The sequence below is a fragment of the Cryobacterium sp. M25 genome (assembly GCF_002929635.1).
Taxonomy (GTDB): Bacteria; Actinomycetota; Actinomycetes; order Actinomycetales; family Microbacteriaceae; genus Cryobacterium; species Cryobacterium sandaracinum.
Genome location: NZ_PJJU01000038.1, coordinates 1 through 57406, shown reverse-complemented (window position 1 = coordinate 57406; position 57406 = coordinate 1). Strand labels below are relative to the sequence as shown.

Annotated in this window: 51 protein-coding genes; 13 read left to right on the top strand and 38 right to left on the bottom strand. The window is 68.6% G+C overall.

Annotated elements, in window-relative coordinates; translation table 11 throughout:
* Positions 1–107: 107 nt before the first annotated feature.
* The 3 genes from CXY81_RS03810 to CXY81_RS03800 all read right to left on the bottom strand — a co-directional run bounded on the left by CXY81_RS03810 (position 108) and on the right by CXY81_RS03800 (position 6617).
* On the bottom strand, positions 108–3197 hold the full coding sequence (locus CXY81_RS03810) for a S8 family peptidase (RefSeq protein ID WP_233193968.1): 3090 nt from the start codon (positions 3195–3197) through the stop codon (positions 108–110).
* 148 nt (positions 3198–3345) lie between these two features.
* Positions 3346–5265, bottom strand: coding sequence for a heavy metal translocating P-type ATPase (locus CXY81_RS03805; protein ID WP_104194030.1), 1920 nt, complete (start codon positions 5263–5265; stop codon positions 3346–3348).
* Positions 5266–5402: 137 nt separating this feature from the next.
* Complete coding sequence (locus CXY81_RS03800) at positions 5403–6617, bottom strand: NADP-dependent isocitrate dehydrogenase (RefSeq protein ID WP_104100190.1); 1215 nt, start codon at positions 6615–6617, stop codon at positions 5403–5405.
* Positions 6618–6790: 173 nt separating this feature from the next.
* Between CXY81_RS03800 and CXY81_RS03795 the strand changes: the two genes are divergently transcribed.
* The 3 genes from CXY81_RS03795 to CXY81_RS03785 all read left to right on the top strand — a co-directional run bounded on the left by CXY81_RS03795 (position 6791) and on the right by CXY81_RS03785 (position 8085).
* Positions 6791–7243 (top strand): GNAT family N-acetyltransferase, encoded by a 453-nt coding sequence (locus tag CXY81_RS03795; RefSeq protein ID WP_104171811.1) that lies wholly within the window; start codon positions 6791–6793, stop codon positions 7241–7243.
* A 10-nt stretch (positions 7244–7253) separates the two neighbouring features.
* Positions 7254–7574 carry an MGMT family protein gene (locus CXY81_RS03790; protein WP_104171810.1) on the top strand — a complete coding sequence of 107 codons (321 nt, stop codon included), beginning with the start codon at positions 7254–7256 and terminating at the stop codon, positions 7572–7574.
* A gap of 64 nt (positions 7575–7638) precedes the next feature.
* Complete coding sequence (locus CXY81_RS03785) at positions 7639–8085, top strand: cupin domain-containing protein (protein WP_198411461.1); 447 nt, start codon at positions 7639–7641, stop codon at positions 8083–8085.
* Positions 8086–8113: 28 nt separating this feature from the next.
* On the opposite strand, the gene CXY81_RS03780 is transcribed toward CXY81_RS03785, so the two are convergent.
* The 9 genes from CXY81_RS03780 to sucC form a co-directional block, all read right to left on the bottom strand.
* Positions 8114–9919 (bottom strand): ABC transporter ATP-binding protein, encoded by a 1806-nt coding sequence (locus CXY81_RS03780; protein WP_104194022.1) that lies wholly within the window; start codon positions 9917–9919, stop codon positions 8114–8116.
* Positions 9916–11637, bottom strand: coding sequence for an ABC transporter ATP-binding protein (locus CXY81_RS03775; protein WP_134542861.1), 1722 nt, complete (start codon positions 11635–11637; stop codon positions 9916–9918). Before CXY81_RS03775 ends, CXY81_RS03780 begins: the two co-directional genes overlap by 4 nt.
* Before the next feature lie 732 nt (positions 11638–12369).
* Positions 12370–13455: a Glu/Leu/Phe/Val dehydrogenase family protein gene (locus CXY81_RS03770; protein WP_104194020.1), complete on the bottom strand. Its 1086-nt coding sequence runs from the start codon at positions 13453–13455 to the stop codon at positions 12370–12372.
* Positions 13456–13574: 119 nt separating this feature from the next.
* Positions 13575–14771 (bottom strand): mechanosensitive ion channel family protein, encoded by a 1197-nt coding sequence (locus CXY81_RS03765; RefSeq protein ID WP_104194019.1) that lies wholly within the window; start codon positions 14769–14771, stop codon positions 13575–13577.
* 94 nt (positions 14772–14865) lie between these two features.
* On the bottom strand, positions 14866–16542 hold the full coding sequence (purH, locus tag CXY81_RS03760; protein WP_104194018.1) for a bifunctional phosphoribosylaminoimidazolecarboxamide formyltransferase/IMP cyclohydrolase: 1677 nt from the start codon (positions 16540–16542) through the stop codon (positions 14866–14868).
* Positions 16539–17132 (bottom strand): phosphoribosylglycinamide formyltransferase, encoded by a 594-nt coding sequence (gene purN, locus CXY81_RS03755; protein WP_104194017.1) that lies wholly within the window; start codon positions 17130–17132, stop codon positions 16539–16541. Before purN ends, purH begins: the two co-directional genes overlap by 4 nt.
* 9 nt (positions 17133–17141) lie before the next feature.
* Positions 17142–18719 (bottom strand): DUF6350 family protein, encoded by a 1578-nt coding sequence (locus CXY81_RS03750; protein WP_199182947.1) that lies wholly within the window; start codon positions 18717–18719, stop codon positions 17142–17144.
* 301 nt (positions 18720–19020) lie between these two features.
* Positions 19021–19908 (bottom strand): succinate--CoA ligase subunit alpha, encoded by an 888-nt coding sequence (gene sucD / locus CXY81_RS03745; protein ID WP_104171803.1) that lies wholly within the window; start codon positions 19906–19908, stop codon positions 19021–19023.
* 13 nt (positions 19909–19921) lie between these two features.
* Positions 19922–21091 (bottom strand): ADP-forming succinate--CoA ligase subunit beta, encoded by a 1170-nt coding sequence (sucC, locus tag CXY81_RS03740; protein ID WP_104194029.1) that lies wholly within the window; start codon positions 21089–21091, stop codon positions 19922–19924.
* A gap of 234 nt (positions 21092–21325) precedes the next feature.
* On the opposite strand from sucC, the gene CXY81_RS03735 reads away from it, so the two are divergent.
* Entirely contained in the window at positions 21326–22036 is a 711-nt protein-coding gene (locus CXY81_RS03735; protein WP_104171802.1) for a VIT family protein, read from the top strand.
* Between the two features lie 78 nt (positions 22037–22114).
* Complete coding sequence (locus CXY81_RS03730) at positions 22115–22507, top strand: DUF3054 domain-containing protein (RefSeq protein ID WP_104194016.1); 393 nt, start codon at positions 22115–22117, stop codon at positions 22505–22507.
* A gap of 317 nt (positions 22508–22824) precedes the next feature.
* Here the strand turns inward: CXY81_RS03730 and CXY81_RS03725 are convergent, their stop codons facing one another.
* The 7 genes from CXY81_RS03725 to CXY81_RS03695 all read right to left on the bottom strand — a co-directional run bounded on the left by CXY81_RS03725 (position 22825) and on the right by CXY81_RS03695 (position 30647).
* Positions 22825–23058 carry a hypothetical protein gene (locus CXY81_RS03725; protein ID WP_104194015.1) on the bottom strand — a complete coding sequence of 78 codons (234 nt, stop codon included), beginning with the start codon at positions 23056–23058 and terminating at the stop codon, positions 22825–22827.
* Positions 23059–23216: 158 nt separating this feature from the next.
* Positions 23217–24029, bottom strand: a complete 813-nt coding sequence (locus CXY81_RS03720; RefSeq protein ID WP_233193967.1) for an FAD:protein FMN transferase — start codon at positions 24027–24029, stop codon at positions 23217–23219.
* Positions 24013–24522: an FMN-binding protein gene (locus tag CXY81_RS16590; protein ID WP_166786582.1), complete on the bottom strand. Its 510-nt coding sequence runs from the start codon at positions 24520–24522 to the stop codon at positions 24013–24015. The genes CXY81_RS03720 and CXY81_RS16590 overlap by 17 nt, the downstream gene beginning before the upstream one ends.
* Positions 24519–25934 (bottom strand): ferric reductase-like transmembrane domain-containing protein, encoded by a 1416-nt coding sequence (locus CXY81_RS03710; RefSeq protein WP_233193966.1) that lies wholly within the window; start codon positions 25932–25934, stop codon positions 24519–24521. Before CXY81_RS03710 ends, CXY81_RS16590 begins: the two co-directional genes overlap by 4 nt.
* A gap of 66 nt (positions 25935–26000) precedes the next feature.
* Positions 26001–27053: an FUSC family protein gene (locus CXY81_RS03705; RefSeq protein WP_233193965.1), complete on the bottom strand. Its 1053-nt coding sequence runs from the start codon at positions 27051–27053 to the stop codon at positions 26001–26003.
* A gap of 61 nt (positions 27054–27114) precedes the next feature.
* The gene (locus CXY81_RS03700) at positions 27115–29571 is read right to left on the bottom strand and encodes an ATP-dependent helicase (RefSeq protein ID WP_104194013.1); all 2457 of its coding nucleotides are present in this window, start codon (positions 29569–29571) and stop codon (positions 27115–27117) included.
* A 59-nt stretch (positions 29572–29630) separates the two neighbouring features.
* Positions 29631–30647 (bottom strand): glycerophosphodiester phosphodiesterase family protein, encoded by a 1017-nt coding sequence (locus tag CXY81_RS03695; RefSeq protein WP_104171798.1) that lies wholly within the window; start codon positions 30645–30647, stop codon positions 29631–29633.
* A 38-nt stretch (positions 30648–30685) separates the two neighbouring features.
* On the opposite strand from CXY81_RS03695, the gene CXY81_RS03690 reads away from it, so the two are divergent.
* Together CXY81_RS03690 and CXY81_RS03685 are read left to right on the top strand one after the other, a co-directional pair.
* Positions 30686–31222 (top strand): hypothetical protein, encoded by a 537-nt coding sequence (locus CXY81_RS03690; protein ID WP_104194012.1) that lies wholly within the window; start codon positions 30686–30688, stop codon positions 31220–31222.
* A gap of 77 nt (positions 31223–31299) precedes the next feature.
* Complete coding sequence (locus CXY81_RS03685; protein ID WP_104194011.1) at positions 31300–32106, top strand: Bax inhibitor-1/YccA family protein; 807 nt, start codon at positions 31300–31302, stop codon at positions 32104–32106.
* A 249-nt stretch (positions 32107–32355) separates the two neighbouring features.
* On the opposite strand, the gene guaA is transcribed toward CXY81_RS03685, so the two are convergent.
* The 7 genes from guaA to CXY81_RS03650 all read right to left on the bottom strand — a co-directional run bounded on the left by guaA (position 32356) and on the right by CXY81_RS03650 (position 40766).
* Positions 32356–33948, bottom strand: a complete 1593-nt coding sequence (gene guaA / locus CXY81_RS03680) for a glutamine-hydrolyzing GMP synthase (RefSeq protein ID WP_233193964.1) — start codon at positions 33946–33948, stop codon at positions 32356–32358.
* Positions 33945–34409 carry a DUF3817 domain-containing protein gene (locus CXY81_RS03675; protein ID WP_104194010.1) on the bottom strand — a complete coding sequence of 155 codons (465 nt, stop codon included), beginning with the start codon at positions 34407–34409 and terminating at the stop codon, positions 33945–33947. The genes guaA and CXY81_RS03675 overlap by 4 nt, the downstream gene beginning before the upstream one ends.
* A 9-nt stretch (positions 34410–34418) precedes the next feature.
* On the bottom strand, positions 34419–35204 hold the full coding sequence (locus CXY81_RS03670; protein ID WP_104194009.1) for an SURF1 family protein: 786 nt from the start codon (positions 35202–35204) through the stop codon (positions 34419–34421).
* Positions 35201–36709 carry a cation:proton antiporter gene (locus CXY81_RS03665; protein WP_104194008.1) on the bottom strand — a complete coding sequence of 503 codons (1509 nt, stop codon included), beginning with the start codon at positions 36707–36709 and terminating at the stop codon, positions 35201–35203. Before CXY81_RS03665 ends, CXY81_RS03670 begins: the two co-directional genes overlap by 4 nt.
* 3 nt (positions 36710–36712) lie before the next feature.
* The gene (locus CXY81_RS03660) at positions 36713–37240 is read right to left on the bottom strand and encodes a cation:proton antiporter regulatory subunit (RefSeq protein ID WP_104100916.1); all 528 of its coding nucleotides are present in this window, start codon (positions 37238–37240) and stop codon (positions 36713–36715) included.
* Positions 37241–37829: 589 nt separating this feature from the next.
* A complete protein-coding gene (locus CXY81_RS03655; RefSeq protein WP_104171793.1) occupies positions 37830–39560 on the bottom strand; it encodes a glycerol-3-phosphate dehydrogenase/oxidase in 1731 nt (576 codons plus the stop codon).
* An 87-nt stretch (positions 39561–39647) separates the two neighbouring features.
* Positions 39648–40766, bottom strand: coding sequence for a GuaB3 family IMP dehydrogenase-related protein (locus tag CXY81_RS03650; protein ID WP_104194007.1), 1119 nt, complete (start codon positions 40764–40766; stop codon positions 39648–39650).
* 63 nt (positions 40767–40829) lie between these two features.
* On the opposite strand from CXY81_RS03650, the gene CXY81_RS03645 reads away from it, so the two are divergent.
* A complete protein-coding gene (locus CXY81_RS03645; RefSeq protein WP_104194006.1) occupies positions 40830–41972 on the top strand; it encodes a MalY/PatB family protein in 1143 nt (380 codons plus the stop codon).
* Positions 41973–41988: 16 nt separating this feature from the next.
* Here the strand turns inward: CXY81_RS03645 and guaB are convergent, their stop codons facing one another.
* On the bottom strand, positions 41989–43491 hold the full coding sequence (gene guaB / locus CXY81_RS03640; RefSeq protein ID WP_104194005.1) for an IMP dehydrogenase: 1503 nt from the start codon (positions 43489–43491) through the stop codon (positions 41989–41991).
* Positions 43492–43768: 277 nt separating this feature from the next.
* Here guaB and CXY81_RS03635 point away from each other — a divergent pair, with 277 nt between their 5' ends.
* Genes CXY81_RS03635 through CXY81_RS03620 form a run of 4 tightly spaced genes read left to right on the top strand, consistent with a single transcriptional unit; the run spans position 43769 to position 47712 of the window.
* Positions 43769–45046 carry a branched-chain amino acid ABC transporter permease gene (locus tag CXY81_RS03635; RefSeq protein WP_104194004.1) on the top strand — a complete coding sequence of 426 codons (1278 nt, stop codon included), beginning with the start codon at positions 43769–43771 and terminating at the stop codon, positions 45044–45046.
* Positions 45047–45060: 14 nt separating this feature from the next.
* Positions 45061–46041, top strand: coding sequence for a branched-chain amino acid ABC transporter permease (locus CXY81_RS03630; RefSeq protein WP_104194024.1), 981 nt, complete (start codon positions 45061–45063; stop codon positions 46039–46041).
* Complete coding sequence (locus CXY81_RS03625) at positions 46031–46945, top strand: ABC transporter ATP-binding protein (RefSeq protein WP_104194003.1); 915 nt, start codon at positions 46031–46033, stop codon at positions 46943–46945. The genes CXY81_RS03630 and CXY81_RS03625 overlap by 11 nt, the downstream gene beginning before the upstream one ends.
* Entirely contained in the window at positions 46942–47712 is a 771-nt protein-coding gene (locus tag CXY81_RS03620; RefSeq protein WP_104171787.1) for an ABC transporter ATP-binding protein, read from the top strand. Before CXY81_RS03625 ends, CXY81_RS03620 begins: the two co-directional genes overlap by 4 nt.
* A gap of 217 nt (positions 47713–47929) precedes the next feature.
* Here the strand turns inward: CXY81_RS03620 and CXY81_RS03615 are convergent, their stop codons facing one another.
* From CXY81_RS03615 to groES, 4 genes are all read right to left on the bottom strand, one after another.
* A complete protein-coding gene (locus CXY81_RS03615; protein ID WP_104194002.1) occupies positions 47930–49225 on the bottom strand; it encodes an ABC transporter substrate-binding protein in 1296 nt (431 codons plus the stop codon).
* A gap of 125 nt (positions 49226–49350) precedes the next feature.
* Positions 49351–50082 (bottom strand): ABC transporter substrate-binding protein, encoded by a 732-nt coding sequence (locus CXY81_RS03610; protein WP_104171785.1) that lies wholly within the window; start codon positions 50080–50082, stop codon positions 49351–49353.
* 46 nt (positions 50083–50128) lie between these two features.
* Positions 50129–51058, bottom strand: coding sequence for an EamA family transporter RarD (gene rarD / locus CXY81_RS03605; RefSeq protein ID WP_104194023.1), 930 nt, complete (start codon positions 51056–51058; stop codon positions 50129–50131).
* A 101-nt stretch (positions 51059–51159) separates the two neighbouring features.
* Positions 51160–51456 (bottom strand): co-chaperone GroES, encoded by a 297-nt coding sequence (gene groES, locus CXY81_RS03600; protein WP_066597535.1) that lies wholly within the window; start codon positions 51454–51456, stop codon positions 51160–51162.
* A gap of 127 nt (positions 51457–51583) precedes the next feature.
* Between groES and CXY81_RS03595 the strand changes: the two genes are divergently transcribed.
* Positions 51584–52783 (top strand): methyltransferase domain-containing protein, encoded by a 1200-nt coding sequence (locus tag CXY81_RS03595; protein WP_104194001.1) that lies wholly within the window; start codon positions 51584–51586, stop codon positions 52781–52783.
* Between the two features lie 25 nt (positions 52784–52808).
* Here CXY81_RS03595 and CXY81_RS03590 read toward each other — a convergent pair whose 3' ends face one another.
* The 7 genes from CXY81_RS03590 to tsaE all read right to left on the bottom strand — a co-directional run bounded on the left by CXY81_RS03590 (position 52809) and on the right by tsaE (position 57305).
* Positions 52809–53216: a DUF4190 domain-containing protein gene (locus CXY81_RS03590; RefSeq protein ID WP_104194000.1), complete on the bottom strand. Its 408-nt coding sequence runs from the start codon at positions 53214–53216 to the stop codon at positions 52809–52811.
* A 19-nt stretch (positions 53217–53235) separates the two neighbouring features.
* Complete coding sequence (locus CXY81_RS03585) at positions 53236–53799, bottom strand: DUF4190 domain-containing protein (RefSeq protein WP_104171782.1); 564 nt, start codon at positions 53797–53799, stop codon at positions 53236–53238.
* A gap of 97 nt (positions 53800–53896) precedes the next feature.
* A complete protein-coding gene (locus CXY81_RS16305) occupies positions 53897–54265 on the bottom strand; it encodes a DUF4190 domain-containing protein (protein ID WP_158251994.1) in 369 nt (122 codons plus the stop codon).
* A gap of 139 nt (positions 54266–54404) precedes the next feature.
* Positions 54405–55517 (bottom strand): tRNA (adenosine(37)-N6)-threonylcarbamoyltransferase complex transferase subunit TsaD, encoded by a 1113-nt coding sequence (gene tsaD / locus CXY81_RS03575; protein WP_104193999.1) that lies wholly within the window; start codon positions 55515–55517, stop codon positions 54405–54407.
* The gene (gene rimI / locus CXY81_RS03570) at positions 55514–56026 is read right to left on the bottom strand and encodes a ribosomal protein S18-alanine N-acetyltransferase (RefSeq protein WP_104193998.1); all 513 of its coding nucleotides are present in this window, start codon (positions 56024–56026) and stop codon (positions 55514–55516) included. The genes tsaD and rimI overlap by 4 nt, the downstream gene beginning before the upstream one ends.
* A complete protein-coding gene (gene tsaB, locus CXY81_RS03565; protein ID WP_104193997.1) occupies positions 56026–56658 on the bottom strand; it encodes a tRNA (adenosine(37)-N6)-threonylcarbamoyltransferase complex dimerization subunit type 1 TsaB in 633 nt (210 codons plus the stop codon). Before tsaB ends, rimI begins: the two co-directional genes overlap by 1 nt.
* A 155-nt stretch (positions 56659–56813) precedes the next feature.
* Positions 56814–57305: a tRNA (adenosine(37)-N6)-threonylcarbamoyltransferase complex ATPase subunit type 1 TsaE gene (tsaE, locus tag CXY81_RS03560; RefSeq protein WP_233193969.1), complete on the bottom strand. Its 492-nt coding sequence runs from the start codon at positions 57303–57305 to the stop codon at positions 56814–56816.
* Positions 57306–57406 lie beyond the last annotated feature (101 nt).

Sequence of the window (57406 nt, the reverse complement as noted above, 5' to 3'; positions counted from 1 at the left end):
GGTAACCCAATCGATACCGGAGGTCCTCACTTTTTTAGCTCACGCCACGCTCACAACCTGTGTGGGAACAACAGCTAGTCCGACCTCGCTGACGAACCTGGCGGCCGCTAGTTCTCCACCGCCACGACCGTCGAGAAGCCAGTGTCGCCGTAGCGCACCAGCCCGAGGTAATCCGTGCCCGCGGCCAGACCACTCCACGAGGCCGTGTAGGTCGCTTCAACGCCCTGCACTCCCGGGAGAGGGTTCGGGGCAACGGTGAACGCTCCGGCGCCGGCACCCGGCGCGACCGTGAAGGTGGTCAGGTCGTACCGGTCGGTGCCACTGAAGACCGACGCGACAACCTGGTAGTACCCGGCCGTCGGGTTCAGCAGGTCGACGTGTTCGTCCGTCGCCGCCGTGGCCGACTGCCAGCCTTCGATCGGCGTGCCGCCCTTGCCGCTCAACCGGTTGACCACCAGGTCAAGGTCGGCGGCGTCGGTCAGTGAATCAAGGTCGAAGCGCTGCAACACCGTTCCCGCCGGAACCTGCACGGTGAAGACGATCTCCGTTCCGGGGAGCCCCGTTCCGGTGTAGGCCTTGCCCGGGCCGCCCTTCTTCTCCCTGAGCAGCACGCCGGCCGCGAGGCCGTCGGTCGCCAGGGGGATGTCGGCGGTCGTGCCGGGCGTCACGCGGATGCCGACGGAGCCGGCCAGACCGGTTCCGTCGGCGGTGATCGGCGACTCGAGGGTGACGGGCTTGACCGCCACCGGGCTGTGCACGACGGTCGCGCCGCTGGTCCAGCTGAGCGAGCCGGTCGCGAACGTGTCGACGGGCGCATCCGTTCGGGAGAACGTCGCCGTGTAGGACTGAGTCTCCCCTGCCGCGCCGAAGGTCAGCGTGGACGGCTCGATCGTCACGTCGATGCCGGCGAGGCCGGACACCGAGGCGTCGAAGGTGCCCGCCTGGGTCGACGTCACCGTGCGGGTGATCGCCTCCGGCCGGGTGAGCGAACCGATGCCGATCGAGGCCAGGTTGAGGTTCGACGGGTCGACCGCGGTGACGGCGTCCAGGCCGCCCCCGGTGTAGCCGGCGCCCTTGATGTAGGACATCCAGTCGCTCTCCCCGTTCAGGTAGACGAGTCCCGGCGTGAAGAACTTCGTCGGGTCGACGTGGCCGGCGCCCTGCAGAAACGGGTCAGTCACGGCAGCGCCGGAGCCGGCGACCGTGTCGTAGGCGGTGGTCATGAAGGCCGATTTCACCTCGGCCGGGCTCGCGCTCGGCGTCTGGCCCAGGTAGAGGGCGGCAAGGCCCGCCACGTGCGGCGACGACATCGACGTTCCGGACAGGAACTGGTACGTGCCTGCCGCGCCCGCGGCGTTGGCACCGCCGGCGAGAATCGCAACCCCGGGCGCCGAGACGTCCGGCTTGATGATGTCACTGCCGTCGGCAAGTACCGGTCCGCGCGAGGAGAACCCGGCGACCTGCGGGGTGGGCGGAGTGGTCCCGAGCGCGTTGCCCGGCGTGAGGGTCACGGTCGCCCCGGCGGTGCCTGCGTAAGCGAAGGCCGTGGCGAACGCTTCGGCGTTGAGGTGCACCGTCGGCACCGCGTGCTGGTCGAGGTCGAGCGAGCTGGCCGTCTTGTTCACCAGCACCATGCCGATACCCCCGGCGCGCTTCACCTCGACGGACTTGGCGACCCGGTCATAGACGCCGCGCTGACAGAACACGATCGTGCCGGTCACCTTGGCCGGGTCGAGCGAGTTCGGCCCGCAGAGCAAGGGGTCTGTTCCGCGCCGGGCGGCGACGAGGTCACCGCGCACCAGCGCACCGGTCACGCCGACGGCGGGGACCGTGATCGAGCCGCCGCCATAGGCAGGGCCGCTGCCGAGGGTGGCGGTGGCCTCGTAGCTCGGAATGGTGCTGGCCGCCACGGTGGTGATCCACGGCGATGCGTTATCGAGCGTGGAGGCGTCGGGACCGGCGTTACCGGCCGACGCCGCCACGAAGATGCCGGCGGATGCCGCGCCCAGGAAGGCGACGTCGGTGGCGGAGACCGTGGTCTGGGCCGCACCGCCGCCGATCGAGAAGTTGATCACGTCGACACCGTCGGCCGTGGCCTGGTCGATCGCCGAGAGGAGGTCGCTGGTGGCGCATCCGTCGTCGTCCTGGCTGACCGGGTCGGGGCCGGACCAGCAGACCTTGTACGCGGCGATCTTCGCCGCGGGCGCAACGCCCGAGATGGTGCCGAAGTCGATGCCACCGACCGACGCGGCGACGGCGTGGTTGCCGGCTGCGGTGCCGCCGGTGTGTGAGCCGTGGCCGTCGCCGTCGCGCGGCGAAAGGTACTCGCCGACGCTTTCGGCACCGATCCGGGAGGCGCCGAACCCGTCGACGTAGTACCGGGCACCGACGATTTTGGTGCTGCAGTCGTCCGCGGTGAACTGCACACCCACGACGCAGGCGCCGGTGAAGGTGCCGCCGTCGGACTTGCCGAAGCGGATGCCGCCGTCGGCCGTGCGAAACGGAGCGTCGCCGGAGTCGGTGCCGAGGGGGCCGCCGGCGAAGGACCCGTTCTCCGGGGCGATGCCGGTGTCGATGATACCGACGACGACGCCGGTGCCGGCCGCGTCAACGCCGCCGACCGCGTCCCAGACGCCGCCGGCGCCGGCGGCGTCACCAAGCCCGAGGAAGTCGGTCGAGGACTGCGCCGTGACCCGGCGGATCGCGTCCTTCTCGACGGCGAGAACCTCTCGGTTCGCGGAGAGCGCGGCGGCCTGGGCCGTGGTGAGTTCGGCGGCGAATCCGTTGAGTGCGGTCGTGTAGGAGACGCTGACGCTCACCCCGGCGGTCGCGGCGACCCTTCTCTGCTCGGTTGCGAGGTGCGCGGCGTAAGCGGTCGCGTTCTTCGAGCTCGCGTCGAGCTGCCGGCCTGGGGCCGGCTTGGTGGCGTCGAAACCGGCGACGCCGCCGGAGTAGGCGGCGACCGCGCTGGCGGCCAGCGTGACGACGTAGCGGCCGGCCTCGAAGGCGGTGGCCGGTTTTTCGATGGCCAACCGCGGAGCCTGCTGCGGTGCGGCGCCGGCTGCGACGGTGCCGCCGACGAGGGCCGCGGTAGCCACCAGCCCGACGGTCAGGGCCACCGCGGTGGCCCGGCACAGTGCGCGCGGCGGCCGGGGGTCGAGGTCCCAGGGTGAGAAATGCCGATTTCGTGAGTTCACGTGCATCATCCAATCCGTTCAACGACGAAAGGTTGACCCCCAACGGAGGGACATGAACTTGAAGCTAGCTGAATTCGACCTCAGACTGTGCAACTTGCACGCGTTGACACCTGAACTGGGGGCATCCAGCACAATAGGGTGACGCGACTCAGCGACTCAGCGCGCCGGCCGCCGCCGGCTTGCGAGCGGCGATCTGAGCCTGCACCGAGGCGTCCCGGCGACCGCCGATCGCCCGCAACGCGTTCAGGATCGTGGCCAGGTCGACGAATTCCTGCAATAGCGCCCCCGCAGTGGCGGGAATGAAGCCGAACGCGGCCAGGACCATCAGGCCGAGGCTCAGAGCGATGCCGAGCCAGATGCTCTGCAGCGCGATCCGGATGGTGTCCTGGCCGATCGCGACCGCGCGGGCGGCGCGAGTCAGATCGTCGATCAGGATGACGACGTCGGCCGATTCGCTCGCGGCCGTGGCCCCGCGGGCTCCCATGGCGATACCGACGTCGGCGACGGCCAGCACGGGCGCGTCGTTCACCCCGTCGCCGACCATGATCACCGGGCGGTGGGCCAGGCCACGCACGGCGTTGACCTTGTCGGCGGGCAGGCAGTCCGCCTGCACCTGCTCGATCCCCACCAGCGCCGCGATGTGCTCGGCGGTGGGCCGAGCGTCGCCGGTGAGCATCACGGTGTCCCGCAGGCCGAGCGCCCGCAGATCCGCCAGAGTCTGCGGTGCGTTCTCCCGCAGCGTGTCGCTGGCGACGATGCTGCCGGCGAAGCGCCCGTCGACGGCGATGTAGATGGCCAGTTCGCCGCCCTCGATCGGGGCGGCCACGGCATCCGTCGCCCGTTCCCGGATGAACGACAGCTTGCCCACGGTGACCTCGCGGGCGCCCAGCCGGGCCACGACGCCGTGCGCGGGAACCTCGTTCGCGGTCTCCGACCCGATCAGCTCCAGCCCGCGGGTCCGGGCCGCCGCGATCACGGATGCCGCGAGCACGTGCGACGAGTACTGCTCCGCGGACGCGGCGAGTGCGAGCAACTCGTCCTCGTCGAAGCCGGGCTCGGGAAGCACGCGGGCGATGGTGGGGCTGCCGTGGGTGAGCGTGCCGGTCTTGTCGAAGACCACGGTTTTGGCCCGGGAGAGCATTTCGAGCACCCCACCGCCCTTGACGATGATGCCGTTGCGGGCGGCCCGGCTCATGCCGCCCATGAAGGCGACCGGTGCGGAGATCAGGAGTGGGCAGGGGGTCGCCACCACCAGCACCTCGGCAAACCGGGCCGGGTCGCCGCTGACGATCCAGGCCAGGGCGCCGATCGAGAGCGAGACCGCAGTGAACGGCACGGCGTAGCGGTCCGCCAGGCGCACCACGGGGGCCTTGCTGGCCGATGCCTCTTCGACCAGCGCGATGATCTGCTGGTACTGGCTGTCCGCGGCGGTCGCGGTGGCTCGGATGGTGGCGGCAGCCTGGCCGTTGATCGACCCGCTGAGCACGGCGTCGCCGGCTTCGCGCTCGACCGGGAGGCTCTCCCCAGTGAGCGAGGACTCGTCGAAGACTGCGCTGACGGAGACCAGAGCGCCGTCGACCGGCACGATCTCGGCGGGGCGAACGAGAAGCAGGTTGCCCGGCCGCACGTCGGTGGCCGGCACGTCCTCGACCTCGCCGTTTCCGGTGTCGGTATCGGTATCGGTGCCGGCGCCGAGCCGGTGCGCGATCTGCGGGGCCCGCCGGAGCAGGGCGTCGAGCTCGCGCTTGGCCCGGTTCACGGCGAAGTCTTCGAGGGCCGCGCCTCCGGTGAGCATCAGCACGATGATCAGGGTGGCCACGTATTCGCCCACCAGCACCGTGGCGACGATGGCCGTGATCGCGAGCACGTCGACACCGAGGGTGCCGCGCAGCAGCCGTCGTACCATGCCGATCGTTTCGTAACCCGCGACCAGCAGGCCGAATCCACTGAACAGCCAGCGCACGGCATCCGTCTGACCGCCCAGGGCGAGCACCGCGCCGATGAGCCCGAGCAGCACGGTCGTTGCGACGAGAGGGTAACGACGAACGGCGGCGACCAGAGACGACATGGTCATATTCTTGCCTCACTCGCCGGCCTCCGCCAGCAAGGAAAGCCTCCCCTCAGGGCCGGGAAAACCCGGGAAAACGCCCAAAAAAGGGCGGCAGCCTCACCCCGCGGGTGAGACTGCCACCCTGTCGCTGCGGGTTAGGCCATGCGGGCCTGGAGGTTCTCCGCGATGGCCGCGAGGAACTCCTCGGTCGTCTGGAAGGCCTGCTCCGGGCCCACGAGAAGCGCGAGGTCCTTGGTCATCTTACCGCTCTCGACGGTCTTGATGACCACGTCTTCGAGCGTGTTGGCGAACTCGGCGAGCGCCGGGTTGCCGTCAAGCTTGGCGCGGTGCGCGAGGCCGCGGGTCCAAGCATAGATCGAGGCGATCGGGTTGGTCGAGGTGGCCTTGCCCTGCTGGTGCTGGCGGTAGTGGCGCGTCACGGTGCCGTGCGCGGCCTCGGCCTCGACGACCTTGCCGTCCGGCGTTGAGAGCACGCTGGTCATCAGGCCGAGCGAGCCGAAGCCCTGCGCGACGGTGTCCGACTGCACGTCGCCGTCGTAGTTCTTGCAGGCCCAGACGTAACCGCCCTCCCACTTCATGGCAGAGGCGACCATGTCGTCGATCAGGCGGTGCTCGTAGCTGAGGCCGGCCGCGTCGTAGCGGGCCTTGAACTCGGCGTCGAAGATCTCCTGGAAGATGTCCTTGAAGCGGCCGTCATAAGCCTTGAGGATCGTGTTCTTCGTCGACAGGTAGACCGGGTACTTGCGCTCGAGGCCGTAGTTCAACGACGCGCGGGCGAAGTCGCGGATGGAGTCGTCGAGGTTGTACATCCCCATCGCGACGCCGCTGCCGGGGGCCTGGAATACCTCGAACTCTTGCGGGGCCGAGCCGTCCTTCGGGGTGAAGGTCATGCTGAGCGTGCCCTCGCCCTCGAAGCGGAAGTTGGTGGCCTTGTACTGGTCGCCGAACGCGTGGCGGCCGATGATGATCGGCTTATTCCAGCCCGGCACGAGGCGCGGGATGTTCGAGATGATGATGGGTTCGCGGAAGATGGTGCCGCCGAGGATGTTGCGGATGGTGCCGTTGGGCGACGCCCACATCTTCTTCAGGCCGAATTCCTCGACGCGCGCCTCGTCGGGCGTGATGGTCGCGCACTTGACGCCGACGCCGTGCTTCTGGATGGCGCGGGCCGAGTCGATCGTGATCTGGTCGTCGGTCTCGTCGCGCTTCTGGATCGACAGGTCGTAATACTCGAGGTCGATGTCGAGGTACGGGTGGATCAAGGTCTCCTTGATCGCGTGCCAGATGATGCGGGTCATCTCGTCCCCGTCGAGCTCGACGACAGTGCCTTCAACCTTGATCTTCGCCAATGGAAATCTCCTCAGAATATCGGGGGGCAAGAATAGCCACACCGATTCTAGTGGAGCGACGTAACTATCTTGACATCGAGACAGTTTCCGGATCTTCCGGATGGGCCACCCCCACGCCCTGTCGTCCGAAAACCCGACTACCGGCCGGCTCCGGTGCACGTTAGCCTGTTCGCATGGGTGAACTACGACTGGAAGAACTGTCCGCGCGCAACATCGTCGCGGCGAACAGCCTGAGTCTGAAACCGGGCCAGGAGCAGTTCATCGCCCCCGTCTCCTACGCGGTCGCGGCGTCCGTCATCAACCCTGCTACCGCCTGGCAGCGCGTCGTTCTGCTGGACGGCGAGGTTGCCGGCTTCATCCACGGAAACTTTGACCCCGACTCACCGCACGAAGAATTCCGTGCCTGCATCTGGCGCATCAACGTGGACGCGGAGGCCCAGGGCAAGGGTGTCGGCAAGTTCGCCGCAGACGCACTCGCCGCCGAGGCCCGCAAGCGCGGCTTCGACCACATCACCGTGATCTGGGAACCCGGCGAAGAGGGGCCGGAGTCGTTCTTCCACCGCCTCGGCTTCAGCGACATCGGCCAAACCGACTACGGCGAGACCATCGGCGCATTGCAGCTCTGACTCGCAGCCGATGACGGATGCCGGCACCCGGGAACCTGCCTTCGTCACGCACGTTCTCGGAATCGTGGAGTCGATCCCGGCCGGTCGCGTGATGACCTACGGTGACGTCGCGGCCGTGCTCGGCTCCCGTGGAGCCCGCCTGGTCGGGCAGATCATGGCGCGCCACGGCGCCGCGCTGCCCTGGTGGCGTGTGATCCGGGCCGGCGGACGCCCGCCGATCGGGCACGAGGAGCGCGCGCTCCCCCACTACACCGCGGAGGGCACCCCGTTGAAGCCCGGGGCATACGGCTACCGCATCGACTACGCGGCGGCGCGCTGGAGGCCCGCATAGCGATCACCGCCCGGGGTTGCCCGCAATGCTTGGTTCGAGGCTGCGCCGGATGCTACCGTTTTTCATGGACAGCGAAAGCACAGCCGCACACACCGCCCTCGATCCCGTCGTCACCGACCCGGGCGCCTACCGAGTACTGCTTGAGAACGACCGCGTTCGCGTGCTCGAGTTCCTCGACGCTCCCGGCGATGAGACCAATCCCCACGAGCATCCCGACAGCGTCATGATCACGCTCAGCGCCTACGCCCGGCGCCTGTCATCGGAGGGCCGCGAAATCGACGTCGAGCTGCCCGCCGGCGAGACCCGCTGGCTGCCGGCCCAGGAGCACGCCGGCGTGAACATCGGCCGCACGCCGACGCACGCGATCTTCGTCGAACTCAAGGAATCGCCCGCGATCCCGCGGGATCCCAGCTACCACCCGCTCGGACCAGTCGCCTCCAACCGCCCCCTGACGGGCACGCCGCTCTCCGACGACTCGAGCGACGAGGAGAAGGCCTGGGGGTTCGCCTAACCGCTCGCGCCGCGAGTCGCGTCGCCGATCACACCAGCGAGTCGCGCCAGGCGGCGTGCAGCTGCGCGAACCGGCCGGTGCCGGCGATCAGCTGGTCGGGCGTGCCGTCTTCGACGATGCATCCGTGCTCCATCACGAGCACCCGGTCGGCGATCGCCACGGTCGACAGGCGATGCGCGATGATCACGGCGGTGCGTCCCCCGAGCAGTGTCTGCAGCGCCTGCTGCACAAGACGTTCGCTCGGGATGTCCAGACTCGAGGTGGCCTCGTCGAGGATGAGCACCGCCGGGTCGGCCAGGAACGCCCGAGCGAACGAGATCAGCTGCCTCTGCCCGGCGGAGACGCGCCCGCCGCGCTTGTTCACGTCGGTGTCGTACCCGTTCGGCAGCCCCGCGATGAAGTCGTGCGCGCCGACCGCTTGCGCCGCCGCCACGATCTCGGCGGGCGTCGCATCCGGTTTGCCGATCGAAATGTTGTCGGCGACCGAACCGCTGAACAGGTAGGCCTCCTGGGTGACCATGACGATCGCTCGGCGCAGGTCCTTGGGGTGCAGGTCGCGCAGGTCGACGCCGTCGAGGGTCACCTGACCCTCCGACGGGTCGTAGAAACGCGCCATCAGCTTGGCCAGGGTGGACTTGCCGGCCCCGGTCGACCCAACCAGGGCGATGGTCTGCCCGGCCGGGATCGTCAGGTCGAACTGCGGCAGGATGACCCGGTCGCTCTGGTATTCGAATTGCACGTTCTCGAACGAGACCGCACCCTTTGCCGCCCAGAGGTCGACCGGCGTCACCGGGTCCGGCACACCGGGATGCTCCTCAAGCACCCCGGAGATCTTCTCCAGCGCCGCGGCGGCCGACTGGTAGGAGTTGTAGAACATCGCCATCTCCTCCATCGGGTCGAAGAACCGGCGGGTGTAGAGCAGGGCCGCGAGCAGCGCGCCGATATAGAGCTGGCCGTCGACGACGCGGAACCCGCCGACCAGGAGCACGACCGCGACGGCCACGTTCCCGATCAACACGAGACCCGGATCGAAAATGCCGAACAGCTGGATGACCCGCTCATTCACCCTGCGGTAGTCCTCGACCAGTTCGCCGAACACCTTCTCGTTGCGTTTTTCCGCCCGGAAGGCTTTGACCGCACGGATGCCGGTCATGGTCTCCACGAACTGCACGATCAGGCTCGCCGACGCCGTTCTCGACCGGCGGAAGAGCGTTTGCGAGCGCACCTGGAACCAGCGGGTGAGCAGCGCCAACGGCACGATCGACGCGAGCAGGACGAGCCCGCTCGTCCCGTCGAGCAGGAACAGTGCGATCGCGGTGAACACCATGTACAGCAGCCCCTGCACGAGCTGGTTGATGCCCGAGTCCAGCAGTTCCCGGATGGCGTCGAGGTCGCTGGTCTGCCGGGAGATGATGCGCCCCGAGGTGTACGACTCGTGGAATTCGAGGCTCAGCCGCTGCGTGTGCAGGAAGACCCTCTTGCGCAGGTCGATCAGCACGGCCTGGCTGATCCGCGCCGACATGATCGTGTACCAGGCGATCAGGATGGCCCCGACCACGCCCGTGGCTAGGTAGACCACCCCCGTGGCGGCCAGCGGCACCCAGTCCTGCTCCATCAGCGCGGGCAGACCGCGGTCGATCCCGAACGCGATCAGGGCCGGGCCGGCCACCTGCGCGGCCGTGGACACGACCACGATCAGCATTGCCGCGAGGACCGAAAAGCGCACCGGGTTCAGCAGCGACCCGAGCAGACGCAGCGACCGGCCCCGGATCTGCTTGCTCTCCGCGGCGGTGAAGTTGCTGCGGTCTTCGCCCTCGACACCGGTGACGCTCATCGCGCCGCCTCCTCTCGTGCGGACTCTCGTCGTTCTTCGTCTTCCAGGCTCGAGATGACGAACTTGTAGTGTTCGCTCTCGCGGAGTAAATCGGAGTGCCGTCCGATCGCGGTGACACGCCCGTTCTGGAGCAGCGCCACCCTGTCGGCGAGCATCACGGTGGACGGCCGGTGCGCCACGATCAGCGCCGTGGTCGCGGAGAGCACCTCGCGCAGCGCGGCTTCGACAAGGGACTCGGTGTTCACGTCGAGCGCCGACAACGGGTCGTCGAGCACGAGCACGGCGGGTTTCGCCGCCACCGCTCGCGCGAGCGCGATCCGCTGCCGCTGGCCGCCGGAGAGGCTCATCCCTTCCTCTCCGACGAGCGTGTCCACGCCCTCCGGGAGGTCGTGGGCGAAGCCGGCCTGGGCGACCATGAGCGCCTCCTCGAGTGCGGCATCCGCTTCGGACGAGCGCTCGGCCCACTCCGGACGGCCGAGCAGCACGTTGTCGCGCACGGATGCCGAGAACAGCGTCGCATCCTCGAACGCCATCGACAGGTGGCGACGCAGTTCCTCGCGGCCGAGGGAGCGCACGTCGACCCCGTCGAGGGTCACCGCCCCCTCCGTCACGTCGTAGAGGCGGGTGGTGAGCGCCGTCAGGGTGGACTTGCCGGAGCCGGTCAGACCGACGAGAGCCATGGTCTCCCCCGGTTCGAGCACCAGGTCCACGCCGTCGAGCAGGTCCGGGAAGCGGCTCGGCGAGTCGGGGTAGCGGAAGTGCACGTTCTCGAACGCGAGGCGGCCGCGGGGCCGGTCGACGGTGACGGGATGCTCGGGGTCCGTGATCGCGTTCGGCGCGTCGAGCACGTCGAAGAACCGGTCGGTCGCGGTGCGGGCATCGAAGGTCATCGACAGCAGGAACCCGACCGACTCGATCGGCCAGCGCAGCACGGTGGCCGTGGCGAAGAAGGCCACGAGCCCGCCCACGCTGAACTCGCCCTGGCCAGCCAGCCAGACACCGGCGACGAGGCAAAGGGCGAAGGCCACATCCGGGATCATCAGCAGCCACAGCCAGATGCCGGCGATGGCGCGCGCCTTCTCGATCTCGGTGCCGCGCAGGCTCTCGGCCTGGTCGGAGAAGTTCTTCAACGCGAACTTGCCTCGCCCGAAGGCCTTGAGTACCCGGATGCCATGCACCGACTCTTCGACGGCCGTCGCGAGGTCGCCGGCCTGGTCCTGGCTGCGCCGCGCAACGACGGAGTATTTCTCCTCGAACAGGTAGCCGACGATCCACAACGGCACGGAGCAGACGAGGAAGATGAGGCCGAGGATCCAGTTCATCGACACCAGGATGGCGGCGCCGATCACAACGGTGACGACGTTCACGATGAGCAGCACGAGCCCGAACGAGATCCAGCGGCGGATCAGGTTGAGGTCGCTGACGGCGCGGGAGAGCAGTTGGCCGCTCGGCCACTTGTCGTGGAATGTGACCGGGAGGTCCTGCAGCCGGGCGTAGAGCGCGTTGCGCATCCGGGCCTCGATGTGGGTGCCGGGGCCGAGAACGAACCAGCGGCGCAGTGCGATCAGCACCGCCTCGATCACGCCGAGGGCGAGTACCACGATGACGGCCGGCCAGATCTGGGCGGCGTCCTGCTGAGTCAGGGCACCGTCGACGAGGCGCTGCAGCACCTGCGGGATGGCGAGCGCCACGAGCGCCGCCAGCAGGGCGGCGAGCATGCCGAGGGCCAGCCGCGGCAGGGCCGGCCGGGCGAAGGGGTAGAGGCGCAGCAGCACCTGGAGTGTGTTCCTCCGGGGCAGGTCAACGGGGTCGGTTCCCGCTGCGGGGTCGGGGTCGGGCGGATGGCTGTGGTCGGTGAGCGTGGTCACGAGTGAGTCCTGAACGAGTCTGGTTCCGGTGAACGGCGGCGCGCGGCGCCGGGAGGCCGACAACGAGCACGTCGGCCGGCGGGGGTGGAAGCCGTAGCTTCCGGGAAGCAGCATGGCTGCCGGCCTGCGGGGCGGAGCCGGTCGCTGGGTGTCAGCGGCCCGGAGTCAGGCCCGAGGCGGGGCGGGAGATCGCGGGAGGGGGCCGGCTAAGCGGCGCGCGGGAACGAGGTGGCTGCGCCAAAGCGCGCGCCGTCGTTCGCAGACGTTGCGATGGTGAACGATGCTGTCTTGGTCATGTCGGCCTCCTGAGCGCGTGGTGTCTGAGCTGTGCCCCCCTGATCAGGCAGCTTTTCAGACTACGGTTCCGGGGCCTCGGGCGCAAGCGCCGAATTCGGGGATCGGGATTCAGCGCACCCGTACGCTCAGGCAGGTATCGCAGCCCTCGAGCTTCTCGAAGTCGGAGATGGGTGGCTCGGATTCGGCGCGCCGGTCATGCGCCGCTCCGCGCGTGGCGTGCCGTGCGCGGAGCGGCGCAGCACGCGCGCACCGCCAGCGAAGCGACCGGGGAGCTGCCCGGGGCGGCTACCGCGGGCGGGCGGCCTCCAGCCGCGCGGCAGCGAGGCGCTCTGCGGCGGCGAGCGTTGTGATGCCTTGCTCGCGGGCATCCGTGAAGATCTGCGCGACGACATCGCCGATCGCGGCGACCCGCTCGGTCACGACGGCCCGGTCGGCGTTCGGCTCCGAGGCCAGGGCCAGGTAGATGACGCCGCCGGCGTTCACGACGAAGTCGGGTGCCCAGAGGATGCCCCGCGCGTCCAGCTGGGCGGCACCCTCCGGCTGGGCGAGCTGGTTGTTGGCGGCCCCGACCACCCCGAGCACGTTGAGTTCACCGATCACCCGGGCGGTGAGCACCCCGCCGAGCCCGCAGGGCACGAACAGGTCGGCCGGCACGTGGTGCACCTCGTCGACGGGGACCCAGGTCGCGCCGAGACCGGCGGCGAACTGCTGCTTGCCGAGGTTGACGTCGCTGACCGTGAGGCGGGCCCCGGCGGCGGCGAGCTCGCCGGCAAGGCGGCCACCGACCTGGCCGAGGCCGGAGATGACGATGTGCCGGCCGGACACCTCGCGGCTGCCGAACAGGGCGTCGAGGGTGGCGAGCACGCTGGCATAGACGCCGGCCGCGGTCGCGTCGGCCGGTTCGCCCACGCCGCCGCTGGCGGCCGGGAGACCGCAGACGTGGTCTGTGCGTTCCTTCACGATGGCCATCGACTCGGCGTTCGTGCCGACGTCCTCGGCCGTCATGTACGCGCCGTCCAGACTCTCGATGGCGTCGCCGAGGTCGAGCATGACGTCACGCCGCTCCGCCTCGCTCAACTCGGTACCGAGCGGCACGTGGATCACGGACTTGCCGCCGCCCAGGTTCAGCCCGGCGGCCGCGTTCTTCAGCGTCATGGCCGCGGACAGGCGCAGGGCGTCGGCGACGGCATCCGTCCAGTTCTCGTACTGCCACAGGCGGGCGCCGCCGAGGGCCTGGCCGAGCCGGGTGGAGTGCACGGCCACGGTGATCACGAGGCCCGAACGGATGCCGGTGGTGATCAACACGCGCTCGTGCGTGAATGGGAGGCCGATCAGGGCATCCAGCGAGGTGGTGGGGTGCGTGAGCGTCATGGGGTGGTTCTCCTCGCTGGTCGGCCTTGTGGGCTGGCTGTGCCGCCGCGATCGTGACGCGTCGACTGCATCAGAATAGCCGCGCGACTCCCCGACTGCGCGTCGTGACCGGCGGCGCGTCAGCGCTTCTCGGCCGGACCCTCCTGCACGGGGATGGTCGCGGTGAACTCGGCCGCCCGCGCCTTGGCGTTCTCGTCGCCGGAGAACAGCCCGATGGGCGCGGTGACGGGGTGGGCCGACGGCGCGGCGCGCGCGGGAACCTCCGCACGCGGGGGTTCCCGCCGCAGTTCCATCCGTCCCACCGGCAGTGCCTCGGGGTTGTGCGTGTTGAGCCAGTCGATCAGGTTCTCGCGCACGAGGCAGCGGAGGTCGAACAGGGTGGGAGCGTCGGCGGCGGAGACCAGCACGCGCACGCGCACGAAGCCGCCCACGGCATCCGTCACCTGGAGCACGACCACGCGGCCGTCCCAGAGCTCGGTCTGCGCGACGATGCGGTCGAGTTCCACGCGCATGCCGGCTGGGTCGACACGCCAGTCGAGGTCGAACTCGACCGCGCCGAGCAACTCGCTGTTGTGCCGGGTCCAGTTCTGGAACGGGTTGGTGGTGAAGTAGGTCGACGGCAGCACCATGCGGCGGTCGTCCCAGATGTGCACGACCACGTAGGTGAGGGTGATCTCCTCGATCTTGCCCCACTCGGTCTCGACGATGACCACGTCGTCGACCCGCAGGGCGTTGTTGAAGGCCAGCTGGATGCCGGCGAACACGTTCGCGAGAGTGGACTGCGCGGCCAGGCCGGCCACGACGCTGAGCAGACCGGCTGAGGCGAACAGACTCGCGCCCAGGGTCGCGGCGCCGGGGATGCTGAGCAGCACGGCCCCGATCGCGCAGATGACGATCACGGCGACGCCGATGCGCCGCAGCATCCGCAGCTGGGTACGCACCCTTCTCGCGACGCGGTTGTCGCGCACGTCGATGCGGTAGCGGGCGGCCGCCACCTCCTCGAAGAAGTAGAGCAGCGCGCAGACCAGCCAGGTGGACGCGGCGATGAAGAGGGCCCGGAAGAAGAAGTCGACCAGTCGTTCGATCCCCTCGGAGGTCTGCAGGAACAGCGTGTGAACGGTCCAGATCGCGCCCACCAGCAGCATCAACCGGAACGGCACCCTGACCAGGCCGACCAGCGTGCGCGCCCAGGCTTCCTTGCGGCCCACCACCCGGAAGACCAAGGCGATGATCGCCGTGATCGCCACCGCGGCCACGACCGCGACCGCCAGGGCGACGAGGTAGCCGGTCTGGATGAATCCCTCGAGGTCTGGCACGGCGTTCCTTCCTGCCGGGACGGGTCTGGCGAAGCCACGGTTCCTTCAATCGTGCCAGATTCCGTGGCCGCACCGGGGCTGCCCCGATGAACGCCTAGTGGAAGAAGTGGCGCTCCCCGGTGAAGTACATGCTGACGCCGGCATCCGCGGCCGCCTGGATGACCTCGGCGTCGCGCACGGAGCCGCCGGGCTGCACAACGGCGGTGACGCCCGCGTCGAGCAACACCTGCAGGCCGTCCGCGAACGGAAAGAACGCGTCCGAGGCCGCGACCGAGCCGGCCGCCCGGTCGCCGGCCCGCAGCACCGCGAGGTGGCAGGAGTCGACCCGGTTGACCTGGCCCATTCCGACGCCCACGGATGCCCCGCCGCGCGCCAGCAGGATGGCGTTCGACTTCACGGAGCGGCAGGCCTTCCACGCAAACTCGAGGTCCGCCCGGGTGGCCGCGTCGACCTCGTCGCCGGCCGCGAGGGTCCAGGTCGACGAGTCGAGGTTGTCGAACGTGTCGGACTCCTGCACGAGCAGGCCGCCAGAGATCTGGCGCAGTTCGAGCGAGGATCGGTGGTAGTCAACCGGAAGCTCGAGCAGGCGGATGTTCTTCTTGGCGCTGAGCAGCTCGAACGCGGCCGGCTCGAAACCCGGGGCGACGAGCACCTCAGTGAAGATCTGACTGACGGTCTCGGCCATGCCGAGGGTGACCGTGCGGTTGGCCGCGATGACGCCGCCGAACGCGGAGATCGGGTCACAGTCGTGCGCGCGGTGGTGCGCGGAGGCGATCGCGTCGGGCGCCTTGGGGTTGGCGACGGCGATGCCGCAGGGGTTGGCGTGCTTGATGATGGCGACGGCCGGTGCGACGAAGTCGTAGGCGGCGCGCACTGCGGCATCCGCGTCGACGTAATTGTTGTACGACATCTCCTTGCCGTGGCGCTGCACGGCCTGCGCGATGCCCTGGCCGCCCTCGCCGAGGTAGAGGGCCGCGGCCTGGTGCGAGTTCTCGCCGTAGCGGAGCACCGCACTGCGGGTGGCCTCGATGACGAGGGTCTCGGGGAACGGCATCTCCTCGGATAGGGCCTCGCCGATCACGGCGTCGAACTCCTCGAAGATCTCCTCGTTGAGGGCCGCGGCGTCGTCCTGCCACTGGTCGTAGACGTTCTCCGTGAACCAGGCGGAGACGCTCAGGTCGTAGCCGGCGGTGTGCTCGAAGGCGAGCGAGGCCAGCTTCTGGCGCAGCGTCAGCGGGGTGCCGCCGGCCTCGACGGCTGCGATGATCTCGTCGTAGTTGTCGGGGTCCACCACGATGGCGACGTTGGCGTGGTTCTTGGCCGCGGCGCGCACGAGGGCAGGGCCGCCGATGTCGATCTGCTCGATCACGTCGGCCGGGACCGCACCCGACAGGGCAGTCTCGACAAACGGGTACAGGTTCACGACGACAAGCTGGAATGCGGCGATGCCGAGGTCGGCGAGCTGCGCCTCGTGCGCCTCGAGGCGCAGGTCGGCGAGGATACCGGCGTGCACTCCCGGGTGCAGGGTCTTGACCCGGCCGTCGAGGGATTCGGGGAAGCCGGTGACGGCGGAGACATCCGTCACGTCGTGGCCGGCGGCGCGGATGAAGGCCGCCGTCGAACCGGTCGACACGATTTCGACGCCGGTCGCCGCGAGAGCTGCGGCCAGTTCGACCAGACCGGTCTTGTCGCTCACCGAGATGAGGGCGCGCTGCACGGGCACGACGTCGCGGTGGCGGTACAGGCTCGGGGCGTTAGTGGGACCGCTCATATGTGGGGATGCTCCTTGAGATCGACGTGTCCGTTGGCGATATCGAGCACGGCCTGCACCAGCAGGCGACGCTCGACGACTTTGATGCGGTCGTGCAGGGATGCCTGGGTGTCACCGTGCAGCACCGGCACCCGTTCCTGCGCGATGATCGGTCCGTCGTCGACGCCGGTGTCGACCACGATCAGGCTGGCGCCGCTTTCGGCGACCCCGGCGGCGAGCGCGTCACGCACCCCGTGCGCCCCGGGAAATTCGGGCAGGTAGGCCGGATGTGTGTTGAGCAGGTTCGGGGTCAGCGCCGCCACCACCCGGGGCGGCAGCAGGCGCATGAAGCCGCTGAGCACGATGAGGTCGGCATCCCACTGCTGGATCTGCGCGAGGAGCTCGTCGCCCCAGGCCTCCCGGGACGGATGCGACGTGTACGGCACCGTGAAAGTGGAGATGCCGTATTCCTCGCCGAGCACGAGCCCGTCGGCGTCCCTGTCGGAGCCGATGGCCACCACGCGGGCCGGGTATTCGGCGTCGCGGCAGGCCTCGAGCAGGGAGCGAAGGTTGGATCCCCCGCCGGAGATCAATACGACCAAGTTCAGCACGGGAGAAGCCTACCGGCGAGGGAGCGCGGCGCGCAGCCGGCCGAGGAGACGACCGACCCCGCTAGTCCCACTGCGCGCGGCACGTGACGCGGTTGCCGGCTTTGTGCCCGGCTTCGTGCCCGGCTTCGTGCCCGGCTTCGTTCCCGGCTTCGTTCCCGGCATTCCGCCCGTCGCACCGCGCCCGGAGCCGTTCGCGCCGACCGGGGGCGCGGGAGTCAGGAGACCGAGGCAGGCCGCGATGCCGACCTCGAGCGCGACCAACGCCCCGACCAGCAGCGGGTTCGGGCCGACCTCGACAAGACGGCCCGGGCCGAGAGCTCCGCCCGACCACCAGGCCAGCAGCCCGAGCAGCACACCGGCGACGAACCCGGTGCCGAGGCCCGTGAGGAGCCGTTCCGAGATGGAAGGAGGGACATCCGCGGTCGCCCGCTGCCTCAGGATGACGGCGGCGAGGAAACCGACCAGCAGCGGCACGAGCAGGCCGACGAACCCGAACGCCAGGCTGCCCTGCGGCAGCACGCCGAGGATCGGCAGGCCCGGTACGGCGCCGAGCGAGGTGCCGACCGGGGACACGCTGGTGCCCACGCCCACCGCGATGCCGGGTCCGGCAAACCAGGCCGCGGCCCAGATGACCAGGTTCGGGATCAGCGAAAGCTGCAGGAGTGTGAGCGCGATGCCGCCCAGGACGCCGGCCTGCACGGTCTCGTAGAGTCCGATGATGGTGGCGTAGCTGGTTAGGATCAGCACGAAAACGGTGATCCCGGAGACGCAGAGGATACCGGCGGCCGCGGCCGTTCCGCTCCGCAGCGCCGCGGCGGCGCCCGCGCGCACCGCGACCGGGAGCAGGCCGGCTGCGGCACCCGTGCTGCTGGTGTTGCTGCTGGTGTTGCTGGTGTTGCTGGTGTTGCTGGTGCCATTGAGGCCGTGGACGCTCTTGCCGGCGCTGCTGCCGGCGCCGGAACCGCTGACGCTGGCGACGTTGCCGGCGCTGTCGGCACTGCTGCCGGTTGCGCCGCGGCCCGCGCCCCGGACGACTCCCGGGAGGCGGCCGGGCAGGCCGGGGATGCTACCGATCAGGCGGCCCAGCTGACCCTGGCCGGCGCCGATCAGAACGCCGGCGGCGAAGATGAGCGGAGGCAGAACCAGACCCTGTACCGTCTGGGGGCGCACGGCATCCGTGCCGGCCGACAGCACGAGCAGAGCGGTCAGCAGCGCGTAGCCGGCGATGGCGCCCGTCACCCCGACCCAGCGGTAGGGGGTTTCCGCCGCCCGGCGGCCGGTGCGCAAGCCGAAGAGCACGGCCATCAGCGCGAAGCCCAGCAGTGCGATCGTGATCGGGAACGCGGCGTCCGAGCCGGGCAGGTTCAGGGCGGCGACGAGGGTCGGGTCGAGTTGGACGACCAGGTCGACGCCGTTGCCGACGAGCCAGACGTCGACCGCGGCACGCCAGAACACGAGCCAGTTGACGGCCATGTCGAACTGCGTGGCCCACAGAACCGTGAGCGGAACGAGCGCGATTCCGACCCCGATGGCTACGACAATGAGCGCGTCGAGCGCGGCAAGCAGGGCGGTCGTTAAGCGTTTCATCCGATCGGAGCCTACCGTTTCCGCCTCCCCGGCTCCCCTGCCCCCCGCCGCGCGCTGACGAATTCGACGGAGATTTTGCTCGATCCAGGCTGAAACGGATGTTTCGGGCCGGTTCTGACCAAAATCTCCGTCGAATTCGTTCGGGCCCAGGGCACGGCAGAGGCACGGCAGAGGCAGGGCGGCAAAGGCACGGCAGGCGGCAGGCAGAGGCACGGCAGGCTCGCCGGCCGCGGCCGACAACGCGTCAGGGCCCGCCTGGTGAGGCGGGCCCTGTCGTTCGGTGCCGGTGCAGCGATGCCGGTTACAGCGCCGCGAGAACCTCACGCAGCAGGGTGGCGGTCTCGCTCGGCGTCTTGCCGACCTTGACCCCGGCGGCCTCGAGGGCCTCCTTCTTGCCCTGGGCGGTTCCGGCCCCGTTGGAGACGATGGCGCCGGCGTGGCCCATGGTCTTGCCCTCGGGGGCGGTGAAGCCGGCTACGTAGCCGACAACGGGCTTGGTGACGTGGGCCTTGATGTACTCTGCCGCCTTCTCCTCGGCGTCGCCGCCGATCTCTCCGATCATGACGATGGCGAGCGTCTCGGGGTCAGCCTCGAACGCCTCGAGCGCGTCGATGTGCGTTGTGCCGATGATGGGATCGCCGCCGATGCCGATGGCGGTGGAGAAGCCGAGGTCGCGCAGTTCGTACATCATCTGGTAGGTCAGGGTGCCCGACTTGGAGACGAGGCCGACCGGGCCCTTGCCGGTGATGTTCGCCGGCGTGATGCCCACGAGCGCCTCACCGGGGGTGATGATGCCGGGGCAGTTCGGACCGATGATGCGGGTCTTGTTGCCCTTGGCGTTGTTGTAGGCCCAGAACTCGGCCGAGTCCTGCACGGGCACACCCTCGGTGATGATGACGAGCAGCGGGATGCCGGCGTCGATGGCTTCGATGACGGCGTCCTTGGTAAAGGCCGGCGGCACGAACGCGATGGAGACATCCGCGCCCGTCTTTTCGATCGCCTCGGCAACCGTGCCGAACACGGGCAGCTCAACGCTGCCGTGCACGACGGTGGTGCCGGCCTTGCGAGCATTCACGCCGCCGACGACCTGGGTGCCGGCCCTCAGCATGAGGGCGGTGTGCTTGGTGCCCTCACCGCCGGTGATGCCCTGCACGATGACCTTGGACTCCTTGTTGAGGAAGATTGACATGTTCGAAAATCCCTTACTTCGCGGCGTGGGCGAGTTCGGCGGCCTTGGCGGCGCCCTCGTCCATGGTGGCGGCCAGTGTGACGAGCGGGTGGTTGGCCTCGGTGAGGATGCGACGGCCTTCCTCGACGTTGTTGCCGTCGAGGCGCACAACGAGCGGCTTGTTGGCGGCGCTGCCCAGTTCGGCGAGCGCGCCCACGATGCCCTTGGCCACAGCGTCACAGGCGGTGATGCCGCCGAAGACGTTGACGAACACGGCCTTGACCTGCGGGTCACCGAGGATGACGTCGAGGCCGGCGGCCATGACCTCGGCGGATGCTCCGCCCCCGATATCGAGGAAGTTGGCAGGCTTGACGCCGCCGTGGTTTTCGCCGGCGTAGGCGACGACGTCCAGGGTGCTCATCACGAGTCCGGCGCCGTTGCCGATGATGCCCACTTCGCCGTCGAGCTTGACGTAGTTGAGGTCGTTCTCCTTGGCCTTCGCCTCGAGCGGGTCGGCAGCGGCCGCGTCCTCGAGGAGGGCGTGCCTCGGGTGGCGGAAGCCGGCGTTTTCGTCGATCGTGACCTTGCCGTCGAGGGCGATGACGTCGCCCTCTTCGGTCAGCACGAGCGGGTTGACCTCGACCAGGGTCGCGTCTTCACCCGTGAATACGTTGTAGAGCTGCACGAAGACGGGTGCGACCTTGTCGACGAGGTCGGCTGGGAACTTCGCGTCGACCGCGATCTGACGGGCCGTGTCCAGGTCGATCCCGGCAATCGGGTCGATGGCCGTGTAGGCGAGCGCTTCGGGCTTCTCGACAGCGAGAACCTCGATCTCCACGCCACCCTCGTAGCTCGCGAGCGAGAGGTAGGAGCGGTTGGTGCGGTCCAGCAGCACGGAGAAGTAGAACTCCTGCGCAATGCGGGCTCCGCCGGCCACCATGACCCGGTTGACGGTGTGGCCCTTGATGTCGAGTCCGAGGATGGCGCGCCCGGCGGCTTCAGCGTCGTCGGGGGTCTTCGCCACCTTCACGCCGCCGGCTTTGCCGCGGCCGCCGACCTTGACCTGGGCCTTGACGACAACGACGCCGCCCAACTTCGCGGCCGCGGCACGCACCTCCTCCGGAGTGTCCGCGATGATGCCCGGCAGAACCGGGACTCCATACTGTTCAAACAGGTCTCGTGCCTGATATTCGTAAAGATCCACGCTGCTCTTCCAATCCGCGTCGTAGCGTTCCTGCAAGGTCTTGAGGGGCAAGGGCACGGATGCCCGCGCCGCAGATAGCTCGACATCAAGACATACGTACCATTTGAAACTCTATCGGTCCCCGCCGACATCGCGAACACGCCGTGCGCCGCACGTCGGTCGCCGTGAAGTTGCCGCCGTGAGGCAAGCCAGTCCTTGCTGGCGCGGCACGCATCCGCCTGCTTGGATTCAGTCATGACTGAACCCGAACACGGCGTCGATCCCCACTCCGCCGACCATGCCTCGCGCCTGAACTGGCTGCGGGCCGGCGTGCTCGGAGCCAACGACGGCATCGTGTCGGTTGCGGCCCTGGTGGTCGGCGTCGCGGCGGCGACCACGGATGCCTCGGCGATCCTGATCGCGGGCGTCGCCGCCCTGCTCGCCGGCGCGATCTCGATGGCCCTGGGCGAGTACGTCTCGGTGAGCAGCCAGCGCGACACCGAGCGCGCCCTGATCGCCAAGGAGACCTGGGAACTCGAGAACATGCCCGAGCAGGAGCTCGCCGAACTGGCCGACCTTTACCAGGCAAAGGGGCTCACCCCCCGGACGTCGAAGCAGGTGGCCCTCGAGCTGACCGCGCACGACGCCCTCGCCGCGCACCTCGAGGTGGAACTCCACATCGGCGCCGACGAGCTGTCGAACCCGTGGCACGCCGCCTACGCCTCCGCCATCGCGTTTACGGTCGGCGCGAGCCTGCCGCTGCTGGCGGTGCTGCTGCCGCCGCCGGAGTGGCGCCTGCCGGCCACCTTCCTCGCCGTCGCGATCGCCCTGGTCATCACCGGCTGGCTGAGCTCCTACCTCGGCGGCAGTCCGAAAGCCCGCGCGATCTCCCGGGTGCTCGTCGGCGGCCTGCTCGCGCTCGGAGTCACCTGGGCGATCGGCTCCCTGCTCGGCACCGCGGTCTGATCGGCACCGCGGCCGGATCGGCACCGCGACCGGATCGGCACCGCGGTCTGACCCTCCGGGCCCCCGTAGGCTGGAAGCATGGCAATCCAGCAGAGCAGTCGGTCCAGTCTCCTCCTCGCGGCGGGACTCGACGCCGCCCTGGTGCTGGTCTTCGTGCTGATCGGCCGGGCCAGCCACCAAGAGGATATTCTCGGCACCCTGATCACCGGGCTGCCCTTCCTTGGCGGTCTCCTCGTGGGCTGGCTCATCATGCGCGCCTGGCGCAGCCCGCAAAAGATCGTCTGGACAGGCACCGGAATCTGGCTCTTCGCCGTCGGCGTCGGGATGCTGCTGCGCACCGTGAGCGGGCAGGGAACGGAATTCAGCTTCGTCGTCGTGGCGACCGTCGTGCTCGGGGTGTTCCTGCTCGGCTGGCGCGGGCTCGCGGTGCTCCTCCGCCACCGGCAGGCTCGCACCCGCGCCGTCGCGTAGCCGCTCCGACGCACGTACGCTCGCCGAACGGTGAGCAGAGCTCCTCTCCCCACGGGCCACAGGGTTGAGGAGCCGAATTCACGGCTCGGCGAGTCTCTCGAGTACGCGGCGCTTCAGCGACTCCGGACTGAACGAATTCGACGGAGATTTTGGCCGAAACGGCCCTGATTACCCTCGAAAAGCCGTTTTTCAGGAGAATCTCCGTCGAATTGGTTCGCCGCGAGCACGGCGCTCCTCTGGGGGTGAACGGCGTCCGCGCGGTGCGGTCGGCTCTGATCTTCCGAGAGCGACAGAACTAATCGGTTTGACGAGGCCGGCTACTCCCGGGGTCCGGGCTCGCCGGGCTCCTCGGTTTCCCGGTCGTCGTCCTCGTCGTCAAGCTCAACCGGGCGCTGGTCGGCGTCGATCTTCCACACCGCATCTCCGTCCTCGGCGAGCGGCACATCCTTGTCGAGGGTCAGTTCGATGTCATCGATCTCGCGGTCTTCGTCGAGTCCGTCGCTCGTCGCATCCGCTCGCCGCGGCCAGAGTCTCTCCGGGTCGCTCGCCATGATGACACCTCCAGCTTGATGGGAGCCGCCCCGTTTGGGCATCCCCGCGGCGGCAACGCTACGCTCCCGAGCCGCAAGCGACAAGGAAGGGCATCCAGGCAGGGCGACAGGCCCCGCGCCCGCGAGCCCGGTCAGGCCGACGCTGCCCGCGAGCCCGGTCAGGCCGACGCTGCCCGCAGGCCCGACGCTGCCCGCAGGCCCGGCGTGGCCAGCAGCGAACCGTCGCGCAGCACCGCCAGCACATCGATCGGGAATGCCTCCGCGCTGCGGTCCAGTGCCGCCTGCCCGCCGGCGACGATGGCCGTGGCCAGCACATCCGCGGTCACGATGTCCCGGGCGAAGACGGTGACCTGGCGGTAGGGCGACACCCCGCCGTCGACGGTGGTCCAGATGTGGTCGCCGCGCTCCGCGCTGCCCGAGGTGGCCACGGCCCGCACCGGCAGGGTCAGCGGCACCGTGGCGAGCAGGGTTCCTCGATCCAGAGGGTCGACGATCCCGGCCGACCAGCCGAGGCCGGACGCCCGGTCACCGCCGACGAGGATGTCCCCGCCTGCGTTGAGCGACCAGTCCCGGGCTCCGAGCCGGTTCAGCAGGTCCCCGGCCTCCGCAATCGCGAGGCTCTTGACGATACCGGACAGGTCGATGGCGCCGTCGGCGCGGTGCGGGGTGAAGTGTCCGTCGGTGCGGCCCCGCCACGCCAGGGCGAGCGCGTAGCAGTCGCGGAGTTCGGGCCCGGCCTGGGTGAGCCGCAGCTCGCCGCGGTTGACGCGGCTGAGCTCCGACCCCTCCCGGTGCAGGCTGAAGCGTTCGTTCCAGCCTCGGAACACCTCCACGACCGCGGTCCGGGCAGCAGCCAGGCGGGCGTCGTCGTGCGGGGCGGCGCCGTCACCGAGACGGATGCTGATGACGGTCCCCATGCTCAGGGCCGTGATCGCCGTGTGACCGGCCACCGCGCTAGAACTGCGCGGCATCGAGGGCTGCCTGGAGCGAACGGAGGTACCCCTGGGACGTGTACGTCGCGCCGCTGACGTTCGCCACGTTGGCGGACTGCGCGGCGAGCACCTCGTCCCGCAGGATCGGGGCCGCCCGGTTGCTGATCTGGACCGACTTCCGGTCGTCATTGGTCAGCTGCAGCGGGGTGACCATGGTGATCGTGCCGTTGTCGATGGTCACCGACACCTGCATCGGGCCGAACCGGGTCTGCACGGCTGAGCCCTCGAACGTGCCGGTGACGCCGGTGGGCGCGAGCGCCTCGTCGACAGGTGTCGACGCGTCGATCGTGGTCGTCGCACCGCCCGTGCCATCGCCCGTCGCACCGCCCGTCGTTTCGTTGGACGTCGGCGTCGTCAGGGTCGTCGTCAGCGTGGCCTGCAGGGATTGCACGGCGGGGGCTCCGACGAGCCAACCCACCGACAGAACGGAAACGGAAGCCAGGGCGGCCGCAGCCGCTGCTCGAATTCTCACCAGTCAAACCTTTCGAAATGAATCTGTCGCGGGGGAAGGCCGGCCGAGCGGGCATCCCGCACGACCTCGTCGGTCCACCGCCGTGGACCACAGACATACACGTCCGCGTCACGCAGCCGCGGCACCAGGGTCAGCAGGTTCACCGGGCCCGCCACCGCGTCGGCGGGCAGCCAACTGGCCACACCCGGCGGCCTCTTCCCCACGATGACGCGGAACTCCGCACCCCGCGCCCGGCACAGCTCGGCGAGTTCGTCGGCCAGGTAGCTGTCTGCGAGCGTGTGGGAGCGCAGGATGACCGTGGCCTGCCCGGGCAGGAAGCTCGCCGTCTCCAGCAGGGAGCGGATCGGGGCGACGCCGATACCGGCGGCCACGAGCACGATCCGCGGTGACGTCCTGGCCCGGTCGGTGAACAGTCCGTATGGGCCCTCGACGCTCACCCGGGTGCCCCGGCGCAGGCCGCCGAGCGCGGCAGAGGCGTCGCCAAGGGAGCGCACCGTGATGCGCAGGGAGTTGCCGGTGGGCGCGGCCGAGAGGGAGAACGGATGCGCCTGCCACCAGAGCCCGGGAGTCCAGAACCGCCAGATGAAGAACTGCCCGGCGTCGGCCTGAAGCCGGGCCAGGCGGTGGCCGGACACACGGATCGAGACGACGCCGTCGGCGACCCGGTCGACGCCCTCCACCCGCAGCCGGGCCCGCAGCGAGCGGACGAACGGCAGGATGACCCGGAAGACGAGGATCGAGCCGGCCACCCCCACGTACAGGACCAGCCAGTAAAACCACTGCGGCGAGCCTGCGACCAGAAGGGCCCCGACGGTGAGCTGGTGCGGCAGCGACGCCAGCACGGCCACGTAGGAGAGCAGGTGCACGATGTGCCACACCTCGTACGGCAGGCGGTGCCGAACGATCACGATCGAGCTGACGACCACCAGCACCAGGAGTCCGAGGCCGATGACGGCCAGCAGCATGTCCGGCAGCACGGTCAGCATGCGCCAGACCTCGGCGACGACGCTGATCTCGCCGGCCAGCGCGTAGCCCACGATCAGGAGCCCGGCGTGCGCGAGGATCAGGGAGAGCGCCGGCTTGCCGAGCGACTGGTGCAGGGCCATGGCGCTGTCGTGGCCGAAGGCCCGGTCGATGGCGGGCAACCGTGCGGCCAGCAGCATCATGATCAGGAGCAGATCTGTGCCGACCAGTCCGGCCAGCACGCCGAGGGAGGTGAGCACGTCTGCGGGGGTGGCGAAGCGGGCAGCGCCGCCATCGGCCAGGAACAGGGCGATGACGAGGGCGACGGAGACGGTACAGAGAACCTGCAGGGTGTCAGCCAGCCGCATCCGTTGCCGGTATTCGGGGCGCACGCGCGGCGCGGGAGCAGTGAGCCGCCGCGGCGGGGTGGTGCGGGTGTCGATGCTCATGCGAAGAGCCTCGCGAGCGTACCAATCGACGGGCTATCGAAAAGCTGGGAGCAACCTGTGCAGTTCCTAAGCGTTCAGGGGTGGACGCTGTCCACCGAGCCGACGCGAACGCTGCCGGGCGAGGCCCCGCACCGCGAGCACGATCAGCACCGCGACCACGCCGCCGAGCGCGGTTTCCACCACCCGGTCGACCAGCAGCGTCGGCACGGCGACCGGGTCGGCCAGGTGAGCCACGGTCAGCGCCAATGGCGTGACGAACAGCAGGGCGGCGCCGTAGTGCCTGCCGATCAGGATTTCCGCGCCGAACTGGCCGATCGCGATCACCGCGATCAGCACCCAGACGGATGGCCCGAGCAGCAGCACAATGGCGGTCACCGCCACTCCGAGCGCGGTACCGATGATGCGGTGCACCGCCCGGGAGATGGAGTGCGCGGCACGGGGCGGCGGGAGCACGGCGACCACGCTCACCACTGCCCAGTAGGGGTGCCCGATGCCCACGAAGAGGGCGAGCCCGCCGGCCAGCAGCACGCCGACCTGGTGCTGCAGGATGGTGAGCCACACCTGGACGTCGCGGAACGCGGCCGGTCGCAGCAGCGGCGTGCGCGGCAGCTCCTTGAACAGGTCGCCGAAGCGGTCGCCGACCAGGCGCCGAAACGCCCAGCCGGACATGGTGAGCAGCCAAGCCAGCGCGGCGCTCGCCACTGCCACCAGCAGGCGCGGCAGCATCTCGTCGACCGGCGCGGGCACCTGCGCACAGACCAGGTAGGCGAAGACGAAGAAGATCGGCGTGCCGGGGAACAAGCCATACGTCGATGCCAGCAGGATCCCCGCCGTGATCACGAGCAGAAGCCCGAGCACCAGGGCCGGCAGGGTCGCCTCGGCCACGCTCATCACAAGCCCGGCGGCGACGCTGACCAGCATGAAGGCCGCGGCGACGCTGACCGTGCGCGCGCGAATCCGGTACGGCTCGCTCCGGCCGTAGAGCGACGTCATCGCCCCGAACGACGCGTAGGCGGCCCAGTCGATCCGGCCCAGCAGAACGAGCACGACGAGTGGCACGACCACGGCGATGCTGGCCCGGGACGCCACCTCGAGGTCGAGGGCGCGCACCGATTTCACGCGTTCGAGCAGGGTTTCCGGTCTGCCCGGTTCCGGCGCGCCGGGGCCCGCGGCTCCGCCACTAGAGCTTCTCGATCGGCGCGATCTTGATCAGAAGCTTCTTTGCGCCCACCGTGTCGAACTGGACGTGCGCGATGCGCTTGGTGCCGTCACCGGTGACCTGGTTGACGCGGCCGTCGCCGAAATCGACGTGACGGATGCGGTCGCCCTGCATCAGGGTGAGGTCACCGTTGTCGCGCACCTGGCTCGGCACCCGGCTGGCCCATTCGGTCTTCTTCTTCGGCGCGGGCGGCAGCGCCTGCGGGTCACCGCGCCCCGCGAACCCGCCGCCGAAGCCGTCGCGTCTCGCGTTCAGCGCCCGGGGCTGGGTGCCGCCGCGGGAGTTCGCCATGCCCGGGGACTGCTTCCAGTCGATCAGGTCGACGGGGATCTCCTGCAGGTAGCGGCTGGGCATGGCCACGTTGATGTCGCCGAACTGGGCCCGGGTCATCGCCAGGGAGAGGTAGAGCCTCTGGCGGGCGCGGGTGATGCCCACGTAGAACAGGCGCCGCTCCTCGGCGGGCCCGCCGGGCTCGTTGGCCGACATCTGGTGCGGCAGCAGGCCCTCCTCCACGCCGGTCAGGAACACGGCCTCGTATTCGAGTCCCTTCGCCGTGTGCAGGGTCATCAGGGACACCGTTCCGGAGGCGTCGTCGAGGTCGTCGGCGGCGGCGACCAGGGACACCTGGGTGAGGAAGTCGACCAGCCCCGAGTCGGGGTTCTCCTTGTTGAAGTCCTTGGTCTGGGCGACGAGTTCCTCGATGTTCTCGGCGCGCGCCTCGTCTTGCGGGTCGCGGCTGCCTCGCAGCAGGCTGAGCAGTCCGCTGCCGTCGAGCAGGAAGGTGAGCAGCTCGGACACGTTCGCCGTGCCGGCCGGGTTCTCCGGGTCGAGCTTCAGCGCCGCCTCGTCGAGCAGGGTCGCCAGCTTCAGGATGGCCCCGGTCACCTTGGGGCCGAGGCCCAGCGACGCGGAGTCGCGCATCGCCTGCCGGAAGCTGATCTGGTTCGCCTCCGCGAAGCTCGCCAGCGCCGTCTCGGTGGCTGGGCCGATCCCGCGCTTGGGGGTGTTCAGGATGCGACGCAGCGCCAGTTCGTCGTTCGGGTTAGCGACGGCGATCAGGTACGCCAGCGCATCCTTGATCTCAGCCCGCTCGTAGAACTTGGTGCCGCCGACGACCCGGTAGGGCACCGCGGAGCGCACCAGGATTTCTTCAAGCGCACGGGTCTGCGCGTTGGTGCGGTAGAACACGGCCATGTCGCGGTAGGCCATGCCGGCTCGGTGCAGCACCTCGATCTCGTCGGAGACGAACTGGGCCTCGTCGTGGCCGGAATAGGCCGTGTAGCCCACGATCTTCTCGCCGTCGCCCCCCGCGCTCCACAGTTTCTTGTCTGTGCGGTCGAAGTTGTGGCCGATCACCGCGTTGGCGGCCGAGAGGATGTTCTGGGTCGAGCGGTAGTTCTGCTCGAGCAGGATCACCCTGGTGCCCGGGAAGTCGCGCTCGAACTCGCTGATGTTGCGGGTGTCCGCGCCGCGGAAGGCGTAGATCGACTGGTCGGAGTCGCCGACCACGGTGAGCGAGGCTCCCGGGATGCCGCCGGAGGCGTCGCGCAGGTTGCGCACGTGCACACCGGTCGCCTCCATCTCCTCGGCCAGGTCGGGCTCGACGGGACGGGTCAGCTCGCGCACGAGCGAGTACTGCGCGTGGTTGGTGTCCTGGTATTCGTCGACCAGGATGTGGCGGAACCGGCGCCGATAGAGGGCCGCGACCTTCGGGAACGCGCGGAACAGGTAGACCGTCTCGCCGATCAGGTCGTCGAAGTCGAGGGCGTTGGCCGCGCGCAGCCGGTGGGTGTACTGCCGGAAGATCTCGACGAACATGACCTCCTGCGGGTCGCTCATGTTCGCGTTGCGGGCGTAGGAGTCGGCGTCCGCGAGCTCGTTCTTGAGCTTGGAGATCTTCGCTGACGCATTGCCGGGCGTGAAGCCGAGCGTGTCGGCGTCGAGGGCCTTGATGATGCGCTTGAGCGTGACCTTGGTGTCGGCCGAGTCGTAGATGCTGAACGTGGCGGAGAGGCCCGCGCTTTCCGCTTCGCGGCGCAGGATGCGCACGCAGGAGGAATGGAAGGTGCTGATCCACATGCCGTCGGCCCCCTGGCCGAGGATCGCCCGCACCCGCTCGCGCATCTCCGCCGCGGCCTTGTTGGTGAAGGTGATGGCGAGGATCTGGCTCGGCCAGGCCTCGCGGCTCTCCAGCAGGCTGGCGATGCGGCGGGTGAGCACGCTGGTCTTCCCGGAGCCGGCGCCCGCGATGATCAGCAGCGCCGGTCCGCGGTACAGCACGGCCTCGCGTTGCTGGGGGTTGAGCCCTTCGAGCAGTGGACTCTCCCGGTCGCGCGGAGCCGCTCCGTCCAGGATGATGGGCACCGCGGAGGGAACCTGGCGGGCGGGCGTGTGGTCCGGGTCGGAGAGGGTCGTCATATCTCTCCCAATTCTAGGTGTTGCGTCTGACACCGCCCCGGTGCGGCGCAGCGCCCCGGTCAGTCCTCCGCGGCCAGCTCGTCCCGCACGAGCACCGCCAGGTCGGGGTGGTCGGCGAAGACTCCGTCGATCCCGGTGCCGAGGATGGTGCGGAACTCGGCCTGCCAGTTTCCGAAGTCGGCCCGCAGCCGCCCACGGCGGAACGTCTTCGCAAGGTACCGGTTCTCCGGGCGCAGCGTCCAGCAGTAAATCTCCAGGTCCGCGGCGTGCGCGGCGTCGACCAGGTCGGAGGCGCCGGAGACGTGACCGTCGGCATCCGTGGCCAGGATGAGCGATTTGGGCACGCTGATCCCGTCGACCGTGCCGCTCAGCCCGTAAAGCCCGGTGTCGGAGAGGTAGTCGGCGTAGTGGGGCGCTTTCGGCCCGAGCAGCGCGACCTCGTCGACGGGTTTGCCGCGCGCCTCGAGCAGGAAGACACGCTTGCCGTAGATGCCGCGCGCGTAGACCTTGTCGAGGAGGCTGCGCTCGAAGCTCTCGATGGTGAGGCGGCCGTCGCCGGCGTTCCAACCGGCGTCGTTGACCTCGGCGGCGAACAGCTCGTCGAGCGGAAGCCCGATCGACTCGAAGTAGGTGGCGTGCTTGAGCTCGGCGACGACGCCGATGGGCCGGCGCACCCGTCCGGAGAGCCGGTCCATCAGCTTGAACACGTCCCGCAGGCGCAGCAGGGGGAACCGGTCGTCGAAGGTGGCGCTTGCCTTCCGCACCTCGGGCAGGCGCTCCCGGGCGCGCAGGGTTCGCAGCTCGGCCCAGGTGAAGTCCTCGGTGAACCAGCCGGTGAGCCGGATGCCGTCGATCACCTTGGTCGCCCGGCGGCCGGCGAACTCGGGGTGCGCTGCGACATTCGTCGTCGCCCCGATCTCGTTCTCGTGGCGCACCACCAGGACACCGTCGCGGGTGGCGACGATGTCAGGCTCGACCGCGTCCGCGCCGAGAGCGACGGCCAGTTCGTAGGCGGAACGGGTGTGCTCTGGCCGGTAACCGCTCGCCCCGCGGTGACCGATCACAATCGGCTGCATTTGCCAACCCTACGCGTGCACCTGCCAGAATCGAGGCGATGACACCCTGGACCGTTCCACCGACCCGCCTGCACCGGTGGGGCAGCTACCGCGCCCGCTACGTGACCGGACTGACGCTGGTCGTGCTCGGGGTGCTCGCCACGAACTTCACCAGTACCTACAGCCTGTTCTTCCTGGCCATCGGCCCGCCGCTCCACGTGCTGGGTTGGCTGATCCTGCCGGGGGCGCTGTGGCGGCGGCTGACGGTTCTGGTTCCGGCCCTGCTCTGCAGCATCCTGCTGCTGGGCGGAGCCGATTTCAACGGTGTCTTCGCCGTGCTGCTGGCCTGCTGGCTGCTCGTGCGGCACCGCCCGTGGTTGAGCTACCTGGCCCTGATCCCGTCGATCACGATGAGTTTCCTGCTCAAGGACGCGCTGAACAATTACGACCAGAACTGGGTCGGCTATCTGGTCGGTTTCATCACCACGGCGGCCGCCTCCTGGCTCGCCTGGTGGCTGGCCGGCTGGTCGGCGGGGCGCCGCCCCCGGTCACCGCGAGTCGCAAACCTGAATACGGCGGATCCCCAGCAGATCTGAATAGAATCTAGGAACTGTCCAGCACTTACCGGTGTTGGCTCCGCTCTCTACGCACTTGATTGTGAGCTACGGCAACCATGGCATCCTCCAACCCCGCATTCTCCCGAAACGCCGCGTTCGGCGCTCCTGGCGCCACTGCAGGTGGCAAGGTGCTCTCCGACAGCGACCTGCAGGGCATGTTCAACGCTCCCTCCGCCGGTTCACAGGACACCGACCGGATGAGCTACGACGACACCATCCGCAAGACGGTGCTCAGCTTCGCCTTGCTGCTGGTGACCGCAGCCATCGGCTGGCTCGTCACCCCGGTGACGATGCTGCCGCTCATCGTCGGTGCGATCGCGGGTCTGGTCCTCGGACTGGTCAACGCGTTCAAAAAGGAGCCGTCGCCGCCCCTGATCCTCGCGTACGCCGCGGCCCAGGGCCTCTTCGTCGGTGGCATCTCCGTCGTCTTCGAGCAGATCTACCCGGGTGTCGTCACCCAGGCCGTGCTCGCCACGCTCGTCGTCGTCGGCGTCACGCTGGCCCTCTTCGCCAGCGGCAAGATCCGCGCCTCCAAGAAGGCCACCAAGGTCTTCATGATCGCCATGATCGGCTACGGCGTGTTCTCGCTGATCAACTTCGGCATGATGGTCTTCGGCGCGACCGACGCTGCGTTCGGTCTCCGCAGCGCGACGTTCATGGGCATCCCACTCGGCCTCCTGATCGGCGTCCTCGCCGTGATCATGGCCGCGTACTCGCTGGTGCTCGACTTCGACTTCATCCAGCGCGGCGTCAACAACCGAATCCCCCGCAAGTACGGCTGGACCGGCGCCTTCGGCATCATGCTCACCGTCGTCTGGCTCTACGTCGAGATGCTCCGCATCTTCGCCATCGCCCGCGAGTAGCACCCACCCCGCCGCACGACCGCACGTAGGAAGGGCCGCCCCATCGGAGCGGCCCTTTCGTCGTCCTCACCCCCAAAGTTGCTTGTCCCTCAGCGATCGCGAGGCGGGGAGAGGGCGTGTCGCGGGGTGTCGAGTTATGGACGGCGGATGCCGGCCCCGGAGCGAAGCGGAGGGTACGGCATCCGCCGCCCATTGTTTGAGCTGAGGAGCGACACGCCCACTCCCCGCGTCACAACCGGGAGCATTCCCCTACTCCCATTCGATGGTCCCCGGCGGCTTGGACGTGACGTCGAGCACGACGCGGTTGACCCCGTCCACCTCGTTCGTGATCCGGTTCGAGATCCGCGCCAGCAGGTCGTACGGCAGGCGGGTCCAGTCGGCCGTCATGGCGTCTTCCGACGACACCGGGCGCAACACGATCGGGTGCCCGTAGGTGCGGCCGTCACCCTGCACGCCCACGGAGCGCACGTCGGCGAGCAGCACCACCGGGCACTGCCAGATCTCACGGTCGAGGCCCGCGGCGCTCAGCTCGGCGCGCACGATCGCATCCGCGTGGCGAAGCAGGTCGAGCCGGTCCTGGGTGATCGAGCCCACGATGCGGATGCCGAGGCCGGGTCCGGGGAACGGCTGGCGCTGCACGATCTCGGCCGGCAGTCCCAGCTCGGCGCCGATCGCGCGCACTTCGTCTTTGAACAGGGTGCGCAGCGGTTCGATCAATTCGAACTGCAGGTCTTCCGGCAGGCCCCCGACGTTGTGGTGGCTCTTGATGTTGGCGGTGCCGCTGCCGCCGCCGGACTCGACGACGTCCGGGTACAGGGTGCCCTGCACGAGGAAGCGGATCGGGTCTTCATTCGTTGCTGCCGCTTCCTTGATCAATTCGGCCTGAGCCTGCTCGAAGGTGCGGATGAACTCACGACCGATGATCTTGCGCTTGCTCTCCGGGTCGCTGACGCCCTCCAGCGCGGTCAGGAACCGCTCACGCACATCGACGGTGACCAGACGCACGCCGGTGGCCTTGACGAAGTCTTCCTCGACCTGACGGCGCTCGTCCTGGCGGAGCAGGCCGTGGTCGACGAACACGCAGACGAGCTGGTCACCGATGGCCTTGTGCACGAGGGCAGCGGCCACGGCGGAATCGACTCCGCCGGAGAGCCCGCAGATGACCTTGCCGGTGCCGACCTGGGCTTGGATGCGGGCCACCTGTTCGGCGATGACGTTGCCGCTGTTCCAGTCGGCGGGGATGCCGGCGGCGCGGTGCAGGAAGTTCTCGAGCACGTTCTGGCCGAATTCGGAGTGCTTGACCTCGGGGTGCCACTGCACGCCGTAGAGCCGGCGCGTATCGTTCGCGAAGGCGGCGACCGGGGTGGAGCTCGTGGACGCGAGCACCGAGAAGCCGGCGGGGGCTTTCGACACGGAGTCACCGTGGCTCATCCACGCCGTCTGCTCGGCCGGCTGCCCGGCCAGCAGCGCGTTGCCGCTGTCGGTGACTCTGACCGGGGTCGCACCGTACTCGCTCCGGCCAGTGCGGGCCACCTCGCCGCCAAGGGTCGTGGCCATCACCTGAAAGCCGTAGCAGATGCCCAGGATCGGGATGCCCAGGTCGAAGATGTCCGGGTCGAAGGTGGGGGCACCCTCGGAGTAGACGCTGGACGGCCCGCCGCTGAGCACGATGCCGAGCGGGTTCTTCTCCGCGACCTCGGCCGCGGTGATCGAGTGAGCCACGATCTCGGAGTAGACGGATGCCTCGCGCACCCGGCGCGCGATCAGCTGCGCGTACTGGGCACCGAAGTCGACCACCAAGACTGGGCGGGCGCCGGTCGAGGCGCTCACAGCGGCGCTCACGAGCGGGCCTCGGCCCCAGCGTCAGCGGCAGCGGCAGCGGCAGCGGCAGACGAGTCGGCGTGCGTCGCCAGGAAGGCGTTGACCTCGCGCGCGACTCGCACCTCGAGGAAGAAGGACAGGGTAGGAATGATGCCTCCGAGTGCGATCAGCAGAAACTTGGGGAATGACCAGCGCATCAGGCTCCAGAGCTGGAAGTCACTGAACAGGTAGAGCACGTACAGCCAGCCGTGCACGATCAGGATGCCGGTGCTCAGGTTGAATGCGGTCACCGAGTCCCGGGCGACGAGGGCGATGATCCCGTTCGGGCCGCCGACTTCGATTTCGAGCTGCAGCACGAACTTCAGGAAGACCTCGACGCAGAGCAGCAGCAGGAAGACACCGGTGATGACCGAGGAAACCTTGTAGAGCCGGAGCGCACCGGGGATTTTGGGGATGTCGGCAGGCTTGGGGTCAAGTGGCATGGGCCAATTCTAGACGGCCTCCGCCGCGTCGATGGCGGCCTGCTCCTGCTGACGCTCCCAGTCGTCCCGAACCAGGCGGTACCAGAGGAACACCGCGAACCCGGCGAAGACTGCCCACTCGAGGGCGTAGAAGATGTTCAGCCAGTTGACCGATGCGTCGTTGCCGGGCACGGGCGAGTCGATCACGGTGAGGTTCGCGGCAGCATCCGTGTCGACGATGTAGCCGGCGTAGACGGACTGGTCGGTGAAGTCCGCCCACCGGTTGATCAGCGCGGCGGTGGAGACCGTGGTCTGGGTGCGCGGGTCGCTGTCCTCGTCCGGCACGACGGGAGCCTCGGAGGGAACGAAGCGGCCGGTCACGGTCTGCTGCTGCGCGGCGGCCTGCGCCGAGAGCGCCTCGATCGCCGACCTGGCCTCCTCCTCGGTGGCGGCCCAGCCGCGAGCCACGGCGATGGTGGAGACGGGCACGGATGCCGTTTCCACCGTCGACAAGCGGCTCACCACCCAGAAACCGCTGTCGCCCCCATTGAGGCGTTCGCTGATCAGCACGTCGTCCCCCGGCACGAAGGAGCCGGCCACGGTGACCAGCTGGCCGGTCGCTGACTCGCGCGGCGGCCCGTCCGGCGACACCGCCTCGTGGAGCGGCTGCACGGTCTCGGTGCTGCGCTCCACGACTTCGCCGGACGCGATGGCGCGTTCGAGCTGCCACCGGCCGAGCAGGGCGAAGGCCGCGGCGATCGCGAGCGCCAGCAGCAGCGCGATCAGCCAGCGCGGCCGGAGCATGGTTGTGATCATGAGTAGTCCCCTGAAGCGGTGTCACGCGCCGGCTTGTCAACCGGGCCGGTTTCGGCCGGGCGCCGGCCGGAGATGAAGTCGAGCATGGAGTCCGGGGCCGCGGACGCCGGTCCGTCGGCCGCGGCGGCGTCTGCTTCCGAGTCGGCGGTCGCGTCGGCAGGCGCCATGGCCGCCACTGCGCCGGGTGCCGCGGCGGCCGGGCGCTGGCGGTGGTCGGCGAGGAGACGGTCGGCGGCGCGTTGGGCATCCGTGCCGGTGTCGGCGGCGGTGGCCGCCTCGACCAGGGCGATTTCCTCCGCCAGCATCACGTCGTGGGCGCGTTTCCGGGCCGGGACGGCGTTCCGGCGTCGCCGCAGGGCCGCGCCGATCTTCTCGGAGTTCGCCGCGAAGAGCGGCCCCAGGATCGCCATCGTGAGCACGTAGAGGCCGGCGAAGGGCTGCAGCCGCTGGTCGAGACCAGCGGTCACCGACAGGGTTGCCAGGATCAGCGTGAACTCGCCGCGGTTGACGAAGATGGCCGCGGTGTTGAGTCCCTCCCGCGGGCCCATGCCGTGCAGTTTCGCCATCAGCATTCCGGAGATCAGGCTGAGCACGAAGGTCATGCCGACGGCCGCAAACACGATGGTGATCACCGACCCGAATTCGGCCACGTTCAGCGCGAGGCCGAAGTTGAGGAAGAAGAAAGCCCCGAACACGTCGCGCAGGGGCACGGCGACGCGCTCGATCCGGCCGCGGTACGTGCTCGCGCCGAGCACCACCCCGATCAGGAAGGCCCCGATCGCATCCGTCACGCCGATGATCTCACCGATCCCGGCGAAGAGCACCGCGAGTCCGAAGAAGAGGATGGTGAACAGTTCGTCGTCCTTGGTGCGCATCAGCCGGGAGACGACTTTGGCGCCCCAGCGGGCCACCGAGAACATCACGACGAGAAAGAGGAAGGCGATGCTCAGTTGCAGCACGATCGGCCAGGCCTCGGTCTTGCCGCTGAGCACGACGGAGACGATCGCCAGGTAGACCGCGATGAAGATGTCGCCGACGACGGTCACGCCGAGGATCATCGGAGTTTCCTTGTTGGCAAGCCGGCGCAGTTCGATCAGGAGTTTGGTGATGATGGCGCTCGAGGAGGTGCCGGTCATTCCGGCGATCACGAGGGCCTCCCGGCTGCCCCAGCCGACCATCAGGCCGAACGCGAAGCCGACTCCCATGTTGATCAGAACGTAGGAGCCGCCGGAAATCAGAAGTTTTCCGGCGTCGCCGAAGAACGCCTCCTGGTCGAATTCGAGGCCGAGGCTGAACAGGAGCAGGATCAGCCCGAAAATGGCGATCAGTTCGATGTCCGCCGACTGGAAGTCCAGCGGGAACCAGCCGGTGTTCGGGCTGGCCAGGAGCCCGACAATCATGTAGATGGGGATGGACGGCAGCCCGATCAGCTTTCCGGCACGACCGAGGAGATAGGCAACGACGAGCAGGATGCCAAGAGTGATGAGGTCTTCGCCGAGTTGCATGAACTAGCCCCCGGGCGGCGCGTCGACGGACTTGGCCTTAACCTCGCCGGTGCGGAAGAAGGCGAAGGCCTTCGCGACCTTCTCGGGCGAGCCGGCGACGACGAGCGTGTCGCCGGGGAAGACACGGAAGTCGTGGGCGGGCGCCGGGTTCGCGGACTCCCCGCGGACGACGGCCACGACCGTCAGACCGGCTATGCCGCGGTCGGCGGGGTTGCCGAGCGCCTGGCCGGCGATGTGGTCTTCGTAGTCGACGGTGAACCAGTCGATGCTGAGGCCGGGGATCTGGTCGAGCGCGGTGAGCGACTCGGTGATCTGGGTGCCGCCGAGGAGCTCGGCGAGTGTGTGCGCTTCGTCTTCGTTCAGCCGCAGGGACACCTTGGCGGCGTCGGGGCCGCCCTCGTCGTCCGCGAAGGTGATGAGGTCGCTGTGCCCCGAGCGGTGGGCGATGACGCCCACTTTGCCGCCGTCATCCGTGATGAAGGTGTGCAGCACTCCCACCCCGGGAAGTTTGACCCGCCGAACGTCAACCATGGTGCAACTCCTGAGGTTTGTGGGCAGTCAGCCCAGTCTACCGGAGCGAGTTTGCGTGCCTCCCGCCCGCTGTCGCGCCGCCAGCCCCGCGGCCCCGCGGCCCGCCGCCGCGCCGCCGCGCCGCCCACTGCTCTCACCAACTCGACGGAGATTTTGCTCTCGAAGGCGCTGTCGGGCGCTTTCTGCCCCGCACGGGCCAAAATCTCCGTCGAATTGGTACGGGCTGGGGCTGAGTGTCTGGCGGATGCCCGAACCACAAAGGCGCTGCGGCACATCCGCTCGGTGTTGCGGCTAACGCAGGAGATCCGTCCGGCCGGGCCCGGGCACCCGCACGAGTTCCGCTCTGGTCCGTGTCGGGCGGGCAGCCCAGGCGACGGATGTCCTGAGTTGGCCACACGCGTGCGCTCGGACGGCCCAACCAATTCGACGGAGATTTGGCTCTGAACGGCGCTGTCGGGCATTTTTCAGGCCCCACAGGGCAGAATCTCCGTCGAATTCGTTCACGCACCGGCGGGGTGCGGGCGGACAAGCGGAGGCAGGGAGTGGACGCCGGGCGAGGGTGCCGGGCGAGGGTGCCGGCGGGCGGCTCCTATTTCGTAGCGGCGATGTCCGGAGCCTCGAGCCGCACGCGGTCGGCGGACTCGTCGTCGGGCTGCTGCTGCGACGCGCGTTCCGCCGCCACCCGCTTGAGGTAGGTGCCCACTTCGCGCGTCTCCCGGGCTTCGTCCCAGCCGAGCACCCCGGCCATCAGCCGCGCGGCCACGGGCGCCGCCGAGACGCCGCGGTCCCAGGCCTCGATCGAGATGCGAGTGCGGCGAGCCAGCACGTCCTCGAGGTGCAGGGCGCCCATATGCGTGGCCGCGTACACGACCTCCGCCTCGATGTAGTCGTCGGCCCCCGGCAGCGGGTCCGCCAGTGACGGGGTCTTGCGGATCAGATCGAGAAGCTCGTCGGTCAGGGTGCCGTAGCGGTTCAGCAGGTGCTCGACGCGGACGGTGTGCAGGCCGAACGCCCGCGCGATCCGGCCGCGCTTGTTCCAGGCGGCCTGGTAGCCCTCGGCGCCGAGCAGCGGGATCTCCGCCGTGGTGGAGGCCGGGACCCGTTCGTCGAAGGCGTCGACGGCTGCATCGATCGCATCCTTCGCCATCACCCGGTACGTGGTCCACTTTCCGCCCGCGATCACCACCAGGCCGGGCACGGAGTGTCCGACGAGGTGTTCGCGGGACAGCTTCGAGGTGCTCTCCGACTCCCCGGCCAGGAGCGGCCGCAGGCCGGCGTAGACTCCCTCGACGTCCTCCCGGGTCAGCGGCACCCGGAGCACGGCGTTCACGTGTTCGAGCAGGTAGTCAATGTCAGCGGCGGTGGCGGCCGGGTGCGCCTTGTCCAGATGCCAGTCCGTGTCGGTCGTGCCGATCAGCCAGTGTCGTCCCCAGGGGATCACGAACAGGACGCTCTTCTCGGTGCGCAGCAGCAGCCCCATGGCCGACTGGAACCGGTCCCGGGGCACGACCAGGTGGATGCCTTTCGATGCGCGCACCTTGAACGTGCCGCGTTCGCCGACCATGCGCTGCGTGTCGTCGGTCCAGACCCCGGTGGCGTTCACGACCTGCCGGGCCCGCACCTCGAACCGTTCATCGGTCTGCAGGTCGTGGGCGTGCACGCCGACCACCCGCTCACCCACCTTGATGAATCCTTCGACCCGCACCCGGCTGGCCGCGTGCGCCCCGTAGAACGACGCGGTGCGCACGAGCGAGGCCACGTAGAGCGCGTCGTCGACCTGCCCGTCGTAGTACGTGATGCCGCCGACGATCGTGTCGGTGTTCAGACTGGGCAGAAGCCCCTTCACCTGCCGCTTGGACAGGTGGCGGTGGTGCGGCACACCGGGGGCGCGCCCGCCGGTATACGAAAACAGGTCGTAGAGGAGCATGCCGGCGCCCACGTAGAAGCGCTCGGTGACGCGCTTCCTGAGCGGGTACAGGAACCGCACCGGCTTCACCAGGTGCGGGGCGATGCGCTGCAGGAGCAGGCCACGCTCCGTCAGAGCCTCGCGCACCAACCGGAAGTCGGCCTGTTCCAGGTAGCGGATGCCGCCGTGCACCAGCTTGGACGACCGGCTCGACGTTCCCGACGCCCAGTCCCTGGCCTCGAGGATTCCCACGCTCAGGCCGCGGGTGACCGCGTCCAGGGCGGCTCCGGTGCCGACGATGCCGCCGCCGACCACGAGGATGTCGAGCTCTTTGCCCTTCAGCCGTTCGAGGGCCGCAGCTCGTTCCTCCGGACCCAGTTTCGTGGATCGCGACGCCGAATTACCTGATGCCATGTGCTCACTCCCATTCCAGATGGTGTGGTGCTTACCTGACGCTAATTCATACCGACGCTAGTTCACTCGGTGCGGCGCGACAACCGTCTAATTCCCCCGGTACGGGGCGACGACCACATCGACGCGCTGGAATTCCTTCAGGTCGGAGTAACCGGTGGTCGCCATCGACCGGCGCAGCGCGCCGACGAGGTTCGCGGTGCCGTCGGCGATCGGCGTCGGGCCGTACAGGATGGTCTCGAGCGGCGCCAGGGCGCCCACCTCGACCCGCTTGCCGCGGGGCAGCTTCGAGTGGTGCACCTCGGCACCCCAGTGGAAGCCGCCGCCGGGGGCATCCGTCGCCCGGGCCAGCGCGGTGCCGAGCATGACGGCGTCGGCGCCGCAGGCGATGGCCTTGACGATGTCGCCGGAGGTGTTGAGGCCGCCGTCAGCGATGACGTGCACGTAGCGTCCACCGGACTCGTCCATGTAGTCCCGGCGGGCACCGGCGACATCGGCCACGGCCGTGGCCATGGGCGCGTGGATGCCGAGGGAGGCGCGCGTGGTCGAGGCCGCGCCGCCGCCGAAGCCGACGAGCACGCCGGCCGCACCCGTGCGCATGAGGTGCAGGGCCGCGGTGTAGGTCGCCGCCCCGCCCACGATCACGGGTACGTCGAGTTCGTAGATGAACTTCTTGAGGTTGAGGGGTTCCTGGTTCTGCGAGACGTGCTCGGCAGAAACGGTGGTTCCGCGGATGACGAACAGGTCGACGCCGGCGGCGACGACGGTCTCGTACAATTCCTGCGTGCGCTGCGGCGACAGGGCGCCGGCCACAGTCACGCCGGCCGCGCGGATCTCCGCGAGGCGGGCGGTGACGAGCTCGGGCTTGATCGGCTCGGAGTACATCTCCTGCATGCGCGCGGTGGCCCGGTCGGCGGGCAACTCGCGGATCTCGGCGAGGAGCGGCTCGGGGTTGTCATAGCGGGTCCAGAGGCCCTCGAGGTCGAGCACGCCCACGCCGCCGAGCTGACCCATCATGATGGCCGTCTGCGGGGACACCACGGAGTCCATCGGCGCCGCGAGGAACGGGATCGAGAATTGATACGCGTCGATGGTCCAGTCGACCGACACATCCTCCGGGTCGCGGGTGCGCCGGCTGGGCACAATCGCGATGTCGTCGAAGGCGTACACGCGGCGGGCGCGCTTGGAGCGGCCGATCTCGATTTCCATGATTTTAGTTTAGGTGCCGCGGCGCTCCTCGACGACGGATGCCGCGGGGTGCATCCTGAGGTGATGGACGTCACCGCCGACCCTCTCTCCCTCCTGCGCGAGCGCACCAGCATGAAATGGCGCAGTTTTCCCGCCGATGTGCTGCCGCTCTTCGTCGCCGAGTCCGACTTTCCGCTCGCCGAACCCATCCGGGACGCGTTGACAGCGGCGGTGCGGCGCAGCGACACCGGGTATGTCGCACCGGTCAACGGGCTTGGCGCGGCCTTCGCGGGATTCGCCGGTCGCCGCTGGGGCTGGCAGGTCGACCCGGAGCAGGTGACCACCACGACGGATGTCAGCGTGGCCATCGTGGAGACCCTGCGAATGCTGATCAGGCCCGGCGACCGGGTTGTGATCACTCCCCCGGTCTACCCGCCGTTCTTCGACCTCGTGCCCGAGGCCGGCGGGGTGCCGCACGCCGTGCCACTCCTCGCCGGTCAGACCGGCTGGACCCTCGACCTGAACGGCCTCGAGCGCGCCTTCCAATCGGGCGTGCGCTGCGTGCTGCTCTGCAACCCGCACAACCCGATCGGGCATCCGCACACCGTCCAGGACCTCACGGCGCTGTCCGGGCTCGCCGCCCACTACGGCGTCACGGTCGTCAGCGACGAGGTCCACGCCCCGCTGACCTACACCGACGCCGCTTTCACGCCCTACCTCACCGTCTCCACCGAGGCCGCCGACCACGGCGTCTGCGTGACGAGCGCGAGCAAGGCCTGGAACCTGGCCGGCCTCAAATGCGCGCTTCTCGTCACCGCCGGCGAACGGATGCGCGCCGAGCTCGCCGCCCTGCCCCAGGAGGTGTCTTGGCGCACAAGCCAGTTCGGGCTGATCGCCGGCATCGCGGCGTTCCGCGACGGGGAGCCGTGGCTGGACGGGGTGATCGCGGCCCTCGACGACAATCGGCGCGAGCTCGCCGCGCTGCTCGACGCGCAACTGCCCGGGGTCGGCTACCGGCAGCCAGGGGCCGGCTACCTGGCCTGGCTTGACCTGCGGAGCCTCGGCTGGGGTGACGACCCGGCGCTGGTCGCACTCGAGCAGGCCCGGGTCGCGCTCAGCCCCGGCCCGATGTTCGGCGAACCGGGCCGGGGCTTCGCGCGTCTCAACTTCGGGTGTTCACCTGAGGTGCTCGCGGAAGCGGTCTCCCGGCTGGCCGCGGCCGCCTAGTCGCCCTCGAGTACGGTCAGCGGCGGTAGTTGGGCGCCTCGACCACGATCTGCACGTCGTGCGGGTGCGACTCCTTGAGCCCGGCGGACGTGATCCGAACGAACTTACCCTTCTGTTTGAGCTCGTCGATCGTGCGCGCGCCCACGTAGAACATGGACTGGCGCAGGCCGCCGATCAGCTGGTAGGCCACGGCGGACACCGGTCCGCGATACGGGACCTGGCCCTCGATGCCTTCCGGGATGAGTTTGTCGTCGGAGGGGACATCCGACTGGAAGTAGCGGTCCTTGGAGTAGGAGGTCTTCGTGCCGCGGCTCTGCAGCGCGCCGAGCGAGCCCATGCCGCGGTAGGTCTTGAACTGCTTGCCGTTGACGAAGACGAGCTCGCCGGGGCTCTCGTCACAGCCGGCGAGCAGGGAGCCGAGCATGACGGTGTCCGCGCCGGCGACCAGCGCCTTGGCGATGTCGCCGGAATACTGCAGCCCGCCGTCGGCGATGACCGGGATGCCGGTCTCCCGGGCCGCGAGCGACGCCTGGTAGACGGCGGTGATCTGCGGCACGCCGACGCCGGCGACGATGCGGGTGGTGCAGATCGAGCCGGGGCCGACCCCGACCTTGATCGCGTCGGCGCCGGCGTCGATGAGGGCCTGGGCGCCGGAGCGGGTGGCCACGTTGCCGCCGATCACGTCGACCCCCTCGAAGGCAGGGTCGGACTTCAGGCGACGGATGATCTCGAGCACCCCGGCGCTGTCGCCGTTGGCGGTGTCGACCACGAGCACGTCGACGCCTGCCTCGAGAAGTGCGGTGGCGCGCTGCCAGGCGTCGCCGAAGAAGCCGATGGCCGCGCCGACGCGCAGTCGTCCGGCATCGTCCTTGGTGGCGAAGGGGTATTCCTCGCTCTTGTCGAAGTCCTTGACCGTGATCAGGCCCGTCAGGCGGCCGTGGTCGTCGACGAGGGGAAGCTTCTCGATCTTGTGGGTGGCGAAGATGGCGACGGCGTCCATCGGGGCCATGCCGACCTTGCCCGTGATCAGCGGTGCCGTCGTCATCACCTCGCGCACCCGGGTCGTGTGCTTTTTGGTGGTGGAGACGAACCGCATGTCCCGGTTTGTGATGATGCCCACGAGCACGCCGTCGGCGTCGACGACGGGAAGACCGCTGATCCGGTACTGCCCGCAGAGGGCGTCGACCTCCGCAACGGTGGCGTCGGGCGAAGTTGTTACCGGATTGGTAATCATGCCGGATTCGCTGCGTTTGACGAGGTCGACCTGCTCGGCCTGGTCCGCGATCGAGAGGTTGCGGTGCAGCACGCCGAGGCCACCCTCACGGGCCATCGCGATGGCCATCCGGGTCTCGGTGACGGTGTCCATCGCGCTGGACAGCAGCGGCGTGGCCACGCTGATCCGGCGCGTCAACCGAGACATTGTCTCGGCTTCACTGGGAATGACGTCGGTGTGCCCCGGAAGAAGAAGGACGTCGTCGTACGTAAGCCCGGTGAAACCGAACGGATCTGGCTGATCCATGAAACCCCTTTTAACAACGCAGGAAAGTGGAGAAAACGCGGCCATCCAACTCGATTACCGGCTTCTCAATGTTAAGCGACGTTGCGCTCTGCGCATTCCTCAGCAGAGAATCTAGGGAGTGTCGGCCGTCGTCGGAACATATGCGACATAATCTTCACTTACTGTCAACAAAGATGTTGGTAGGTGAGACCCGGGGCACGCTCGGTCACAGACCCAACGGTGCCGCCATGGAGGTGCAGTGAATTCCCCTGAAGCTGTTCGCAGATTCTCACCCAGAATGCTGGTGATCTTTCTCGGCCTGCTCTTCGCAGCCCTGACTATGTCCACATTCGCCACCGTCTCGGCCAGTCCGGCTCATGCCGACGAGGTCGGAACCGACGAGTACGAGTTCGTACTCACCGGCAATGTGCAGTTCGACCAGAAACCGCTCGACAATGTGCTGATCACCGTCGAGGGGGCCGGCTATGAAGCATCCGTGGAAACGGGTGCCGACGGCAAGTGGAAGGTCGGCGTGCCCGAGAAGGCCGCCTACACCGTCACCCTCGATGAGGAGACCCTCCCCGAGGGCGTCGTCGTCGCCAAGGGCGGCAGCGTGATCGAGGCGGAATTCGCGCTCACGAAGGTGAAGTCGGTCAACTTCTTCCTCGGTGAGGGCACGCGCACGACGGTGAGCTTCTTCGACCAGTTCATCAATCGGTTCGTCAACGGGCTGAACTTCGGTCTGCTCCTGGCCCTCGCCGCGATCGGACTGTCCCTGATCTTCGGCACCACCGGGCTGAGCAACTTCGCGCATGCGGAGATGATCACCTTCGGCGCGCTGATGTCCCTCCTCTTCTCGGTCACGCTCGGCCTGCCGATCTGGCTGGCGATCATCATCGCCGTCGCGCTGAGCGCGGGCTTCGGCTGGAGTCTGGACGCGGTGATCTGGAAGCCGCTGCGCCGCAAGGGCGTCGGTCTGATCCCACTGATGATCGTGAGCATCGGCCTCTCGCTCGCCCTGCGCTACCTGTTCCAGATCTTCGTCGGCGGCGGAACGAGCCAGCTTCCGGGATCCGGCCTCGCCGACATGCAGCTGGGTCCGATCCGGCTCTCGATGATCGACGTGGCCAGCATGGGCATCAGCATCGTGGTGCTGTTGGCCGTTTCCTACTTCCTGTTGCGCACCCGCATCGGCAAGGCCACCCGCGCGGTCTCCGACAATCCCAGCCTGGCCTCGGCCAGCGGGATCGACGTCGACGGCGTCATCCGGATCGTCTGGGTGCTCGGTGGGGCCCTCGCCGGCCTCAGCGGAATTCTGTGGGCCTACTTCCGCCCGGGCGTCAGCTGGGATATGGGTTTCCAGATCCTGCTGCTCGTCTTCGCGGCCGTGACCCTCGGCGGTCTCGGCACCGCTTTCGGCGCCCTGATCGGTTCGATCATCGTCGGCCTGTTCGTCGAACTGTCGACGCTGTTGCTTCCCTCCGACCTTAAATACGTCGGTGCACTTGTCGTGTTGATCCTGGTGCTGCTGCTTCGGCCGCAAGGCATCCTGGGTCGCAAAGAGAGAATTGGCTAGAAGGGCATCCGATGATCGACTGGGGAGCAATCTTTAGCAACGCAGCCGTCGAGCTGATCAGCCCGACCACCGCCGCCTACGCCCTCGCGGCTCTCGGGCTGGCGATCCACTTCGGATACACCGGCCTCCTGAACTTCGGCCAGGCCGGCTTCATGGCCCTCGGAGCCTACGGGTTCGCCATCTCCACCCTAAGCTTCGGTTTCGCCGTCTGGGGTGCCGTGCTGGTGGGGGTCGGCGCATCCGTCGTTTTCGCCCTGGTCCTGGGCATCCCGACGCTCCGCCTGCGCGCGGACTACCTCGCGATCGTGACGATCGCGGCGGCCGAGATCGTGCGCCTCCTGTTCACGACGAACACGTTCCAGTCCATCACGGGTTCCGCGAACGGCCTGAGCGGCTACAAGGGCGGTTTCGCCGGCCTCAACCCGATCCCGGAGGGGCGCTACGGCTTCGGCCCCTTCGAGTACAACGAGTACGACTGGTGGCTGCGCATCGTGGCCTGGTCGATCGTGGCCCTCGCCTGCCTGTTCACCTGGCAGATCATGCGCAGCCCGTGGGGTCGCGTGATCAAGGGAATCCGTGAAGACGAGGATGCTGTGCGCGCGCTCGGCAAGAACGTCTACTCCTACAAGATGCAGTCTCTGATTCTCGGTGGCGTGTTCGGCACGATCGCCGGAATGATCTTCGTGCTTCCCCGTGCGGTGGTGCCCTCGAATTATCAGACGTCCCTGACGTTCTTCATCTACGCGATCCTCCTGCTCGGCGGCGCGTCGACGATTCTCGGGCCGGTCATCGGCTCGATGGTCTTCTGGGTTCTGCTCTCCTTCTTCTCCGGGTTCATCGCCCGAGCGGTGGAGGCAGGCTGGATCCCGTTCATCACCAGCATCCAGGCCGGCCAGCTGCGCTTCATCCTGGTCGGAGTGGCGATCATGCTTATAGTCATCTTCAGACCGCAAGGCATCTTCGGAAACAAGAAGGAATTGGCCTTTGTCAAATAACACCGTTCCCAGCAACAAGCCGGTCAAGTCGACCGACCTGCACATCGGCGAGGCCGAACCGGGCTGCAAGAAGCGCGACCCGATCCTGGTTGCCGACGGCGTGAGTCGAACCTTCGGCGGGCTCAAGGCCGTCGACGTCGACCACGTCGAGATCCCGCGCGGCGCCATCACGGCGCTGATCGGGCCCAACGGAGCCGGCAAGACCACCCTGTTCAACCTGCTGACGGGCTTCGACAAGCCTGACACCGGGTCGTGGACCTTCGAGGGTCGCCCCCTGTCGGGGATGCCCGCGTTCAAGGTGGCCCGGATGGGCCAGGTGCGCACTTTCCAGCTCACCAAGGCGCTCGGCCTGCTGACCGTCATGGACAACATGCTGCTCGGCGCCAAGGGCCAGGCCGGCGAGAACCTGTTCCGGGCGATCTTCCCCTTCTTCTGGGCCAAGCAGGAGGAGGCGAACAGGGTGCAGGCCCTCGATATCCTCGAACGGTTCAAGCTCGACACCAAGAAGGACGACTACGCCGCCAGCCTCTCCGGCGGGCAGCGCAAGCTGCTCGAGATGGCACGGGCGCTGATGAGCGAGCCGAGCCTGGTGATGCTCGACGAACCGATGGCCGGGGTGAACCCGGCACTGACGCAGTCGCTACTGGACCACATCCTCAACCTGAAGGCGGAGGGCATGACGGTTCTGTTCGTCGAACACGACATGCATATGGTGCGCCACATCGCCGACTGGGTCATCGTGATGGCCGAAGGCCGCGTGGTCGCCGAGGGCGACCCGCACGAGGTGATGCGTAACCCCGCCGTGATCGACGCCTACCTGGGTCAGCACCACGACGAGGACCTCGGCGAGGATCCGGCCGCCGAAACAGAACATGTGGAAGCCATTAAGGAGTTGCTCGATTGACGAACACCAGCCCTGCCGCCGCGCCGGCTTACACGCCCACCGGGCAGCCCGTCGTCGAGGTCAAGACGGTGACGGCCGGCTACCTGCCGGGCGTCAACATCCTCAACGCCTGCTCCCTGACCGCCTACGACGGCGAGCTGATCGGGATCATCGGCCCGAACGGCGCCGGCAAGTCCACGCTGCTCAAGTCGATCTTCGGCCAGGTCAAGGTTCGGGAGGGTGAGATCCTGCTTCGCGGCGAGAACATCACCAACCTCAAGGCGAACAAGCTCGTGGCCAAGGGTGTCGGTTTCGTGCCGCAGACGAACAACGTCTTTCCCACGCTCACGATCCAGGAGAACCTGGAGATGGGCATGTTCCTGAAGCCGAAAGGCCTGACCGAACGCCTCGAGTTCGTCACGGAGATCTTCCCGGAGCTCGGGAAGCGTCTACAGCAGCGCGCCGGATCGCTGTCCGGCGGGGAACGCCAGATGGTGGCCATGTCGCGGGCGCTGATGATGGGCCCGCACGTACTGCTGCTCGACGAGCCGAGCGCAGGCCTCTCCCCCGTGCGCCAGGATGAGGCGTTCCTGCGTGTCAAGGAGATCAACAAGGCCGGCGTGACCACGATCATGGTGGAGCAGAATGCGCGCCGGTGCCTGCAGATCTGCGACCGCGGTTACGTGCTCGACCAGGGCCGTGACGCCTACACGGGCACCGGCCGCGAGCTGCTGAACGATCCCAAGGTGATCGGCCTCTACCTCGGCACCCTCGGCCAGGACGACTAGCCGGAGCCGCCCGCACCGACTGCACGCCCCGCACGACGAAGCGGCGCCCGAGATCTTCGGGCGCCGCTTCCGTGTGTCCGGTGCTCCGTGTCCGGTGACGCCGCTCGTGTCCGGGAGGGGCATCACCGGGTGACGGCCGTCACCGGGCGCACGAAGAAGGGCCCCGACCGAAGTCGGGGCCCTTCCAGATCGGATGCTGGTCAGCGACGAATCGTGACTAGTTGATGCGCTTGTACGTGTTGTCTTCGAGGTACTCGTAGACGCCGATGGTTGCCTCGGTCGGGTCGCCGTTCTCATCGAACGTCACCGGGCCGGAGAAGCCGTCGTAGTCGACCTGGTCGCCGGCCGCGAGGGCCTTAGCCGCCGCGGTGAAGTCGGAGACCGTGGTGCCGTCGCCGGTTCCCCCAGAGACCTGGCGGAGGTGCTTGGAGATGGCCTCACCCGAGACGTCGTTGGCCGCGTAGGCAGCCAGCGCGACGAGCATGACGGCGTCGTAAGACTCTGCCGCGTAGCTGAAGTCGGTCAGGGTGGGGTCGATCTCCTTGAGACGATCGGTGAAGTCGCCGAGGGTTCCCACGTCGAGGCCGGGCAGCGTGCCCTTGGCACCGGTGATGATGCCGGCGTCGAAGTCCTTGCTGTAGTCGGACAGGTTGCCGTCCACGAAGTACAGGTTGCCACCGGGGTAGCCGGAGCCGACCAGTGCGGGGGTGATGACCTTGGCCTGGTCGAACGTGATCAGGGCGATCGCGTCGGGGTTGGCGGCAGTCACTTCGGAGATCTGAGCGGCGAAGTTGGAGTCACCCTCGTTGAACAGGGACGTGGCGACGACCTCGCCGCCCGCAGCCTCAAAGGCGGTCGTGGTGGACTCGGCCAGGCCGGTGCCGTACGAGTCGTTGAGCACGATCAGGCCGAGGGTGCTGTTGCCGTCGTCGGCGATCTGGGTGCCCAGGACTTCACCCTGCAGCAGGTCGGACGGGGCGGTGCGCCAGTAGAGGTCCTTGTCGGCGTACTTCGTGAAGTCCGCCGAGGTGTTGGCCGGGGAGAACTGCACGACGCCCGCGCCGGTGATCTGGTCGATCACGGTCTTGGAGACGCCGGAGGATGCCGCGCCGATGATGGCGGAAACCTTCTGCGAGAGAAGGTCGGTCACCGAACCGGTCGCGGTGTCCGTCGTGGTGTCGCCGGAGTCACGGAAGATGGCCTCAACGGTCAAGCCGAGGTTCGCGTCGTTGATGTCCTTGACGGCCAGGGCGACGCCGGCTTCTTCGGGCGGGCCGAGGAAGGCCAGGGCACCACTCTGGGGAAGGATGGTGCCGATCTTCAGGGTCAGGTCGCGGTCGCCGGCCGTGATGGCCTGGGCGTCTCCGCTCGCGGCGGGGGCTTCCGATGCAGCCGGCTCAGCGGTGTTGCTGCTGCAGCCGGTGAGCAGAAGTGCACTGACGCCCACCAGGGCGACTCCAGTGACGACTGCCCGAACTGAACGGGAGGCCGAGGCCTTCGCGAATACGCTCATGTTGCTCCTTGGGACTAGGAATGAGAAATGACAGCGGTCGATTGACTGCCGTTCTGTCACATTATTGACAGGAATCGCGCGAAACAAGAAAACCGTGTTACATCCGTGTAACGCAGACCAAATCGTTACGATCGGCGGCCGGTGACGCCCTGATAGGCGATCTGTTGCGCATCGGCCAGCGCGGCCGCACATTCTCCCCAGGATGCGCAGGCGAACGCCCCGGTACTGACCTGGTCGAGAGCGGGCCTGATCGACGCCGCACCGTCGTCTCCGGCCCGTGCTGCGGCCAGGGCGCTCAGGACGACTCCGTCATAGGCTTCACCGCCGCCGGCAGTGTCGACCAGCCCTGGATCGAGGGTGCGCAGGCGCGCAGCGAAGCCGTCACTGGCGGCCAGCGGCGTGCCCCCGTTCGCGAAGTCGCCGAGCCACAGCAGTACCACCGGCGCCGCCGCGACGGTGGCGGCCAGATCGCCCGGCATCGGAACGGAGGCGTCCCACAGCACGACGTCGACGCCACGGGCCAACAAGTCGGTCAGCGACGTCGCCGGGTCGACGGCGGAGTCGCGGTGGATGATCTCGATCGGAGTGCCGAGAATGCGGCCCTGCTCGGTGATCTCGCGGGCGGCCAGTTCGGAGCCGGCCACCTGTGCCGCACCACTGGCCGCCGACGGGCCCGTCATGGGGAACAGGGTTCCGAGGCGCACGGTCCCGTCACCGGACGGAGCCAGCACGACGGACGCGGCGGCAGCGGGCTCGACTACGGGCGGCGCGACCTCAGCCCTACATCCGGACAGCAGGAGCACGCAGGCGAGCGCCCCGACGAGGAGGACGGGCAGGGAAGTCGACGCAGTGCGCATCCGGTGTCCTTTCACGTACGAGGTGCGTCCCTGAGCGTAGCGGGGCTCAGACCGGTTCAAGGGACGCACGCCGGGGCGCGCGTCCGGTGAGGACCATGTCGGTCGTGAGAAGGACCAGCGCCACCCAGACCAGTGCGAAACCGACCCAGCGCTCGGGCGGCATGGGCTCGAGCAGCACGAAGACGCCGACCAGGAACTGCAGGATCGGAGCGAAGTACTGGATCAGACCCATGTAGGTCAGAGGCAGGCGCCGGGCCGCGGCGGCGAAGAACAACAGCGGCACGGCGGTCACAACACCTGCTGCCAGCAGCCCCACGGTATGCCAGGTGGACACGCTTCCGAAGGTGAGACCGGAGACGGCGGCCACCACCATCAGCTGCACCACGGCGATGGGTGCGAGCCAGACCGTTTCCAGGGTGAGTCCGGCGACAGCATCGACGTCACGGCCGACCCTTTTCTTGATTAAACCGTAGAATCCGAACGAGAACGCGAGGATGAGTGACACCCACGGCAGCGAGCCGTAGCCGACGGTGAGCACGACGACGGCCCCGAGGCTGATTCCCACGGCTACCCACTGCAGCGGGCGCAGCCGCTCGCGCAGCAGAATGACGCCGAGGAACACGGTCACGATCGGGTTGATGAAGTAGCCGAGGGCTGCCTCGACCACGTGGCCGCTGAGGGCGGCGAAGACGTAGGTCTGCCAGTTGACGAAGATCAGGAGGCCGGCCAGACCCATGGTGAACACGATGCGGGGCCTCCGCAGCAGCGCGAGGAGGGACTTCCACTTGCGCGTGACCGTGATCAGCAATGCGCAGAACACCAGGGAGAAGAGAACCCGCCAGGCCACGATCTCGAAGGCACCACTGGGCGCGAGGAGCAGAAAGTAGAGCGGCAGCGCGCCCCAGAGGGCGTAGGCGAGGACCGCGTAGATCAGTCCCTTGCTCTGCTCCGACCGCGCCGGGCGGGCCGCGCGGATTCTCCCGCGTGAAAGAGGGTCTTGCGCCACAGCGGACCTTTCTTAACGACGAATCCCGGATGGCCAGGGCCATCCGGGATTCTACCGTTAGGTGGGTGTGGCTAGCGAACGACGACTGCGAGCACGTCGCGGGCCGACAGGACGAGGAGGTCCTCACCACCGAACTTGACTTCGGTTCCACCGTACTTGGAGTAGATCACCTTGTCGCCGACGGCGACGTCGAGTGGAATGCGGTTGCCGTTGTCGTCAATGCGGCCGGGGCCGACTGCGACAACTTCGCCCTCCTGGGGCTTTTCCTTGGCGGTGTCAGGAATGACCAGACCTGATGCGGTGGTCTGCTCTGCGTCGACCTGCTTGATGACGATGCGATCCTCGAGCGGCTTGATGGAGACCGACACGGTTGACCTCTTTCTTAGCTAAGACATAGTTAGCAGACTCACAGCGAGAGTGCCAAGACGAGTTTAGGGCGCATCTGGCACTCACGCAACGTGAGTGCCAGATGCGTCGTGTTGATAGGTTTGCACGATGGAACGCTCAGAGCTCGTCGAGCTGTTATCGCCGGGCGGTTTGCGCCTGCTGGACTCGTTGCCGCCGTACGACGCGGCCGCCGACGTCGTGCGGGCGGTGAGCGAACTCCGCAAGGCCGGACACAGCCCCGACCTGGTCACCGCGGTGCTCAGCCAGTCCCGGCTCCGAGCCAGGGCCGTGCCCAAGTTCGGCGAGTTCGCAGGCCGCATGCTGTTTACGGAGGCCGGCCTCGAGCAGGCCACCCGGCTGCGGGTGGCGGCGCTGCACGCCGGCCGCTTCGCGGGCGCGTCCCTGAACCGGGTCGTCGACCTCGGCTGCGGCATCGGAGGCGACGCCATGGCACTGGCCGCCATGGACCTCACGGTGACGGGGGTGGACGCCGACGAGGTGACCGCGACCGTCGCCAGCTACAACCTGGCTCCGTTCGAGAACGCGAGCGTGCTGCACTCGTCCGCGGAAGACGTCGACCTGGCCGGCTTCGACGCCGCCTGGCTCGACCCGGCCCGGCGCACCGCCGGGCACTCCAACACCTCGCGCCTGACCCGGCCGGAGGACTACTCCCCGCACCTCGATTTTGTCTTCGGTCTCAGTGAGCGGATGCCCGTCGGCGTCAAGCTCGGGCCGGGCCACGACCGCGAGCTGATCCCCGCGGAGGCCGAGTCGCAGTGGGTCTCCGTGGACGGCAAGCTCGTGGAGATGGGGCTGTGGTTCGGAGCACTGGCGCGCGCCGGCATCCGTCGTTCCGCCCTGCTGCTCGGCCGGACCGGGATCCACGAACTGACCGCGCCCCACGACAGCACGGATGCCCCGGTGGGAGTGCTGGGCGACTACCTGTACGAGCCGGACGGCGCGATCATCCGTGCCCGTCTGATCGGGGACCTGGCCCGGTCGCTCGACGCGTCGATGCTGAGCGAGGGGATCGCGTACCTCACCTCCGAGACCCTGCAACGCACGCCCTTCGCCACCGCATTCCGGGTGCTCGAGGTGCTGCCGGTCGACGAGAAGAAGCTGCGGCTGGCCCTACAGGAACGCCGCATCGGCACTCTCGAGATCAAGAAACGCGGCGTGGACGTCGACCCGGCCACCCTGCGCACCAGACTGAAGCTCAAGGGCCCCGAGTCGGCGACGCTCGTGCTCACCCGGGCCGTCGGCCACCGGGTGTCTCTGCTGGTGGAGCGGATTCCGCCACTCGACTGAGGCCAGCGGCGAAGGACAGCACGGCTCAGCCGGGCACGACCGTCAGCACCTGTGTGACGATCAACACCCACCCGACCGCGAGGACCAGCCCGGCCAGCCCGGTCCACAGCCCGTAGGCCCACGCGGTGCCAGCACGGCGCTCGGTCACGCGGGCCATCACGGCCAGCACGACCGCGGCCAGGGAGAGCGCCGCACCCCAGACGCCGAAGACCGCGATAAGCAGCCCCAGCAGCCCGAAGACGAGCGATGCGATGGACAGCCCGCCCTGGCCTGCCTGCGCGGTCAGCTCGCTGTCGGTGTAGACGTACGGCACCCATTCGGTAGGGGCTGTGATGGTCGACGCGTAGTCCAGCTCCCCCGGAGCGGGCGCCGGAGGCCGGGTGAGGTCGACCCGGAAGTCATCGTTGCGGGACCAGTCCCGTTCCCCAACCATCCCCGCTGCTATCTTCCGCTCAGTACGACGAGGTGGGGATGGTGGCGAAGAAGACAGACCAGATCACGATACTGACCAGTGCCAGACCGACGCCGATGAACCCCGTGATCAGCCCGGTCAGCCAGAAACCCCTCGCCTGCGGCTCCTTCGACTTACCGAGGAAGCCCAGGACGACCGCGGCGGCGGGGATGAACAGTCCGAGGATGCCACCCACAATCGGGAGGAACACGATCGGCGAGCCGAGCACGCCGATAACGCCGGCGACCAGCGCCAAGATGCTGAGAATCGGCTGCTTCGCGGCGACCGCACCGTTGGGCGACGAATACGCGTCGCCATAGGCAGGCGCCTGGGTCATCGTCGGGGCGACGTAGCCGGGCGGCGGGGTCGCGGCGCCGTAGGCGGGCGGGACGGAGGCCGGCGGGGTCGGGCCGTTGTACGCCGGCGGGGCGGCGGACGCCCCCTGCTCGTCGCGCGGGATATCGGGGACCTGCGGCACGTCAGGCACCTGCGGTACGCCGGGCACCTGGGGCACGTCAGGCACGCGGGGCACGTCAGGGTTGCTGGGGTTGTTGGAATCGCTCATGCGAATTCATTCCTTTCCGGACGACGGGGTGGCGTCGCTGGTTGCATATCGGGTCACGGGTCATCGACGCGCAGGGTTTCTGCCCGTGGCCATCGGGTCAGTTGGTATTGAGCAGGGTCGGGTCGTTCGCGATCGCGATCATCAACGGGATCAGCAGGACGACGGCCAGGAGCTGAGCCGCCAGGCCGGCGTAGCCGACAATGAGGCCGGCAATCGCGAGTCCCCGTCCCTTTTCTCCGGTCTTCCCGATCTGGCTCAGACCGATGTGGCCGGTGATGATGCCGACCAGGGAGATCCCGAGCACCGAGGTCACGAGCGACACGATGGACAGCACGTTGTACTTCTCGGACGGGCCCTGCGGCGCGTAGGACTGGGGGTAGCCCGGCTGGGCGTAGGCCGGAGCGGCCTGCGCCGCCGGCGGCTGGAACATGGGCGGGTTAACCGGCGGCTCGTTGGGGTCGGTCATGTCGATTGCTCCTTCGGGAATGGTGCATCTGGGCTGCCGATCTGGCTCCCAGTCGGACAAGGTGTTGATCGCACGAACAAACGTCGCCTGCCGAAGCCAGAATACCCGTCCGGTGGCGAAATACCGGTGGGAGGGGGTTTCAGACCTGGATCTCGGAGACCGGAAGAGTGGAGTCCGCCCCGAACTCCAGTGACGAAGGCGCATGCCCGGCCATGATCAGCTGCGCCCCGAGGGCCGCGATCATGGCGCCGTTGTCGGTGCAGAGCGACAAAGGCGGGATGCGCAGGGCGATGCCGGCGGCATCCGTGCGCTCCTGGGCCACCTGACGCAGCCGGGCGTTGGCGATCACGCCGCCCCCGAGCAGGAGCCTCGGCACACCGAGGTCGACGCAGGCCGCGACGGCCTTGGTCAGGAGGATGTCGACGACCGCCTCTCGGAAACTGGCGGCCACGTCGGCCAGCGGCACCGGCTCATCCGCGTCGCGTCTCTGCTCGACCCAGCGCGCGACCGAGGTCTTGAGCCCGGAGAACGAGAAGTCGTACCGGTGTTTCGCCATGTCCTTGGTCTGGCTGAGACCGCGGGGGAAACGGATGGCGGCGGGATTGCCTTCCCGCGCGGCCCGGTCGATCTGGGGTCCGCCCGGGTAGGGCAGGCCGAGCAGGCGGGCCACCTTGTCGAAGGCCTCGCCGGCCGCGTCGTCGATGGTCTCGCCGAGCAGTTCGACGTCGGAGACCAGATCGCGCACCAGCAGCAGTGAGGTGTGACCGCCGCTGACGAGGAGTGCAACGGTGGGGTATTCCAGCGGCTTCGTGGAGTCGTCTGCGCCGAGTCGAAGCACATCGGCCCCGACGTGACCGACGAGGTGGTTGACCGCGTAGATCGGTTTGCCGAGCGAGATGGCGAGTGCCTTGGCCGCGCCGACCCCGACCATGAGCGCGCCGGCCAGACCGGGGCCGCAGGTCACGGCCACCGCATCGATGTCCTCCAAACGGATGCCGGCCTCCAGCGCGGCCGCCCGGATCGCCGGAACGAGCTCCTCAAGGTGTGCGCGCGCGGCCACCTCCGGCACGACTCCGCCGTAGCGGGCGTGTTCGTCCATCGACGACGCGATCGTGTTGGAGAGCAGGGTGGTTCCGCGCACGATTCCGATTCCGGTCTCGTCGCAGGAGGTCTCGATGCCGAGCACGAGCGGGTTGGCGCGGTTCTGCGCGGTCATCGCGTTCAGGGTGGTCTGCGCGTTCAGGGCGGTCATTCGGTGGCCTCCAGTGCGGCCTCTGCCGGTGTCATCTGCATCTCGGCGTCAGGCACGTGCAGTCGCATCACGATCGCGTCGACGTTGTCGGGCTGGTAGTAGCCAGGGCGGATGCCCAACTCCTCGAAGCCGAGTCGGCGGTAGAGTTCCTGGGCCGGCGGGTTGTCGGCGCGCACCTCGAGGAACACCTCGCGCACGCCCCGCTTCCGGGCCTCGGCGATCAGGCTGAGCATCAGGGTTCGGCCGAGGCCGTGGCCGCGGGCCTCTTCGATGACCGCGATGGTCTGAATGTCGCCCTCGCTCGCTCCCTGTAGGGCCTGCAGCCCGGCGTAGCCCTCGATCCGGTCGGGCTCATCGGGGGGGAAGGCCACCAGGTAGTAGCAGTTCGGGTTGACCACGTCCTGGGCCATCGCCTCGGCGGACCACGCGTCGTTGACGAAGATACGGGTCTCGAGCGCCATGATGGCGTCCACATCGGCGGCTCGGGCGCGCCGCAGCTGCCACATCATCAACTCACCCGTTTCGGGCCGTTGGACACGGTGACATCCGGCGAGCGCAGGTAGAGCGCCGTGTCGGCGGCGAACGGGCGCTGGTGGGCCCACATCAGCTCGGCAACCTGCCCCAGCTCCCCGGCGGACACGGCGACCGCGTCGAAGCGGGGCACCCCAGCGTGCGCCCAGTCGGGCTCCCGCAGCACGGCCGGCCGGGCCACGCCAGGACCGTCGACCCGGATCGGGAGACCCACGGCATCCGCCCCGCTGTACACGGACCAGTTCACCTCGCGGCGACGGGCGTCGGTGACGACGACGAGCGGGCCGGTGTGGCCGTCCTGGTAGCGGGCGAAGGCGAGCGCATCGTGGCTGACGACGGGCACGAAGGGCACCCCGGCGCCCAGCGCGAAGACCCGCGCGGCGGCGATGCCCACACGGAGACCGGTGAAGGGGCCGGGACCCATGCCGCCGACCACCGCGGAGAGGCCGCTGATCGGCACGGCCGCGTCGCTGAGGCAGTCGGCGATCAGGCGGCCGACCACCTCGGCGTGGCGCATAGTGTCGTCGGTGGCGTGTTCGGCGATGACGCCTCGGGCGAGATCCACGACCGCGACGCTCGTTCCGGCGGAAGTATCGATGGCGAGAAGCACCTCACCAGCCTATTCGCTGTGTCCGATGCGCTGTGCCGCCGATGCGCTGTGCCGCCGATGCGCTGTGCCGCCGATCCTGCTCCGCCAAGCCTGCTCGTCGGCCGCCCTGAACGAATTCGACGGAGATTTTGGGCTCTGGAGCCGGATCGGGCCCACTATGGGCCTGTAGGAGCAAAATCTCCGTCGAATTCGTTCGGCCAGCGGGGGCCGTGCGGGGTGACCGTGACCGTGCGCGGCTCGTCGAGGTCGAGCACCTCGGCCTCGTCGGCGACGACGGATGCGGCCGCCTGCGAGGCCCCGACGGGCCGTTCGATCTCGATATCGAGCCAGGAGTCGGCGATACCGTTGAGCATCCCGCGACCCCACTCGACCACGACGATCGACCGAACGAAATCGATGTCGAGGTCATCCAGCTCGAGGGCGCTTCCGAGCCGGTAGGCGTCGACGTGCACGAGCGGGGGTCCGCCGATCGTGCTGGGGTGGGTGCGGGCCAGCACGAAGGTGGGGCTGGTGACCGAGCCGCGCACCTGCAGACCCTCCCCAAGGCCGCGGGTGAAGGTCGTCTTTCCGGCGCCGAGGGGCCCGGTCAGCACGATCAGGTCGCCGGCCTGCAGCAGCCCCGCGACCGTGCGGCCGAACTCGTGCATGCTGTCGGCGTCAGGGATGACGGCGCGCATCAGCGCGAACCGCCCCCGGGCCGAACGCCGCCGCCGGGCCGAACGCCGCCGCCGGGCCGAACGCCGCCGCC

Coding starts and splice junctions, on each gene's coding strand:
- CXY81_RS03735 (WP_104171802.1), top strand. CDS start 21,326: ATGACTGAACCCGAACACGGCGTCGATCCCCACTCCGCCGACCATGCC.
- CXY81_RS03720 (WP_233193967.1), bottom strand. CDS start 24,029: ATGCCGCGCAGTTCTAGCGCGGTGGCCGGTCACACGGCGATCACGGCC.
- sucD (WP_104171803.1), bottom strand. CDS start 19,908: ATGTCAATCTTCCTCAACAAGGAGTCCAAGGTCATCGTGCAGGGCATC.
- CXY81_RS03690 (WP_104194012.1), top strand. CDS start 30,686: ATGACACCCTGGACCGTTCCACCGACCCGCCTGCACCGGTGGGGCAGC.
- CXY81_RS03595 (WP_104194001.1), top strand. CDS start 51,584: ATGGAACGCTCAGAGCTCGTCGAGCTGTTATCGCCGGGCGGTTTGCGC.
- CXY81_RS16305 (WP_158251994.1), bottom strand. CDS start 54,265: ATGACCGACCCCAACGAGCCGCCGGTTAACCCGCCCATGTTCCAGCCG.
- CXY81_RS03785 (WP_198411461.1), top strand. CDS start 7,639: ATGGACAGCGAAAGCACAGCCGCACACACCGCCCTCGATCCCGTCGTC.
- rimI (WP_104193998.1), bottom strand. CDS start 56,026: ATGATGTGGCAGCTGCGGCGCGCCCGAGCCGCCGATGTGGACGCCATC.
- CXY81_RS03710 (WP_233193966.1), bottom strand. CDS start 25,934: ATGAGCATCGACACCCGCACCACCCCGCCGCGGCGGCTCACTGCTCCC.
- CXY81_RS03795 (WP_104171811.1), top strand. CDS start 6,791: ATGGGTGAACTACGACTGGAAGAACTGTCCGCGCGCAACATCGTCGCG.
- CXY81_RS03590 (WP_104194000.1), bottom strand. CDS start 53,216: ATGGTTGGGGAACGGGACTGGTCCCGCAACGATGACTTCCGGGTCGAC.
- tsaE (WP_233193969.1), bottom strand. CDS start 57,305: ATGCACGAGTTCGGCCGCACGGTCGCGGGGCTGCTGCAGGCCGGCGAC.
- CXY81_RS03635 (WP_104194004.1), top strand. CDS start 43,769: ATGCTGGTGATCTTTCTCGGCCTGCTCTTCGCAGCCCTGACTATGTCC.
- CXY81_RS03610 (WP_104171785.1), bottom strand. CDS start 50,082: ATGCGCACTGCGTCGACTTCCCTGCCCGTCCTCCTCGTCGGGGCGCTC.
- CXY81_RS03770 (WP_104194020.1), bottom strand. CDS start 13,455: ATGACGCTCACGCACCCCACCACCTCGCTGGATGCCCTGATCGGCCTC.
- tsaD (WP_104193999.1), bottom strand. CDS start 55,517: ATGACCGCCCTGAACGCGCAGACCACCCTGAACGCGATGACCGCGCAG.
- CXY81_RS03650 (WP_104194007.1), bottom strand. CDS start 40,766: ATGGAAATCGAGATCGGCCGCTCCAAGCGCGCCCGCCGCGTGTACGCC.
- CXY81_RS03585 (WP_104171782.1), bottom strand. CDS start 53,799: ATGAGCGATTCCAACAACCCCAGCAACCCTGACGTGCCCCGCGTGCCT.
- CXY81_RS03695 (WP_104171798.1), bottom strand. CDS start 30,647: ATGCAGCCGATTGTGATCGGTCACCGCGGGGCGAGCGGTTACCGGCCA.
- guaB (WP_104194005.1), bottom strand. CDS start 43,491: ATGGATCAGCCAGATCCGTTCGGTTTCACCGGGCTTACGTACGACGAC.
- CXY81_RS03790 (WP_104171810.1), top strand. CDS start 7,254: ATGACGGATGCCGGCACCCGGGAACCTGCCTTCGTCACGCACGTTCTC.
- CXY81_RS03645 (WP_104194006.1), top strand. CDS start 40,830: ATGGACGTCACCGCCGACCCTCTCTCCCTCCTGCGCGAGCGCACCAGC.
- CXY81_RS03700 (WP_104194013.1), bottom strand. CDS start 29,571: ATGACGACCCTCTCCGACCCGGACCACACGCCCGCCCGCCAGGTTCCC.
- CXY81_RS03665 (WP_104194008.1), bottom strand. CDS start 36,709: ATGCAACTCGGCGAAGACCTCATCACTCTTGGCATCCTGCTCGTCGTT.
- CXY81_RS03615 (WP_104194002.1), bottom strand. CDS start 49,225: ATGAGCGTATTCGCGAAGGCCTCGGCCTCCCGTTCAGTTCGGGCAGTC.
- CXY81_RS03730 (WP_104194016.1), top strand. CDS start 22,115: ATGGCAATCCAGCAGAGCAGTCGGTCCAGTCTCCTCCTCGCGGCGGGA.
- CXY81_RS03685 (WP_104194011.1), top strand. CDS start 31,300: ATGGCATCCTCCAACCCCGCATTCTCCCGAAACGCCGCGTTCGGCGCT.
- CXY81_RS03675 (WP_104194010.1), bottom strand. CDS start 34,409: ATGCCACTTGACCCCAAGCCTGCCGACATCCCCAAAATCCCCGGTGCG.
- CXY81_RS03655 (WP_104171793.1), bottom strand. CDS start 39,560: ATGGCATCAGGTAATTCGGCGTCGCGATCCACGAAACTGGGTCCGGAG.
- purH (WP_104194018.1), bottom strand. CDS start 16,542: ATGAGCGGTCCCACTAACGCCCCGAGCCTGTACCGCCACCGCGACGTC.
- CXY81_RS03775 (WP_134542861.1), bottom strand. CDS start 11,637: ATGCTCGCCGCCCTGCTGGCGGCGCTCGTGGCGCTCGCCATCCCGCAG.
- CXY81_RS03780 (WP_104194022.1), bottom strand. CDS start 9,919: ATGAGCGTCACCGGTGTCGAGGGCGAAGACCGCAGCAACTTCACCGCC.
- CXY81_RS03725 (WP_104194015.1), bottom strand. CDS start 23,058: ATGGCGAGCGACCCGGAGAGACTCTGGCCGCGGCGAGCGGATGCGACG.
- CXY81_RS03660 (WP_104100916.1), bottom strand. CDS start 37,240: ATGGTTGACGTTCGGCGGGTCAAACTTCCCGGGGTGGGAGTGCTGCAC.
- CXY81_RS03670 (WP_104194009.1), bottom strand. CDS start 35,204: ATGATCACAACCATGCTCCGGCCGCGCTGGCTGATCGCGCTGCTGCTG.
- CXY81_RS03750 (WP_199182947.1), bottom strand. CDS start 18,719: ATGAAACGCTTAACGACCGCCCTGCTTGCCGCGCTCGACGCGCTCATT.
- CXY81_RS03805 (WP_104194030.1), bottom strand. CDS start 5,265: ATGTCGTCTCTGGTCGCCGCCGTTCGTCGTTACCCTCTCGTCGCAACG.